Origin of the sequence: Citrobacter sp. U14242 (assembly GCF_046555775.1) — a bacterium.
Lineage (GTDB): Bacteria > Pseudomonadota > Gammaproteobacteria > Enterobacterales > Enterobacteriaceae > Citrobacter.
This window is the reverse complement of the sequence record NZ_JBKGLW010000005.1, coordinates 288,358-346,028: the sequence shown is the minus strand read 5'-3', so window position 1 is coordinate 346,028 and position 57,671 is coordinate 288,358. Positions and strand designations below refer to the sequence as shown.

The following is a 57,671-nucleotide window of genomic DNA, read 5'->3' as shown; positions in this document are numbered from 1 at the left end:
CAAGTTTCAGATCCTTGCCATAGTCCCCCTCTTTACCTAACAGGTGCGCCATATCCGGTGTTGCAGGATTGGCTGCTTTTTCGTCAACATTTTTCGAATTAACACCCATCTCTTCGGCGTTCAGCATAGCGAACAATGTCCAGCGAACAATCGAGAACCACTCGTCGTCACCACGACGCACGACTGGTCCCAGTGGTTCTTTAGAAATCACTTCTGGCAGTACAATCCATTCTGCGGGGTTGCTCAGTTTGATCCGCAGGGCGTACAACTGAGACTGGTCGGAAGCCAGTGTATCGCAGCGCCCTGACTCCAGCGCTTTAGCGGACTCATCAGAACGGTCAAAGGTGACAGGGGTATACTTCATGTTATTGGCTTTAAAATAGTCGGCCACATTCAGTTCAGTATCTGTTCCTGCCTGAATACAAACCGTAGCGCCATCCAGTTCTTTAGCGCTCTTCAGACCCGCTTTATTATGGGTGAGAAAACCAATGCCGTCGTAATAGGTTACGCCGGTGAAAGACATGCCCATCCCCGCATCACGAGAGGAAGTCCATGTGGTATTACGGGAAAGCATATCGACCTCACCAGACTGTAACGCGGTGAAGCGTTCTTTGGCGGTGAGTGGGGTATATTTTACTTTGCTGTCATCACCAAATACGGCAGCGGCAACGCCACGACATACATCGACATCAATACCAGAGAATTTACCGCTTGCATCGGCGTAAGAAAAACCAGGCAGGCCATCACTGATACCACATTGCACAAAACCTTTTTTCTTTACGGCATCAAGAGTTGCGCCGGCATGTGCCTGATTTGCGACGGCAAGCAGCACGCCGGCCGCAGCCAGGCTGGCTATTATCATCTTTTTCATAGAGCATCCTGTGTGGTGGAATTATTGTTATGGAAACGTTCTACAAACGTCTTTTACCTGTCTGTGGCTTTGGCCATACTCTTCTAAGCAAAGGTAGTGCCAGGTTTTTGCGCACGATTATTCGACGCAATATGCAGAGTGTAGACAGGAAAAAATAAATGCAGCGCCCTGAAGTGGTGCAAAATTGAAACGTAAGCCACATTTCAGCGCAAAAAATTAATTTTCAGACAGGACGCAAGATAACAATTTCGGGCGTGAATACCTGTAGCGTGAGAATAATGAAAGGGATATGTGTTGTAACGAAGAATAGAGAAAATGCTAATTTTAGGTCGTGGATATGTGAAGAGAATCCATAATAATTTTATTTTATGAATGATGCCATGAACCAACGTTTTGTCTTATATAAAGATTTAATCATTATTGCTAAAAGCGCGGCAACGGCCGCGCTTTTATGATGATTTATTTCGTCAAGGCAACTATCCCAAGCGTCAAGCCGGCAACAGCGGCTGCACCACCGGCTATCGCTCCTGCCGTTTCCCAGTTATCCTGCGTGGTGCCTTTCATACAGGTATTGGTATGAACCAGACGCCCTTGATCGTCATAGACAGGCACGCAAGGGGAATCGTGTGCACAGCCAGCCAGTAATGCGGTAAGCAGTGCAACGGGTATTAATCTTTTCATGGTGTTACCTCAAAAATAAGCGTTTCGCTAATTGAGCAAAGGTAAACGCTCAGCCATCTGCGAACTCGACCGCTATTTTACCACTGCTTAAAAAAAGACTGACATGAGGAATAATCTCAATTCATGTGGATTGTAAAAATAATGGATAAAATGGGCGCACCTGAAAGTTCTTTCTGCAATGTTTCAGCAGAATTAAATGTCTATCTTATTAATAAATAAAGAACTCATCATCATGTAAAAAGGCGCCCATGGACGCCTTTATTTTACAAATTATTCGTGGTGCCGGCTAAAACGCCGTTTAACGACAACGAAGAAGACGGGAACGAAGAAGATCGCTAACAATGTTGCGGTGAGCATCCCCCCCATAACACCGGTACCAACAGCATTCTGCGCACCGCTACCTGCACCATGGCTGATAACCAGAGGCATAACCCCGAGAATAAACGCCAGGGATGTCATCAGGATAGGGCGAAGACGCATGCGGGAAGCCTCAAGAGTGGCTTCGATCAACCCTTTGCCTTCTTTGTCCATCAGGTCTTTGGCAAATTCGACGATCAGGATGGCATTTTTGGCAGAGAGTCCTATGGTCGTTAGCAGTCCCACCTGGAAGTACACGTCATTATTCATCCCGCGAAGTGACGCTGCAAGCAATGCTCCAACAACACCGAGCGGTACAACAAGCATGACAGAGAATGGAATCGACCAGCTTTCATACAATGCCGCAAGGCAAAGGAAGACGACGATCAGCGAGATGGCATACAGCGCCGGAGCCTGGTTACCTGACAGTCGTTCCTGATAGGACATTCCCGTCCAGTCATGACCGATACCATTTGGTAGTTTTTCCGCAAGGCTTTCCATCAAGGCCATTGCCTCACCGGTACTCCTGCCTGGTGCAGCTTCTCCCAGCAACTCCATTGATGGCATACCATTGTAGCGTTCCAGTCGTGGCGAGCCGTAAATCCAATGTGCTGAACTGAATGTAGAAAATGGCACCATTTCGCCATTGGCGCTGCGGACATACAGATTATTGATGTCCTCCGGCAACATACGGAATTTAGCATCTGCCTGGACATACACTTTTTTCACGCGGCCACGATCAATGAAGTCATTGACGTAATAGCCACCCAATGCGGCAGAGATGGTTTCGTTGATATCAGATAACGAAACCCCCAGTGCTTGTGCTTTTTCCTGATCGACATCCAGCTTGAATTGCGCGGTATCCTCAAGACCGTTAGGGCGTACGCGTACCAGCAGGTCAGGGTGTTTTGCCACCATGCCCAGCAGCTGGTTACGTGCTTGCGTTAGTGCGGCATGTCCCAGCCCGCCCTGGTCAATGAGTTCAAAGTCAAAACCGGTTGCCGTACCCAGTTCAACAATGGCAGGCATGTTGAAGGGGAACACTAAACCATCGCGAATCTGACTAAATGCCCGGGTTGCGCGGGCAATAACGGACTCAACGTTATTTTCGCTACCGCTACGTTCTTCCCAGGGTTTGAGGCTGACGAACGCCATCCCTGAGTTTTGTCCCTGACCGCTGAAGCTAAAGCCGTTAACTGTAAAAACGCTCTCGACGTTGGCTTTTTCATTGTTCAGATAGTAGTGAGTCACCTGATCCAGCACTTTCTGGGTGCGCTCTTGAGTGGCACCTGCCGGGAGCTGAATCATGGTCAGGAATACGCCCTGATCTTCCTCTGGCAGGAAAGAGGTTGGAAGGCGCATGAATAGCACAGCCATCCCAATCACAATGACCAGATACACCACCAGGTAACGCCCCGTTTTGCGAATGATTCCGCTGACGCTATTAGTGTAATGGTTGACGCTGTGGTCAAATTTGGCGTTAAACCAACCAAAGAAGCCGCTTTTTTTCTCGTGATGATCTGCAGAGACTGGCTTCAGTAATGTTGCACACAGTGCCGGAGTCAGAATCAATGCGACCAGCACGGAAAGCGCCATTGCTGAAACAATAGTGATTGAGAACTGTCGGTAAATTGCCCCAGTGGAACCGCCAAAGAAGGCCATTGGGATAAATACCGCAGACAGCACCATGGCGATACCGACCAGAGCCCCCTGAATTTGTGACATGGATTTTTCTGTCGCCTCTTTCGGCGGTAGATTATCTTCCATCATCACTCGTTCTACGTTTTCCACCACGACTATCGCGTCATCAACCAACAAGCCGATGGCGAGCACCATCCCGAACATCGTTAGGGTATTTATCGAGTAGCCAAACGCGGCAAGGACGGCAAATGTTCCCAACAATACGACGGGGACGGCGATGGTCGGAATGAGCGTTGCCCGGATGTTTTGCAGGAACAAATACATGACCAGGAAGACCAGTACTATCGCTTCAAAAAGCGTTTTTACCACTTCGTGAATAGAGAGCGTAACAAACGGCGTTGTGTCGTACGGATAGACAACCTTCATTCCCTGCGGGAAGAACGGTTGTAGCTCAACCAGTTTGGCTTTAATGGCGTTGGCGGTATCCAGTGCGTTTGCGCCGGTGGCCAGTTTAATACCGAGACCGGATGCAGGCTTACCGTTAATGCGAGCAACAACATTATAGTTTTCACCGCCCAGCTCAATACGCGCGACATCTTTCAGATGTACAACAGATCCATCGCTGTTCACACGTAAGGTAACTTTGCCGAACTCTTCTGGATCTTTCAGGCGTGTTTGCGCAATGATCGAGGCATTAAGCTGCTGATCAGGCAATGCCGGCGTACCGCCTAACTGACCTGCAGCTATCTGATCGTTCTGCACTTTTAACTGATTAATGACATCGACAGGTGTGAGTTTGTACTTGTTCAGCAAGTTCGCATCCAGCCAGATGCGCATGGCGTACTGAGCGCCAAACAGTTGCACGTCGCCAACGCCGTTCAGACGACTGATGGTGTCTTTAACGTTAGAGGCAACGTAATCGGAGATGTCATCCTGCGTAGTTTGCGGATTGTCAGAAACAAAACCCGCAACCATCAAAAAGCTGCTACTCGATTTCTCAACACTGATACCCTGCTGCTGGACTTCCTGCGGCAGAAGCGGTGTGGCGAGCTGCAATTTATTTTGCACCTGGACCTGCGCGATATCAGGGTCGGTCCCAGACTGGAACGTCAGTGTAATGGTCACGCTCCCGGCGGAATCGCTGGTGGAGGACATATACATCAGGTTATCGATACCGTTCATGTTCTGTTCGATAACCTGCGTTACTGTGTCCTGTACCGTCTGCGCATCCGCACCCGGATAGGTTGCGGAAATTGCTACGGCAGGGGGCGCGATGGTAGGGTACTGCGCCACGGGCAGTTGCATGATCGCCAAAGCGCCTGCCATCATCAGAATGATGGCCAGCACCCAGGCAAAGATAGGTCGCCTAATAAAAAAGTTTGCCATGTCCGCTTACCTTATTGCGCCGCAGTTGCTGCCGGGGCATCGGTAGTGGCTTTAACCTGCACGCCAGGACGTGCTTTCTGTAAGCCGCTCACGATGACTTTATCGCCGGGTTTTAAACCGTCGCTAATCAGCCATTTGTCGCCAATGGCTTGCGCGGCGACAACGGCACGAGACTCAACCTGATTCTTGTCGTTAACGACCATCACTGTGGCATCACCACGCGGAGTACGTGTTACACCTTGTTGCGGAACGAGAATGGCATTGGGCTGTACACCTTCATCGATACGCGCCCGAACAAACATGCCCGGTAACAGGGTGTGCTGCGGGTTAGGGAATACGGCTCTGAGGGTGATGGATCCGGTGCTTTCATCAACCGTAACGTCAGAAAATTGCAAAGAGCCTTTCAGTGGGTAGGACTGGCCATTTTCCATCACCAGTTCAACAGTGCTGCTGGAGCTGTCTTTATGCAGGCTACCTTGTTCAATGGATTGCTTGAGGCGCATGAAGTCGTTGCTGGACTGCGTGACATCGACATAAATAGGATCAAGTTGCTGAACGGTAGCCAACTCTGTTGCCTGGCCATTGGTGACCAGCGCCCCTTCAGTGACGTTAGATTTACCAATACGTCCGCTAATGGGCGATGTGACTTTGGTGTAGGCAAGATTAATGCGAGCGCTTTCAACGGCTGCTTTTGCTGCAGTAACAGAAGCATCTGCCTGACGTGCATCAGCAATGGCCTGATCATACTCTTGTTGGCTGATGTACTTTGTGCCGACCAGCGGGATGTAACGTTTCACGGTTAAATGCGCAATTGCAGCAGCCGCTTCACTCTTCGCCAGCTCACCTTTGGCGCTGTCATAGTCTGCCTGGTAGGTTGCGGGATCGATCTGATAGAGCGATTGACCTGCTTCAACATCACTCCCTTCGGTGAAATTTCGTTTAAGTACAATCCCACTGACCTGAGGGCGGACTTCAGCAATACGGAATGAGGTCGTTCGTCCCGGCAATTCAGTTGTCACAGCCAGAGGGGCCGACTCAACGACATGGACAGTAACCTGTGGCTCGGCAGGATGAGCTTGTGTATCCCCCTGATCGTTACAACCGGCGAGTAATGCAGCGGAGATGATGATGAATGAGGGCAGGAGTGAGAACCTGGCATTTTTCGTCATTACTGTTCCTTAAAAAACCGAAAGCCCGTTATTTACCGGGTGAGGCAAGGGAGATAACGTGCATAAAAAATAATAGTTGGCTATCCTACAAATTATTAGCTTGCGATGTAAGCAATACTTATTTATGTGTGCGATGCACGGCACGTAAAAACAAAAAAAGAGTAATCAACTGCCGACTTATTATGTCGTTAATAGCAATGCTATGATGCGTATAAATACATATTGAAATGATTATTTGATTGGTGAATATATTGACGTCGTTTATTCGTTTTGATTATTTGTGTGTAATCAGCACAATGAAATAGTTTAGAACTCGTTTAAACAATCACCAGATGATACATTTATTCCGTATAGTAAATATTCGATAAGAAAGTTAATCATTCTCTACTCTGTCTCAGGCATTCGGAACTATGGCCAGAAAAACGAAAGCTGATGCCCTCAAAACGCGCCAGCTCCTGATTGAAACAGCGATAGCGCAGTTTGCCGCGCGCGGCGTAAGCAATACAACGCTAAACGACATTGCGGACGCCGCCAACGTGACGCGGGGGGCGCTTTACTGGCATTTTGAAAATAAGACCCAGCTGTTTAATGAGCTATGGTCACAACAGCCTCCTCTCCGCTACCTTATTCAGGAAAAGCTCATTGGTCGTTGGGGGGATAATCCTTTACAGCGGTTGCGTGAGAAATTAGTTGTAGGTTTGCAATATATTGCTGAGAATCCTCGCCAGCAGGCATTAATGCAAATTTTATATCATAAATGTGAATTTCATAACGATATGATATCAGAGCAGGCGATTCGCGATAAAATAGGAATTAGTCACCAAAGTATTCGTGAGTCTTTGCAGCAGTGTGCGGTTAACAATCTGATCGCTCCCAGCCTTGATTTAGACGTTATCATCATTATTTTGCATGGTAGTTTTAGCGGAATAATAAAAAACTGGTTAATGAATCCAGCGAGTTATGATCTCTACCAACAAGCACCTGTATTAGTCGATAATGTATTAAAAATGTTAAGCTCTGATGGTTGTATGCTGCAATTGATTCAGGGTGAGGATCAGGCTGGCTAGTTTCTGCCGCCATGAACTGACGGCAGTTACAGAACGGTAAGCCACCGGGCGCGCTACTCGAGGTCGGCGCAATTGACCAGCTTGAGGGGATTCACTGAGTTCATATTCCGGCACTTGTCGTGCTCTGTTGTCATCAACTCTATCCATTGAATGAGTAGTGCATCAAAAAGAAAAACAAAGACAGCAAAAACAACCAGCCACCAATACTTGCGAATCATTACCAAATCCTGTGTATTCATGCCCAAGTGTGCAGGGAATATACACGAAATCTAAAAGCTGAAAAGCAGACTTACAATGCTTTTACTTTGCTGAAATTCCACCGCTCTTTTCCGGTAATCGACTCTTTTTAGACAGGTTTTTCGTCTTGCGCTTTTTCACCTTTGCAAGCTCATCCTCTGAAAAATGGGAGCTAATACGCAGTCTCCGCAGCCCCATTTTTACGTATTCATCATTGATTTCAATACCGACAAACTGACGCCCCAAATCCACTGCGGTTGCCCCGGTAGTGAAGCTACCCGCGAACGGATCTAACACCCAGTCGTTTGGATTCGAGGAGGCTAAAATGATGCGTTCCAGCAGAGCTTTAGGCTTTTGGGTTGGGTGGTTTTCGTATTCATCCATCAGGTAGCGAACGCGTGGAAACTCCCAGACATTACCAGGTACTTTTTTATGATTGTAGGGTTGAGGTGGGTTCTTTCTGTAATCGATCAGCGCGCGTTTCGCCCCAGTTTTCGCTTCAACCAAAATATCATCACGGTTAAATGTATAACTTTTTGGGTCTTTGACCATCATCAGGATCGGTTCATACATGGACCCAAAGTACTTTTTAGCCTGTACTCCTGAGCTATCATAGGCCCATACAATACGGCTTTTGATGGTAAATAGCTGTCGGCATTTGAGATCGATGTACGGCATGTTTTCCGTACTGTTCATGATGTACATGGTGCCTTGTGGCTTTAATATTCGATGGCATTCATCAATGCACTCGAACAGCCAGGCCAGAAAGCTCTCTTCGTCCCAGGATTCTACCAACCCGTCAAAATCTTTCCCGATGTTATAAGGCGGGTCGGCAAAGATCAGATCGATGCTTTCAGACGGCAGCTTTTTCAGTTCAGTTAGCGCATCACCCTGGATTATCTTTTTTGATTCGTCACCAAAGTAGACAGGTTCACATCTTGCTTTCATCACCAAAGCCTCCGTGTGACGCGAATAAAAAAGGCGCTTCCCCATGCCGAGTAGCGCCTTTTAAAACAAACATTTCGCTGATTAGTATCAGTTCATGCCGTATTTTTTCAGTTTTTTACGCAGCGTACCACGGTTGATGCCCATCATCAGGGCAGCACGGGTCTGGTTACCGCGGGTGTATTGCATCACCATGTCCAACAGGGGCTGTTCTACTTCAGCCAGTACCAGCTCATAGAGATCGTTAACATCCTGACCATTCAATTGAGCAAAATAGTTCTTCAGTGCCTGTTTAACCGAGTCACGCAGGGGTTTTTGAGTTACCTGATCCTGAGAGTTAACGGTAGAAACGGTCAGTACGTCAGAATTTACGCGTTGTTCGAACATAGTTCTGTCAGCTCTTTATTTCTGTTTACGCAAAATTTTCGAAGTATGCCTCCAACGCCGCCAGCTGTTCGCTGGAATCTTCAATGGCGTTGAATGTGCGCCGAAACTGGTCATCTGGAGCGTGTTCCTGGAGATACCAGGATACGTGTTTACGCGCAATTCGGTACCCTTTTGCCTGACCATAAAAGTCGTGCAATTCCCGAACATGCGCACAAAGCAAGCGCTTCACCTCTGCCAGAGGCAGCGGGGGCAGCAGCTCCCCAGTGTCCAGATAATGCTGGATTTCCCGAAAGATCCAGGGTCTTCCCTGAGCTGCACGTCCTATCATCAGGGCATCCGCCCCCGTATAGTCGAGTACAGCTCTGGCTTTATGCGGGTCAGTAATGTCGCCATTCGCGATAATCGGAATGGAAACTTTCTGCTTAACTGCCCGAATACTGTCGTACTCAGCATCTCCATTGAACAAACAGGCGCGGGTGCGTCCATGAATGGTCAGAGCCTGAATGCCACAGTCTTCAGCCAGTTGGGCAATCTCTACGCAGTTACGGTGTTCCGGAGCCCATCCGGTGCGAATCTTGAGTGTGACAGGAACGTCCACCGCATTGACGACCTCGGTTAGTATCGATTTCACTAAATCCGGGTACTGCAAGAGGGCTGAACCTGCGAGCTTGCGATTCACTTTTTTAGCCGGACACCCCATATTGATATCAATAATCTGGGCGCCGCTTTCCACGTTAATACGTGCGGCATCAGCCATCTCAACAGGGTCGCTACCGGCAATTTGCACCGTGCGAATTCCTGGCTCATCAACGTGCACCATTCGTAAACGAGATTTGTCGCTTTCCCAAACCTGCGGGTTAGAAGACATCATCTCGGATACCGTCAATCCTGCTCCCATCTCATAGCACAGCGTCCTGAATGGTCTGTCAGTGATGCCAGCCATAGGTGCTGCGATCAGGCGATTTCTGAGCTGATATTGTCCGATGCGCATGAGTTAAGAAATGACCATACTGTGACTGCAAGGCGGCGTATATTACGCATTTTTTGCATGAGATGAAAGGCCAAACTTTGACCAATCCACTGAGGTGGATCAATGAATTGCCGTAAATCTGAGCGGGTGAAAATAATTAATCATATAAATCATTGCATTATAAAAATGTGTCGATTTTATATACGCATATAATTTTGCGTAACTTCTCATTTTTTCTTCGAGGCCAGGCGGCCTGACAAGATAATCTGCTGAATTAATCAGCAGATTATTGTGACATAGTGTGACTATGCTCTCATTTCAGAACATGATCGTAGGGTTTTCTGAGGATTACTCGACAATCACGCGGTCATTGAGCGGTTGTGCCATCAATGGCCACAGTATCATCGGTCGAGGCCGCCTGTAGACCCGCCGGGAGGGTATGACCATTGTTGATGAGCGTGACCGTCCCATCGGTATTGTGAATGCTAAGCGGCGAGAGGTGCGCTGTAAGCACTGTGTCGATGTTGATCGGGGATTGATTCCTCCCGGTCTGGCAAGTTTTGTACTCTTCACTGAGTGCGCCCCGGTGTTCTGGAGAACCTTCTCCCCCGTAACCCCAGTGAGATGCAAAAACCGTTGCAGGCATGATGCTTAGCACCAGCAGCGCCGCCTACCTAATGTTGCTTTCATACAATTCGTCTAATGAATAATTAATGTTATTTTATATTTTAACTTCAATGGGTTAAGTGGGTTGTTTTAGCGTTGTGACGGCGGCGGGGGAGGTACAAAAAAAGGGAAAACGTGGCCTACAGAGAGGCCACGGGAAAGGACTATTTTTTCTTGCCGGTAATACGACACCACTCTTCTTTTTCGATGACGGGATCGAGCGTAAAGAGATCGGCATAGGCTTCGCAGACACTGTCAGCCTGGCTGGCCAGAATCCCGGAAAGCCCCAGCAAACCGCCTTCAACGGGCAGGACGCTGATTAACGGTGCCAGTTCACGTAATGGGCCAGCCAGGATGTTAGCGACCACCACATCGGCTTTCATGGCGTCTGGCTGGTCCTGCGGTAGATACAGCTCCAGGCGGTCAGATACGCCATTACGCTGGGCGTTATCGCGGCTTGCCTGAATGGCCTGCGGATCGATATCGACACCAATCGCTTTTGCTGCTCCGAGTTTCAGTGCTGCAATTGCCAGGATGCCGGAGCCGCAGCCAAAGTCGATCACTGTTTTACCGTTAAGGTCGAGACCATCGAGCCACTGCAGGCACAGAGAGGTCGTTGGATGAGTGCCTGTGCCAAACGCCAGACCCGGGTCCAGCATCACATTGACTGCGTTCTCATCCGGGACATCACGCCAGCTCGGGCAAATCCACAGACGTTCACCAAAGCGCATGGGGTGGAAATTGTCCATCCATTCGCGTTCCCAGTCTTTATCTTCAAGCTGTTCGATTTTATGCACGAAGCCTTCGCCCAGCAGCGGGTGCTGTTCCAGAATAGCAACCACTTCTTTCATGTCGGTTTCGGCATCGAACAGACCAATGACATCGGTATCGCCCCACAGGCGAGTTTCACCCGGCAGGGGCTCGAACACAGGCGTATCATGCGTGTCCTGGAAAGTGATGGAAACAGCGCCTGCTTCCATCAGTGCATCGCTTAACTCTTCTGCGTTAGCACCCGTTGTGTTCAGTTTCAGTTGGATCCATGGCATGGCAAAACTCTTTATTTATCAGTAGTCAATATGGCAGCTTGCGGGGCGGCAGAACCGAAACGGTTTCCGACCAGGAAAGCCAGCAAACTTATCAGCAACGAGGGCACTATCGGATGGAAGCCCAGGTACTGAACGTTAAAGGTCGCGAGGACGGCATACAACACGCCGCCGACAATCATGGCGCTCAATGCGCCTGCGGCGTTCGCCCGCTCCCAGTACAGGCCCAGCACCAGTGGCCACAGGAAGACCGCTTCCAACCCGCCAAACGCCAGCAGGTTGAGCCAGATAATCATCTCTGGTGGTTTCCAGGCGGCCAGCAGCAGTAATGCACCCAGCAGTAAGGTGATCACAGCGGACATGCGCTTCAGACGCGTTTCATTTTTCAGTTGTTCCGGGCGAATGTTCAGATAAAGATCTTTAATGATCGTAGCGGAACTTTGCAGCAATTGGGCATTGATCGTCGACATGATCGCAGCCATCGGCGCGGCCAGGAAGATCCCGGCGGCAAACGGTGGTAAAACTTTTACCATCAGAGTCGGGATCACCAGATCTGGTACCGTCAGGTCAGGGAGAACCGCACGTCCCAACGCACCCGCCAGATGCATGCCAAACATCAGGATTGCCACCACGATGGTGCCGATAATAATCCCACGGTGTACCGCTTTGCTGTCTTTATAGGAGATGCAGCGTACCGCCGTATGCGGCAGTCCAATCACGCCAAAGCACACCAGCACCCAGAACGATGTCATAAATGTGGGTGACAAAATGTCATCTGCGCCTTGTGGTGATACCAGTTTAGGATCGATGGTTTGCAGGGTCTCAACCGCATGGCTAAGGCCACCGGCAGCGTGGACGACGCCTACCAGCAGGACGATCGTACCGATCAGCATCACCATACCCTGCATCGTGTCATTCAGTACGCTGGCGCGGAATCCGCCAAACGCCGTGTAGAGCGCAATACTGACGCCAAAGATCAGCAGGCCAGTTTCGTACGGAATGCCCGCGGCAGTTTCCAGCAAACGTGCGCCGCCGATGAACTGTACCGTCATCGCCCCAACGAAGGCGACCAGCAGGCTAAGGCTCGCCAGCCAGACCAGTAACCGGCTTTGATAGCGGGCAAACAGCATATCGTTGAGGGTTACGGCATTATAGCGTCGCGCCAGAATAGCGAATTTCTTACCGAGAATACCCAGCGAAAGCCAGACGGCGGGTAACTGGATCATTGCCAGCAACACCCAGCCCAGTCCGTATTTGTATGCCGCACCGGGACCACCAATAAAGGAGCTTGCGCTAATGTAGGTTGCGGTTAGCGTCATGGCTAATACGACCCCGCCCATCGAGCGGCTGCCGAGGAAATATTCATTCAGGAAAGTGCCGGTCGTGCGTTTTCTCATGGCGTAAACAGAGAGACCGAACACTACCAGAAGATAGGCAACCAGCGGCAAAATCACTTCAAGCTGCATCGTCATCCTCCAGCGGAATGTCGCGATAGATAAACTTCACCATCGCCCAGCACAGTACTATGAAAACCAGCGGCGTAAGCAGGCAGGCCATTTCGAACCAGTGCGGTAAGCCGGTAAAACCCAGCGTTGAATCTGGTAAGTAAGCGGCCACTAACCATGTGGCAAGATATAAAAGGGTCAGCCACAGCGCCCAGCGCGCCTCTTTATGGGCCTGAACAAAACGAGCGTCCATTTTTTGTCCCTTGTGGATAAAGAAAGCGGGGATTGTACCTTATGGCACGTACGGGAGGGGAGAAAAACAAAAGGCCGGAATTTCCGGCCTTTTCGGTTAACGCGTGCTTACTTTTCCTGAAGTCCGAGTTTTTTCTCCAGGTAGTGGATGTTGGTTCCACCGTGCTGGAAGTGCTCGTCATTCATGATGCGGATCTGCAGATCAACGTTGGTTTTGATACCGTCGATGATCAGTTCCTGCAATGCGTTTTTCATACGGGCAATTGCCACGTCGCGGTTTTCACCGTAGCAAATCAGCTTACCGATCATTGAGTCATAGTACGGAGGTACAGTGTAGCCTGCGTAAATATGAGACTCCCAGCGAACACCAAAGCCACCCGGCGCGTGGAAACGCGTGATTTTGCCCGGGCTTGGCAGGAAGGTGTTCGGGTCTTCGGCGTTGATACGGCATTCTACCGCGTGGCCTTTAACCACAACTTCGTCCTGCTTAATGGATAACGGCTGGCCAGCAGCGATACGCAACTGTTCTTTGATCAGGTCAACGCCCGTGATCATCTCAGTGACCGGGTGTTCAACCTGAATACGGGTGTTCATTTCAATGAAGTAGAACTCACCGTTTTCGAACAGGAACTCGAAAGTACCTGCCCCACGATAGCCGATATCAACACAGGCTTTGGCACAACGCTCGCCGATATAGCGACGCAGTTCCGGGGTGATACCCGGCGCAGGTGCTTCTTCGACGACTTTCTGGTGACGACGCTGCATGGAGCAGTCACGTTCAGCCAGATAAATCGCGTTACCCTGACCGTCAGCCAGCACCTGAATTTCGATGTGGCGTGGGTTTTCCAGGTATTTCTCCATGTAGACCATATCGTTGTTGAAAGCTGCTTTCGCTTCCGCTTTGGTCATGGAGATGGATTGCGCCAGTTCAGCATCACTGCGCACGACGCGCATACCGCGTCCGCCGCCGCCGCCGGAGGCTTTGATGATTACCGGATAGCCGATGCGTTTGGCATGAGCGCGGTTAGCGTCCATGTCGTCGCCCAACGGGCCGTCAGAACCTGGAACGGTCGGTACGCCAGCTTTCTTCATCGCAGTAATCGCGGACACTTTGTCACCCATCAGACGGATGGTGTCAGCTTTCGGGCCGATGAAGATAAAACCAGAACGTTCTACCTGTTCAGCGAAGTTGGCGTTCTCAGAGAGGAAGCCATAACCCGGGTGGATTGCCACTGCGCCGGTGATTTCAGCGGCGCTAATGATTGCCGGGATGTTCAGATAGCTTTTAACGGACGGAGCAGGGCCAATACAGACCGTCTCATCCGCCAGCAATACGTGTTTTAAATCACGATCCGCGCTTGAGTGCACAGCGACAGTCTTGATGCCCAGTTCTTTACAGGCACGAAGAATACGCAAGGCAATCTCGCCGCGGTTAGCGATGACAATTTTATCCAACATGTTCGCCTCGTTATTCGATGACGACCAGCGGCTCGTCAAATTCTACCGGTTGACCACTTTCTACCAGAATCGCTTTCACTACGCCGGATTTGTCGGCTTCGATCTGGTTCATCATTTTCATGGCTTCAACGATGCACAGGGTATCGCCCGCATTGACTTTCTGGCCGATTTCGATGAACGCTTTCGCGTCTGGGCTCGGGGTGCGGTAGAACGTACCAACCATTGGGGAGCGTACGATGTGACCACTGATTTCCGCTGCTGCCGGCGCTTCCATACTTGGAGTGGCAGTCTGTGCAACAGCGTTAGACAGAGCTGGCTGCTGCATCACTGGTGCAGCATAGGCCTGTTGCATCATTGGAAAACTTGCAGCTGGCGCTGCACGGCTGATGCGTACAGACTCTTCGCCTTCAGAAATTTCCAGTTCGGAGATGCCTGATTCTTCAACCAGCTCGATCAGTTTTTTAATCTTACGAATATCCATGAGTGGGTTCCGTACTCTTTGTTTAGTGAGATTGTGACAGGCGTTTTACCGCCGTCTGTATAGCATTTTTATAACAGTGAGTGACAAGATGCCACGCATCTCTGGCGTTGCACTGCGTGCTGCGGCCATTATATGAGATTGCCAGACTTGTTAGTCATTGTGCGGCTATCTTCTGCCATTTTCGGGTAAAAGACAAAATATACCTTCAATATACGATTGTCACCCTTTCTGCGCTGTAAAAACGCTACCGGGGAGAGCAAAGGCGCACATTATAACTATTTCGTAGCAATTGGCAGCTAAATACTGGTCTTATCAGGGAAGATAATCAACCGCTGACATGTAAAGAACATGGGTTCGTCCGTGTTTTGCAACGTACTGCACATAACGTGAAACTACCGCCACCACTGGCGAAACTTCTTGTAGCGGCAGGCTAACAGCACCGCTGCAAGTGCGGCATAAATAATCGGTTGCGGAGAGATAATTTTTACCGACCACAAATAATGTATGGGTGCCAGGATCGCCACAAGATAGACGAAGTTGTGCAGATACTGCCAATATTTGCCCAGTTTTCGCTGGGCTGCCTGTGTAGAGGTTAAGGCGAGGGCGAATAAAATGACCCAGCTGATAATACCCAACATCAAATAAGGTCGGGTAGTCAGTTCCCGCCCCAGCAATGCCAGGTTATTAATGCCTAATTCCAGTAGCGCATAGCTGGTTAAATGTAACGTCGCCCAGGCGAAACACCATAGCCCTAACAGTCGGCGAGTGCGTATCAATAATGGCTGTTTAGCGTAGCGCGCCAACGGCGCGACCAGCAAGGTAGCCAGTAGGAATTTCAGAGCTGTCCGACCGGTAAAGTGCTGAATGTCTTTGACCGGATCGGCGCTCAGTCCCCCATGATTTACCGCCCAAAATAGCCAGAGAAACGGTAAAAGTCCGGCAAGATGCAGGCAAACTTTCAGCCAGGTCATCTGTTTTGCAGTCAGGCGCACTTAAAAATTCTCCCGCAGATCGAGGCCTCGGTACAGGGAAGCAACATCCTTTGCATAGCCATTAAACAGCAGCGTGGGCTGGCGCTGTACATCCAGTATGCCGCCCGCGCCGATGAAGCGTTCAGTCGCTTGTGACCAGCGGGGATGATCGACATGAGGATTCACATTGGCATAAAAACCGTATTCATTGGACGCAGCCATATTCCAGGTGGTTGGCGGTCGTTCACGCGTCAGTTTAATACTGACGATCGACTTAATGCCTTTAAATCCGTATTTCCATGGCACCGTTAAGCGAATAGGGGCGCCATTTTGTGGAGGAAGTGCCTTGCCGTACACGCCCACGGTAAGCAACGTGAGCGGATGCATGGCCTCATCCAGACGTAGCCCTTCAACATAAGGATATTTTAACCCACCGCCAATAAAGCGATCTTTTTGTCCCGGCATCTCTTCGGGGGCATAGCGAGTTTCGAACGCGACATATTTTGCATTGCTGGTGGGTTCAGCCAGCGCCAACAGTTTATGTAAAGGAAAACCAATCCACGGTACGACCATCGACCAGGCCTCAACACAGCGCATTCGATATATACGTTCTTCCAGTGGGAAACGGGTGGTTAAGGCATCATGATCGAGCGTCAACGGTTTAGCGACTTCACCGCTGATTTTCAGCGTCCAGGGATCCGTTTTCAGACTGCCGGCATTGGCTGCAGGATCGGCTTTGTCGAGGCCGAACTCGTAGAAGTTGTTATAGCCAGAAACCTTATCTTCTGGTGTTAAAGGAAGCGTATTTTGCCAGGCTGCCGGCTTGGTGAAATCAAGGGGTTTACCGGCAGGCGCGGGCGGACGGTCATTGCCTTTAAACCAGCTCAGAAGATCGGCCTCGGCAGAAAAGGGCAAAGACAACGCGGCGGCGCTGATACCCAGCGCTTTCAACACCTGGCGGCGCTGCATAAAAAAAGCCGACTCGGCTGTTACATCGGCTTCAGTGAATGGACGTATTTTCTTCATAACGGACTCCCGACATACGCGCAAAGGCTCATACTGGCGCGTAGTTACTATGGCAGGGAGTCCGTCAATGTGCAGAGAAATTTAGTTAATTAAATGTAAATTTGTATCTGCGAATTGTTTTATTTCACCTTCACCAGCGTACGGCCCTGCACCTGGTTATTGATGATGGCATCGGCGAATTTCGGCGCATCGGCAAGCGTGATTTCTGTCGCTGCCTGGGTATAGAACGACTCTGGCAGGTCGTTTACCAGACGTTGCCACGCCTGCGCACGACGCGCCGCAGGCGTCATCACGGAGTCGATGCCCTGTAAGCGCACGTTGCGCAGAATAAACGGCATCACCGTGGTGGGTAGCGCAAAACCGCCCGCCAGACCACAGGCGGCAACACAACCGCCATAGTTCATCTGCGCCAGTACTTTTGCCAGCACTTTGTCGCCAACGGTATCAATGGCACCCGCCCACAGTTGCTTTTCCAGCGGACGAGATTCAGCAAACTCATCACGACCCAGAATGCGGTTGGCTCCCAGGCTTTTCAGGTAGTCGTGGGTGCTTTCGCGGCCCGATACTGCCGCAACCTGGTAACCCAGTTTGTGCAGCAGCGCAACGGCAGTACTGCCTACGCCACCGCTGGCACCGGTGACGACGATTTCGCCGTCTTCCGGGCGGATACCGGCATCTTCAAGCGCCATGACGCACAGCATCGCGGTAAAACCGGCGGTGCCAATGATCATGGCTTTGCGACCGTCCAGTCCTTTTGGCAGCGCAACCAGCCAATCGCCTTTAACACGTGCGCGTTCGGCCAGCCCACCCCAATGATTCTCACCCACGCCCCATCCGGTCAGTAAGACTTCCTGGCCTGCATGAAAACGAGGATCTTCACTTGTGCGTACGGTACCGGCGAAATCGATACCAGGAATCATCGGAAAATTGCGGATAATTTTACCCTTGCCGGTGATGGCGAGGGCATCTTTATAGTTCAGGCTCGACCAGTGAACATCCACCGTCACATCGCCTTCAGGTAGCTGATTTTCGTCGAGGGGGTGAACGGATGCGAGGGTTTTTCCGTCCTGCTGTTCTAAGATCAAAGCCTGCATAACCTGTCCTCAATTCATATAGTGGATTGGAAAATTATCTGTGAAGACTATACTCGCTAATTAAAACATGATGCCGATTCTGCGCAATAAATTGCCAGATATACCTGATTTGGTAGTATGCCCACATTGTTTGTGTAAATTGACGGATTTCGCGTTCAGTTTTGCATTTTCGTGTCGCTTTTTCACTTTCATACCTGATTCATTACTGTCGGAGTTAACACAAGGATGCGATTAACGACGAAATTTTCAGCCTTTGTCACGCTGCTTACCGGGTTAACGATTTTCGTGACGCTGATAGGTTGCTCGCTGAGTTTCTATAACGCTATTCAATATAAGTTCACCACCCGCGTCCATGCCGTCGCGACGGCGATCGATACCCATCTGGTCACCAGAGATGTCGTGTCCTTAACGCCGCAAATTGATGAATTGATGATTTCGGTTGATATCGTCCGTATTGAATTGCTTCAGGGTGGCAGCGTTGTTTATAGCCATTCCCGAACCAGTAGCTACCGCCCGGCGGGGACGAATAACCTTTATCGCGATCTCACCGTGCCATTGGTCAAGCATCCGGGGATGTCGCTGCGTATGGTTTACCAGGATCCGATGGGCAACTATTTCCATTCGTTGATGACCACGGCACCGCTCACGCTATCGATAGGCTTTATTATCCTGATGCTGTTTTTGTCCGTGCGCTGGCTCCAGCGTCAACTTTCCGGACAAGAACTACTGGAGATTCGTTCAACGCGGATCCTCAACGGTGAACGCGGGCCAAACGTGCGAGGAACGGTCTATGAGTGGCCAGCGCGTACCAGTAGTGCGCTCGACATGCTATTGACCGAAATTCAAAATGCTCGTGAGCAGCGCAGCAGGCTGGATACGCTTATTCGCTCCTATGTTGCCCAGGATACAAAAACGGGACTGAGCAACCGCTTGTTCTTTGATAACCAACTGGCGACGCTGCTGGAAGATCAGGAAAAGGTAGGCTCGCATGGTGTGGTGATGATGGTGCGTCTGCCGGACTTTACGCTGCTACGCGAGAGCTGGGGCATTACCCAGGCGGAAGAACAAATTTCAACGCTTATCAATTTGTTGTCTACCTTTATGATGCGCTATCCGGGCGCACTGTTAGCGCGTTACCACCGAAGCGATTTTGCCATCCTGCTGCCACACCGCACGTTAAAAGAAGCGGAAAGCATTGCCGGTCAACTCTTAAAGGCGGTGGATGCACTTCCGGCTAACAAAATGATCGATCGTGCCGATATGGTTCATATTGGCATTTGTGTCTGTCGCAGCGGTCAATCGACTGAACAAGTTATGGATCACGCCGAAGCGGCCACCCGGAATTCAGTATTACAAGGCGGGAACAGTTGGTCGGTGTATGACGACTCGCTGCCGGAAAAAGGCCGGGGCAATGTGCGCTGGCGAACGCTGATTGAGCAGATGCTCAGTCGGGGCGGACCGCGAATTTATCAAAAACCTGCCGTAACGCGTGAAGGGCGGGTGCACCATCGCGAGCTTATGTGCCGTATTTTCGATGGCAGCGAAGAGGTCATCTCGGCGGAATATATGCCGATGGTGCTGCAATTTGGTCTGGCAGAAGAGTATGACCGTCTGCAGATCAGCCGTCTCATCCTGCTTTTGGGTTACTGGCCGCAGGAAAATCTGGCGATGCAGACGACAGTTGAGTCGCTAATCCGCCCACGTTTTCAGCGTTGGCTGCGAGATACGCTGATGCAGTGCGAAAAATCGCTACGTAAACGCATAATTATTGAACTTGCTGAGGCGGATGTTTGTCAACACATCAGCCGGTTACAACCGGTTATCCGATTGATGGATGCGCTTGGTGTACGTATCGCCGTTACGCAGGCCGGTTTAACGTTGGTGAGTACCAGCTGGATCAAAGAGCTGAATGTCGAATTGTTGAAGCTTCATCCCAGCCTGGTGAGAAACATTGATAAGCGAACGGAAAATCAGTTGCTGGTTCAGAGCCTGGTAGAGGCGTGTACCGGAACGCCAACACAGGTTTATGCCACGGGTGTTCGCTCGCGCAGCGAGTGGCATACCCTGACAGAACGTGGAGTCGCGGGTGGGCAGGGTGATTTTTTTGCCGCGTCACAGCCACTTGACACAAACGTGAAAAAATATTCGCAAAGATACTCGGTTTAACCTGCCGTTTAATTTGTTTTCACGTAGAATAACGCGCGCTGTGCCTTCTGGGGGTGTGCTTGTCTGCTCGCCAGGTTGTAACAGCAAACATGCAGGTGAATGACCTTTGACAGGTTGCAAACAAAAGCGAGGACTGCTGCTGAGTTTTTCAGCTCTGATGGACTCAGGCCGGTTTTGTAACAAAGGAAACGAACTGCACTAATTTTCACCGTAGCAGATGATTTTTGCGCCTTGTCGCTGCTGCGTGTGGTTGGTAAAGTAAGCGGATTTTGTTTTCCGCCCCAGCTTTCAGGATTATCCCTTAGTATGTTGAAAAAATTTCGTGGCATGTTTTCCAATGACCTGTCCATTGACCTGGGTACCGCGAATACCCTTATTTATGTAAAAGGACAAGGCATCGTATTGAATGAGCCTTCCGTAGTGGCCATTCGTCAGGATCGTGCCGGTTCGCCGAAAAGCGTGGCTGCAGTAGGTCATGATGCGAAGCAGATGCTGGGTCGTACGCCGGGCAATATCGCTGCAATTCGCCCAATGAAAGACGGCGTTATCGCTGACTTCTTCGTGACTGAAAAAATGCTCCAGCACTTTATCAAACAAGTGCACAGCAACAGCTTCATGCGCCCAAGCCCGCGCGTACTGGTGTGTGTACCGGTTGGAGCAACTCAGGTTGAACGCCGTGCCATCCGTGAATCCGCTCAGGGTGCAGGTGCACGTGAAGTGTTCCTGATCGAAGAGCCGATGGCGGCAGCAATCGGTGCGGGCCTGCCAGTTTCTGAAGCAACCGGCTCAATGGTTGTCGATATCGGTGGTGGTACCACTGAAGTCGCCGTTATCTCTCTGAATGGCGTAGTTTACTCCTCCTCTGTGCGTATTGGTGGTGACCGCTTCGACGAAGCCATCATTAATTATGTTCGCCGTAACTACGGCTCTCTGATCGGTGAAGCTACCGCGGAACGTATTAAGCACGAAATCGGTTCTGCTTATCCTGGCGACGAAGTTCGCGAGATCGAAGTTCGCGGTCGTAACCTGGCAGAAGGTGTTCCACGTGGCTTTACCCTGAACTCTAACGAGATCCTGGAAGCGCTGCAGGAACCCCTGACCGGTATCGTAAGCGCGGTGATGGTTGCACTGGAACAGTGTCCGCCAGAACTGGCGTCTGATATCTCAGAACGCGGTATGGTCCTGACCGGCGGCGGTGCGCTGCTGCGTAACCTTGACCGCCTGTTAATGGAAGAGACCGGTATTCCAGTTGTTGTTGCCGAAGATCCGCTGACCTGTGTGGCTCGCGGTGGCGGTAAAGCACTGGAAATGATCGATATGCACGGCGGCGACTTGTTCAGCGAAGAGTAATCGGATGCAGGAAGGGTAGCCATGGGTTGCTCTTCCGCTCTGATGCGAGAATACGCATAGACTATGAAGCCAATTTTTAGCCGTGGCCCGTCGCTACAGATTCGCCTTATTCTGGCGGTGTTGGTGGCGCTCGGCGTTATTATTGCCGACAGCCGCCTGGGTACGTTTAGTCAAATCCGAACGTACATGGATACCGCCGTCAGTCCTTTCTACTTTATCTCTAATGGTCCCCGTGAATTACTCGACGGCGTGTCGCAAACGCTGGCTTCTCGTGACCAACTCGAACTTGAAAACCGGGCGTTGCGTCAGGAACTGCTGCTGAAAAACAGTGAACTGCTGATGCTGGGGCAATATAAACAGGAGAACGCGCGTTTGCGTGAGCTGCTGGGATCGCCGCTGCGCCAGGACGAACAAAAAATGGTGACGCAGGTCATCTCAACGGTTAACGATCCTTACAGCGATCAGGTTGTGATCGACAAAGGGAGCGTTAACGGCGTTTATGAAGGTCAGCCAGTTATCAGCGATAAAGGTGTAGTGGGCCAGGTCGTTGCGGTGGCAAAACTGACCAGCCGCGTCCTATTGATTTGCGATGCCACGCATGCGCTGCCGATTCAGGTGCTGCGTAACGACATCCGCGTGATTGCCGCCGGTAACGGCTGCACCGACGATCTCCAGCTTGAACACCTGCCTGCCAACACCGATATCCGTGTCGGCGACGTGCTGGTGACCTCCGGTCTGGGTGGGCGTTTCCCTGAAGGCTATCCAGTCGGTGTTGTTTCCTCTGTGAAGCTGGATACCCAGCGTGCATACACCGTGATTCAGGCGCGTCCGACTGCGGGTTTACAGCGTTTGCGGTATCTTCTGCTGCTGTGGGGATCCGATCGCAATGGCGCTAACCCGATGACGCCAGAAGAAGTGCACCGTGTAGCTAATGAACGTCTGATGCAAATGATGCCGCAAGTTCTGCCTGCACCGGATGCCATGGGGCCTCCTGCGCCGGTTCCTGCTCCAGCAACAGGCGTAACCCCGGTTCCTGCAACAACCACGCCGTCACAACCTGCTCCGCGTAAGCCGGGAGGGCAGTAAGTGGCAAGCTATCGTAGTCAGGGACGTTGGGTTATTTGGCTCTCGTTCCTTATTGCACTTTTACTGCAAGTCATGCCCTGGCCGGACGACATTCTTGTTTACCGGCCAAACTGGGTGCTACTCATCCTGTTGTATTGGATCCTGGCGTTGCCGCATCGCGTAAATGTGGGCACAGGATTTGTCGTGGGTGCCATACTGGATCTCATTAGCGGCTCTACGCTTGGCGTGCGGGCTTTGTCGATGAGTATCATTGCCTATCTGGTCGCACTGAAATTCCAGCTCTTCCGTAACCTCGCGCTCTGGCAGCAGGCGCTGGTGGTCATGTTGTTATCACTGGTCGTGGATATTATTGTTTTCTGGGCCGAGTTTTTAGTGATCAACGTCTCTTTCAGACCTGAAGTGTTCTGGAGTAGTGTAGTAAATGGTGTGCTTTGGCCATGGCTATTCTTACTGATGCGTAAAGTTCGCCAGCAGTTTGCGGTGCAATAAGGTTGATATGAATACTCTGTATCTTGCTTCAGGTTCCCCACGTCGTCAGGAACTGTTGGCTCAGCTTGGCGTAACATTCGCACGACTGCTTCCTGGAATTGAGGAACAGCGGCACCCGCAGGAAAGCGCCCAGCAGTATGTTGTTCGCCTGGCGCGTGAAAAAGCGCAGGCGGGCGTAGCACTGGCTGAGCGCGATTTACCTGTGCTGGGAGCGGATACCATTGTTATCCTTAATGGCGAAGTGCTGGAAAAACCACATGATGTCGGCCATGCAGCAGAGATGCTGCGCAAACTGTCAGGCAAAACGCATCAGGTCATGACGGCTGTCGCATTAGCCGATCGCCAGCACAGCCTGGACTGTCTGGTGGTGACGGAAGTGACATTCAGAGTACTAACAGATGAGGACATCGCCGGTTATGTTGCCAGCGGTGAGCCTATGGATAAAGCAGGTGCATACGGTATTCAAGGGTTGGGTGGCTGTTTTGTCAGGAAGATAAATGGCAGCTATCACGCCGTAGTCGGCTTACCGCTGGTAGAAACGTATGAGTTGCTGAGCAATTTTAACGCACTGCGTGAGAAAAGGGATAAACATGACGGCTGAATTGTTGGTAAACGTAACGCCATCGGAAACGCGGGTGGCGTACATTGATGGCGGTATTCTGCAGGAAATTCATATTGAACGTGAGGCGCGACGCGGAATCGTAGGCAATATCTACAAAGGTCGTGTAAGTCGTGTACTTCCGGGTATGCAGGCGGCTTTTGTAGATATTGGGCTGGATAAAGCCGCATTTCTCCACGCATCAGACATCATGCCGCATACCGAATGCGTAGCGGGTGAAGAACAAAAACAGTTCACTGTGCGCGATATCTCCGAACTGGTGCGTCAGGGGCAAGATCTGATGGTACAGGTGGTGAAAGATCCTCTGGGCACGAAAGGCGCGCGTCTGACGACGGATATCACGCTGCCTTCCCGTTATCTTGTCTTTATGCCTGGCGCCTCGCACGTGGGGGTTTCTCAGCGAATCGAGAGTGAAACCGAACGCGAACGCCTGAAAAAGGTGGTGGCGGATTATTGCGACGAGCAGGGCGGATTCATCATTCGCACGGCGGCTGAAGGCGTATGTGAAGAAGACCTTGCCTCTGATGCCGCTTACCTTAAGCGCGTCTGGACGAAGGTCATGGAGCGTAAGAAGCGCCCACAAACGCGCTACCAGATGTATGGTGAATTGGCGCTGGCACAGCGCGTTCTGCGTGATTTTGCCGATGCTCAGTTAGACCGAATTCGCGTCGACTCCCGTCTGACTTATGAAGCATTGTTGGAATTTACTGCGGAATATATCCCGGAGATGACCAGCAAGCTGGAACACTATAGTGGACGCCAACCGATTTTCGATCTCTTCGATGTTGAGAATGAAATCCAACGTGCGCTGGAGCGCAAGGTTGAGCTGAAATCCGGCGGTTATCTGATTATCGATCAAACTGAAGCCATGACCACCGTAGATATCAACACGGGGGCATTTGTTGGGCATCGTAATCTCGATGACACTATCTTTAATACTAATATTGAAGCAACGCAGGCCATCGCACGTCAGCTGCGTCTGCGTAATCTGGGCGGCATAATCATTATCGATTTTATCGACATGAATAATGACGATCACCGCCGCCGGGTGCTGCACTCTCTGGAACAGGCGCTGAGCAAGGATCGCGTGAAAACCAGCATTAACGGTTTTTCACAGTTGGGCCTGGTAGAGATGACACGTAAGCGCACGCGTGAAAGCGTGGAGCATGTGCTGTGTAACGAGTGCCCAACCTGCCACGGACGTGGCACGGTGAAAACGGTCGAAACCGTATGTTATGAAATCATGCGTGAAATCGTCCGCGTGCACCATGCTTACGACTCCGATCGTTTCCTGGTGTACGCATCTCCGGCAGTGGCTGAAACCCTGAAAGGGGAAGAGTCGCATGCGCTGGCGGAAGTGGAAATCTTTGTTGGCAAACAGGTTAAAGTACAAGTCGAACCGCTCTATAACCAGGAGCAGTTTGACGTGGTAATGATGTAAATCGTGTAGTGGCACCCGCGCATGTAGGCCGGATAAGGCAAAACGCCGCTATCCGGCAATATTCACTCAGGGGGTGTGAGTCACTTTTTTGGCAGACAAGGAGAGGCGCGTGAGGCGATTGCCGGGGATTTTACTGCTCACTGGGGCCGCATTCGTTGTCATCGCAGCGCTGCTGGTCAGTGGGCTGCGCCTTGCTCTACCGCATCTCGATAGCTGGCGTCCGACCATTCTGGGTAAGATTGAATCTGCCACCGGTATGCCCGTTTCCGCCAGCCAGCTTTCTGCTAACTGGCAAAATTTTGGCCCTACGCTCGAAGCGCGCGATATTCATGCACAGCTGAAAGACGGTGGCGAATTCTCGGTAAAGCGTGTCACGCTGGCGCTGGATGTCTGGCAAAGTTTGCTGCACATGCGCTGGCAGTTTCGCGATCTCACCTTCTGGCAACTGCAGTTGCGCACCAATACGCCGATCCAACGCGGTGATAGCGGCGATGGAATTGAAACCAGCCACGTCAGCGATCTGTTCCTGCGCCAGTTTGATCATTTTGATCTTCGCGACAGCCAGGTCAGTTTTTTGACCCTGTCAGGCCAGCGTGCAGAACTGGCGATCCCTCAGCTAACCTGGTTGAACGGTAAAAACCGGCATCGTGCTGAAGGCCAGGTCAGCCTCTCCAGTCTGACCGGCCAGCACGGTGTTATGCAGGTGCGTATGGATCTGCGTGATGATGACGGCCTGCTGAATAATGGTCGCGTCTGGCTGCAGGCTGACGACATCGACGTTAAGCCGTGGTTGGGAAAATGGATGCAGGACAATGTTGCACTGCAAACCGCGCGCTTTAGTCTGGAAGGCTGGATGACGCTCAGCAAAGGCGAAATTTCTGGCGGCGATGTCTGGTTGAAAAAGGGCGGCGCAAGCTGGAAGGGAGAGAACAACATCCATACGCTGTCTGTCGACAACCTGACTGCGCATATCAGCCGTGAGCACTCTGGTTGGTTGTTCGCTATCCCGGACACGCGCATCACGATGGATGACAAACCCTGGCCGAGCGGCGCATTAACGCTGGCCTGGTTCCCTGAGCAGGAAGTGGGGGGCGCTAATAACAAGCGCAGCGACGAATTACGTATTCGCGCCAGTAACCTGGAGTTAGCCGGATTAGAGGGGCTACGCCCGATGGCCGCTAAGTTATCTCCGGCATTGGGTGATATCTGGCGGGCCACGCAACCGAGCGGCAAAATAAATGTGCTGGCGTTGGATATCCCGTTACAGGCGACCGAAAAAACCCGTTTCCAGTCCTCGTGGACCGATCTGGCCTGGAAACAGTGGAAGCTGCTGCCGGGGGCCGAACATTTCTCCGGTACATTGTCTGGCAGCGTGGAAAATGGCGCATTAACGGCCTCCATGAAGCAGGCAAAAATGCCGTATGAAACCGTCTTTCGTGCGCCGCTGGAAATAGACGATGGCGTAGCCACGTTAAGCTGGCTGAAGAATGACAAAGGTTTTCAGCTGGACGGGCGAAATATTGATGTAAAAGCAAAAGCGGTCCATGCGCGTGGGGGTTTTCGTTATCTGCAACCAACAGGTGATGAACCGTGGCTGGGGATTCTGGCGGGGATTAGCACTCACGATGGTTCTCAGGCCTGGCGCTATTTCCCGGAAAACCTGATGGGGAAAGAGCTGGTTGATTACCTCAGTGGGGCAATTCAGGGCGGTGAGGCTGATAACGCAACACTGGTTTATGGCGGTAACCCACATCTGTTCCCGTATTTGCATAACGAAGGTCAGTTCCAGGTGCTGGTGCCGCTGCGTAATGCAAAATTTGCCTTCCAGCCGGACTGGCCCGCACTGACTGACCTTAATATTGAACTGAACTTCATTAACGATGGCCTGTGGATGAAGACGGATAGCGTCAATCTGGGGGGGGTAAAAGCCACAAACCTGACGGCAAATATCCCTGACTACGCAAAAGAAAAACTGCTGATTGATGCCGACATCAACGGGCCGGGCAAAGCGGTTGGGCCTTATTTCGACGAAACGCCGCTGAAAGAGTCGCTTGGTGCCACACTGGAACAGCTTCAAATTGATGGCGATGTGAGTGCTCGCTTACATCTTGATATCCCGTTAGATGGTTCGCTGGTTACGGCCAAAGGCGATGTGAACCTGCGAAATAACAGTTTGTTTATCAAGCCACTCGACAGCACGCTGAAGAATTTGAACGGTAAATTCAGTTTTATCAACGGCGATCTCAAGAGTGAGCCGATGACGGCGAACTGGTTTAATCAGCCTCTGAATGTCGACTTTTCCACTACCGAGGGTGCAAAAGCTTACCAGGTTGCTGTGAATCTGAACGGCGACTGGCAGCCAACTCGCATGGGGATACTCCCCGCACAGGTGAATGATGCTTTAAGCGGCAGTATGGCGTGGAATGGTAAAGTTGGCATTGACCTGCCATATCATGCCGGAGCGACTTACAACATTGAGCTGAAAGGTGACCTGAAAAATGTAAGCAGTCACTTACCTGCCCCGTTAAACAAGGTAGTCGGCGAGTCGCTGCCAGTTAATGTTAAGGCAGAGGGTAACCTGCACAGCTTTGATCTGACCGGTAACGCCGGAAGTAAGAACCACTTTAACAGCCGCTGGTTGCTGAATCAGAAACTGACGCTTGATCGCGCTATCTGGACTTCGGAAAGCCGTACCGTGCCAGCGCTTCCTGACCAGCAGGGCATCGAACTTAATCTTCCGCCCATGGATGGTGCGCAATGGCTGGCATTGTTCCAGAAAGGCGCGGCGGATAACGTCGGAAGTAATGCGAACTTCCCGCAGCGTATTGCGGTGCGCACGCCTTCTTTATCATTGGGCGAGCAGCAGTGGAATAACCTGAGCATTGTATCTGAACCTGGGCTTAATGGTACCAGCGTACGGGCACAGGGGCGTGAGATAAACGCCACATTGGCTATGCGCAATAATGCTCCGTGGCTTGCCAATATCAAGTACCTGTATTACAACCCGAGCGCTGCAAAGTCATCGCCAAATACAACGCCAGCCTCGCCGTTCTCTGCCATCAATCACGTCAGTTTTCGTGGCTGGCCGGATGCGCAGATACGCTGCGAAGAGTGCTGGATGTGGGGGCAAAAATATGGGCGCATTGATGCCGATGTAGCGATAAAAGGTGACACATTAACGTTGAGCAACGGTCTACTGGATACCGGGTTTGCCCGACTGACCGCCGATGGCGAGTGGGTCAATGTGCCGGGCAAGGAGCGTACGTCACTGAAAGGAAAGCTGAATGGCAACAAGATTGATTCAGCCGCTGGTTTCTTTGGCGTATCTACCCCGATTCGTAACTCTTCCTTTAACGTCGAGTACGATCTGCACTGGCGTAATCCGCCCTGGGACCCGGATGAAGCTTCACTGAATGGTATTTTGCGCACCCGTTTAGGCAAAGGTGAGTTGACTGAACTTAGCACCGGACATGCGGGACAACTGTTACGTCTGCTGAGCTTTGATGCGCTATTGCGAAAACTGCGTTTTGATTTTAGCGATACGTTCAGCGAAGGTTTTTACTTTGACTCTATCCGCAGTACGGCGTGGATCAAAGACGGTGTGATGCACACTGATGATACGCTGGTGGATGGCCTGGAAGCTGATATCGCCATGAAAGGTTCGGTGAATCTGGTGCGCCGCGAACTGAATATGGAAGCCGTTGTCGCACCTGAAATTTCTGCCACCGTCGGGGTGGCCGCGGCGTTTGCCGTCAACCCAATTGTCGGCGCGGCGGTATTTGCCGCCAGTAAAGTTCTGGGGCCGCTGTGGAGCAAGGTCTCGATTCTGCGCTATCGCATCACCGGCCCGGTCGATAAGCCACAGATCAACGAAGTTCTGCGCCAGCCGCGCAAAGAAAGCCAGCAATGATTTGACGGGGGCGAGTAATTGCCCCAATCTCACTACATAGATCTTCTACCGCAGTAACTAATGAGTAGCAAAACGATGAGTCTGAACCTGGTAAGTGAACAATTGCTAGCGGCGAATGGCCTGAAACATCAGGATCTGTTCGCCATCCTGGGCCAACTGGCCGAACGCCGTCTTGATTACGGCGATCTGTATTTTCAGTCGAGCTACCACGAATCCTGGGTTTTAGAAGACCGCATCATTAAAGATGGTTCTTACAATATTGATCAGGGCGTTGGTGTGCGTGCCATCAGCGGCGAAAAAACGGGGTTTGCCTACGCAGACCAGATAAGCCTGCTGGCGCTGGAACAAAGTGCTCATGCCGCGCGTACTATCGTGCGTGACAGCGGTGATGGCAAAGTAAAAACGCTGGGTGCGGTAGAGCATCAGGCACTCTACACCTCGGTTGATCCATTACAGAGCATGAGCCGGGAAGAGAAACTGGATATTCTGCGTCGTGTTGACAGCGTTGCGCGTGCCGCTGATAAGCGAGTGCAGGAAGTGACGGCGAGCCTGACCGGCGTGTATGAGCTGATTCTGGTTGCGGCGACGGATGGAACACTGGCGGCAGATGTTCGTCCTCTGGTGCGACTGTCCGTCAGCGTGCAGGTAGAAGAAGACGGTAAACGCGAGCGTGGTGCCAGTGGTGGTGGCGGTCGCTTCGGTTATGACTACTTCCTCGCCTCCCTTGATGGCGAAGTCCGTGCTGACGCATGGGCGAAAGAAGCCGTACGTATGGCGCTGGTCAATCTCTCTGCGGTAGCGGCTCCAGCGGGCACGTTGCCAGTGGTGCTTGGTGCTGGCTGGCCAGGGGTTCTGTTGCATGAAGCTGTTGGCCATGGTCTGGAAGGTGACTTTAACCGCCGTGGAACCTCGGTATTCAGCGGCCATATGGGTGAGCTGGTGGCGTCAGAACTGTGCACCGTCGTTGATGATGGCACGATGGCGGATCGCCGTGGTTCAGTAGCCATTGATGACGAAGGCACGCCGGGTCAGTACAACGTGCTGATTGAAAACGGTATTCTGAAAGGCTACATGCAGGACAAACTGAATGCACGTTTGATGGGGGTGGCGCCAACGGGTAACGGTCGCCGTGAATCTTACGCGCATCTGCCGATGCCACGTATGACTAACACCTATATGCTGCCGGGTAAATCCACGCCGCAGGAAATTATCGAGTCTGTCGAATATGGTATTTATGCGCCAAACTTTGGTGGCGGGCAGGTGGATATCACCTCCGGTAAATTCGTGTTCTCTACCTCCGAAGCGTATCTGATCGAAAATGGCAAAGTGACTAAACCGGTGAAAGGCGCGACGCTGATCGGTTCCGGCATTGAAGCGATGCAGCAGATTTCGATGGTGGGTAACGACCTGAAACTCGATAACGGCGTCGGCGTTTGCGGTAAAGAAGGACAGAGTCTGCCGGTTGGCGTGGGTCAGCCGACGCTGAAGGTGGATAACCTGACCGTAGGTGGTACAGCATAATTGCACAGGCCGGATGGTAACGCTTTGCGTTTTATCCGACCAGCCAAATAGTGCGACCCAGGGCCCGGTAAGCGAAGCGCTACCGGGCATTTTTATTTCTCTTTGCCCCTGCCGTACATTCCCTGAAACAGCTGCGTCACGTCGACAAAATAATCCGTCAGAGAATTAATCACCACCTGTACCTTGAGTGGCATCTTGTCTTTTTCAGTATACAGCGCGTAGACCGGACGCGGGTCTGACTGGTAGCGGGGCAGCAGGATCTCCACCTCGCCACGGTTGATCTCATTGATCACCCACATCAGTGGGACAAAGGCAACTCCCGCACCGGCAGCCAGCCAGCGAACCAGCGTCATGGGATCATTGGTTACGAAGCGACCCTGTGGGATCAGGCGGGTAGAAATTCCCTCCGGGGCGATAAGTTCGAATACATTATCCGGGCGAACGCTGTATTCCAGCCACGAATGATTGCTGAGATCGGCAGGTTTCTCCGGAACACCAAACTGGGCGAGATAACTTTTTGCCGCGCAGACCACCATCGGCATAGCCCCCAGACGACGCGAAAAAAGGCTGGAGTCCTGCAGGGCGCCGACGCGGATAACCACATCCAGACCATCAGCAATTAAGTCTGGCGCAGGGATGCCAGTGACCAGATTAACCGACAGCCCAGGGTATTCTTTCAGCATTTTTTCGGTCAGTCCGGCAAGGACATTTTGTGCCATGGTTGAAGAACAACCAATGTGTAGCGTACCAATGGGCGTGTTGTTAAAAGCATACAGTTGCTCGTGAACATCCTGCGCTTCGTGCAGCATTCGGCGGCAACCCTGATAATAAATTTTACCCGCCTCGGTAAGCCCAATGCTGCGCGTGCTGCGGTTTAGCAGCTTAACCTGCAACTCATCTTCCAGTTTGGATACCGTCTGGCTTATCGATGAAACGCTCATTTGCAACTGCCTTGCGGCGGCGGTGAAGGAGCCCAGTTCGACAACTTTGGCGAACACCGACATACGTTTTAATCGTTCCATTATTCACTCTGGCTTAAAAGTGATTTAGATCACATTATATAGATAACAGCATAACAGTTACGCTAATATATTATTATTCAAATAACCGCTATGTCGCTCTCGCCTGGCTCATCCTTGCCCTTCTCTGCGGTGACATACGCGCAATAAACGATCATCTGCACTCTCTAAAACTACCAAGGTCAACATGAGTCTGTTTCCCGTTATCGTGGTGTTTGGTCTGTCCTTCCCACCGATTTTTTTCGAATTGCTTTTGTCACTGGCGATTTTCTGGCTGGTGCGCCGGGTGTTAGTTCCGACTGGCATCTATGATTTTGTCTGGCATCCGGCCCTGTTTAACACCGCGCTGTATTGCTGTCTGTTCTATCTAATAACGCGCCTGTTCGTTTGAGGTTGAAGTGAAAACACTAACAAGAAAACTCTCCCGCACGGCCATGACTCTCATCCTGGTCATTCTGGCCTTTATCGCTATTTTCCGCGCATGGGTCTATTACACCGAATCGCCGTGGACGCGTGATGCACGTTTTAGCGCTGATGTCGTCGCCATTGCACCGGATGTCGCGGGTCTTATCACCAATGTTAACGTCCATGATAACCAACTGGTGAAAAAGGATCAGGTCCTGTTCACTATCGACCAGCCACGCTATAAAAAAGCACTCGAACAGGCTGAAGCGGACGTCGCTTATTATCAGGTACTGGCACAAGAAAAACGCCAGGAAGCCGGTCGTCGTAACCGCCTGGGCGTGCAGGCCATGTCCCGCGAAGAGATCGACCAGTCGAATAACGTGCTGCAAACCGTATTACATCAGCTTGCGAAGGCGCAGGCGACCCGCGATCTGGCAAAACTCGATCTCGAACGTACCGTCATCCGTGCACCAGCCGATGGTTGGGTGACTAACCTTAACGTCTATTCTGGTGAATTTATTACTCGTGGCTCTACGGCGGTAGCGCTGGTTAAGCATCACTCTTTTTACGTGCTGGCCTATATGGAAGAGACCAAGCTGGAAGGTGTGCGTCCGGGCTATCGTGCTGAAATTACGCCGCTTGGCAGCAATAAGGTATTGAAAGGCACCGTCGATAGCGTGGCGGCAGGCGTGACAAATGCCAGCAGCACCCAGGATGCAAAAGGCATGGCGACCATTGACTCTAATCTTGAATGGGTGCGACTGGCGCAGCGTGTGCCGGTGCGCATCCGTCTTGATGACCAGCAGGGAACCCTGTGGCCGGCCGGTACTACGGCCACCGTCGTTATTACCGGTAAGCAGGATCGCGATGCCAGCCAGGAGTCGTTCTTCCGTAAAATGGCGCACCGTCTGCGCGAGTTTGGTTAATTGTGATGGGCATTTTCTCCATTGCCAATCAGCATATCCGCTTTGCGGTAAAGCTGGCATGCGCCATTGTACTGGCGTTATTTGTTGGCTTTCATTTCCAGCTTGAGACCCCTCGTTGGGCTGTACTGACTGCTGCGATTGTGGCGGCAGGCCCAGCCTTTGCCGCCGGTGGAGAACCTTATTCTGGCGCTATTCGCTACCGCGGCATGCTGCGTATTATTGGGACATTTATTGGCTGCATTGCCGCGCTGATCATTATTATCAGTATGATCCGTGCGCCGCTATTGATGATCCTGGTGTGCTGTATCTGGGCCGGTTTTTGTACCTGGATCTCTTCACTGGTTAAGATCGAAAACTCCTATGCCTGGGGGCTTTCGGGTTACACGGCGTTGATTATCGTCATTACCATTCAGGCGGAACCTCTGCTGACGCCACAATTTGCACTCGAACGCTGCAGCGAGATTGTGATGGGGATTGTCTGCGCCATCATTGCCGACCTGCTCTTTTCGCCCCGTTCAGTGAAACAGGAGATAGATGTCGAGTTGGACAGCCTTCTGGTGGCGCAATATCAGCTTATGCAACTGTGCATAAAGCATGGTGATAGCGAAGAAGTGGACAAGGCCTGGGGCACTTTAGTTCGTCGTACGGCAGCGCTTGAAGGGATGCGCAGCAACCTGAACATGGAATCCTCACGCTGGGTGCGCGCCAATCGTAGGCTCAAAGCGTTGAACACGCTGTCACTGACGCTTATTACTCAGTCCTGTGAAACCTATCTTATCCAGAATACACGACCAGAACTGATTACAGATACTTTCCGCGAGTTGTTTGATACACCGGTTGAAACGGTGCAGGACGTACATAAACAACTGAAGCGGATGCGCCGTGTGATAGCCTGGACCGGTGAGCGTGATACGCCGGTGACGATTTATAGCTGGGCTGGCGCGGCGACGCGCTATCTGCTGTTGAAACGCGGTGTAGTCAGCAATACCAAAATCAGTGCAATAGAAGAAGAGATCCTGCAGGGCGAGCCGGTGGTGAAAGTGGAATCCGCTGAACGTCACCATGCGATGGTCAACTTCTGGCGTACTACGCTGTCCTGTGTGCTGGGAACCTTATTCTGGTTGTGGACCGGCTGGACGTCAGGTAGCGGCGCGATGGTCATGATAGCGGTCGTCACCTCGCTGGCTATGCGTTTGCCTAACCCCCGCATGGTGGCCATCGACTTTATATATGGCACGCTGGCAGCATTACCGTTGGGGGCGCTCTATTTTCTGGTGATTATCCCCAATACTCAGCAAAGTATGTTGTTGCTGTGTCTGAGTCTGGCGGTGCTGGGATTCTTTCTGGGTATCGAGGTGCAGAAGCGGCGTCTGGGCTCAATGGGGGCGCTGGCGAGCACCATTAACATCATCGTGCTTGATAACCCGATGACGTTTCACTTTAGTCAGTTCCTCGACAGTGCACTGGGGCAGATTGTCGGCTGCGTATTGGCATTTATCGTGATTCTGCTGGTGCGGGATAACTCGCGAGACAGAACGGGTCGCGTGTTGCTTAACCAGTTTGTGTCGGCAGCGGTCTCCGCAATGACCACCAATGTTGTGCGCCGTAAAGAAAACCACCTTCCGGCGTTGTATCAGCAGCTGTTTTTACTGATGAACAAATTTCCCGGCGATCTGGCAAAGTTCCGTCTGGCACTGACGATGATTATTGCTCACCAGCGTTTACGTGATGCGCCTGTACCAGTAAACGATGATTTATCGGCGTTTCATCGGCAACTTCGCCGTACTGCCGATCATGTTATTTCTGCAGTAAATGATGACAAACGCCGACGCTACTTTAGTCAGTTGCTGGAGGAGCTTGATATCTACCAGGAAAAATTAACGCTCTGGGAAGCCCCGCCTCAGGTAACGGAGCCAGTGAAACGACTCACGGGAATGTTGCACAAATACCAGCATGCGCTGACCAGCAATTAAGCGCTAAAAACCGACGCCAGAAGCGTCGGTTTTTTTATGGCTATACTTACCTGACGTGTGGGAATTCCCAGCATACAGGTAGTCTGTAGAGTGACTGGCGTCGGGATGGTGGCTATAGATGAATATCTATACGTTTGATTTTGACGAGATTGAAGATCAGGGTGATTTCTACCGCGAGTTTACGCGGATATTCGGCCTGGCCCGGGAAAAGGTGAGCGATCTCGATTCGCTGTGGGAAGTGGTGATGGGGGACGTCCTGCCTCTGCCGCTGGAGATTGAGTTTGTCCATTTACCGGACAAACAGCGTCGACGCTACGGTGCCCTGATATTGCTGTTTGATGAAGCAGAAGAGGAACTGGAAGGGCAATTGCGCTTTAACGTTCGCCACTCAAAATAGGCATAAAAAAAGCCCCCGGCAGGCGGGGGCAAGTCGTCTCGGACCAGACGACGAGGGTTTATTTGTACAATTCTGCGGTTGCATGCCAGTGAGCACCTTCACGGAGTTCAGTGACACGATAGCTGCTGGCGCCCGCTTTTTCTGCTTTAGCGGCGATTGCCTGACGCATATCCATTGGTGAGCTACCGATCTGAGATACAGAGATGGTACCCATGGATTGCAGATTCTGTGCTTCTTGAGAGTTCACCTGATTAACCGCGGCGCTTGCACCGAAAGAGAGAACTGAGAGAAGGCTTAAAGTTGCAACAGTGGTTTTGATTTTCATGATATTTACCTCGTCGAATTCTTTTATTAGGGGTCTTTGTTTCGTGACCCTCATCACAAAATCAAGTATACACTAATCACGTGATAAATTAATACCACGCTAATTGTTTCTATGGTAATCAGGTGTTAAGAAAAGTGTTTTTTTATAACTATATGGAATTAAAAATACAAATCAGAACTGATATTTAAAAATAAAATCAATAAATTCATGTAGATACTAGATTTTGCAAATTGTGCGTTTTTGATGAGTATCATTCACTATGTGAATGTATTTTGGCGGTGAAACGCACTATTTGTTAAATGCCCGGTAGTGGAAAGCTGAGGAGAGGAGCAGAAAAGAGAGATTTTTCCCCCGCCACAGGGCATGACGGGGAAGGGAATTACAGTTCTTGTTCAAACAGTTCCAGAATGGCTTCGTACAGGTCTTTTACCGTAAAACCTTTGGCCGGTGTGGTGAAGATGGTATCGTCACCAGCAATCGTTCCAAGAATACCTTCTGCTTTACCCAGTGAATCCAGCAGGCGAGCAATCAGCTGCGCAGCGCCTGGGCTGGTATGAATAACGACAACGGCATCGTTGTAGTCGATATCCAGCACCAGATTTTTCAATGGGCTTGACGTTGTCGGGACTCCCAGCTCTGCAGGCAGACAGTACACCATTTCCATTTTCGCATTGCGGGTACGCACGGCACCAAACTTGGTCAGCATGCGTGAAACCTTGGACTGGTTGATATTATCAAAGCCCTGATCCTGCAACGCGAGGACGATTTCGCCCTGAGAGCTGAATTTTTCTTCTTTAAGTAGCGCTTTAAACGCCTTAACTAATTCTTCTTGTTTAGCCGAGCTTCGCATAAGTCACCCGTAATATAGCGGTAGAAACAACATTATTGTGCATACAGATGAATTTTTATGCAAACGGTCTGCCTCGTTCAAGGCTGAAATAATGTTATGAAAGAGCGGGATTTTATCAAATTTCGTTATCAAGAAACATGCCTGTGTCACGGCTCGCAAATAAGATTAAAAGTAAATTAAATGTTATCAAATTGATGTTGTTTTGAGGTGGCTGTAGGGTATATTGTCAGCACCTGTTGGAAAGTTGCTCTACTGTGCGAGTGGTTTTGAATTACGTAACTTAGGTTTTATTTTACGTAAGTTAAATGCATAAAAGCCAAATTTGCGTGACTACGCATTCTTGAAGCGTGGTTATTGAATTCGTTGGATTTGTGAATTAAGGTCGCCGCCGCGGAGCAATAGACATTTTGCTTATCAATATAATAAGGAGTTTAGGATGAAAGTTGCAGTCCTCGGCGCTGCTGGTGGTATCGGTCAGGCGCTAGCATTACTGTTAAAAACCCAACTGCCTTCAGGTTCAGAACTCTCCCTGTACGACATCGCTCCAGTAACTCCTGGTGTGGCCGTTGATTTGAGCCATATCCCTACTGCTGTGAAAATCAAAGGCTTCAGCGGTGAAGATGCGACCCCTGCACTGGAAGGTGCTGACGTGGTGCTGATTTCTGCGGGTGTTGCGCGTAAACCAGGTATGGACCGTTCTGACCTGTTTAACGTGAATGCTGGCATCGTGAAGAATCTGGTGCAGCAGGTTGCTACCACCTGTCCGAAAGCATGTATCGGTATCATCACTAACCCAGTGAACACGACCGTTGCTATCGCTGCTGAAGTGCTGAAAAAAGCAGGCGTATACGATAAGAACAAACTGTTTGGCGTCACTACGCTGGACATCATCCGCTCCAACACCTTTGTTGCGGAACTGAAAGGCAAGCAGCCTGGCGATGTTGAAGTCCCGGTTATTGGTGGACACTCAGGTGTGACCATTCTGCCGCTGCTGTCACAAATTCCTGGCGTAAGTTTCACAGAACAAGAAGCTGCTGACCTGACTAAACGTATCCAGAACGCGGGTACTGAAGTTGTGGAAGCAAAAGCCGGTGGCGGGTCTGCAACCCTGTCTATGGGTCAGGCTGCAGCACGTTTCGGTCTGTCACTGGTTCGTGCGCTGAGCGGTGAAAAAGGTGTCGTGGAATGCGCTTACGTTGAAGGCGATGGTCAGTACGCTCGCTTCTTCTCTCAGCCGCTGCTGCTGGGCAAAAATGGCGTAGAAGAACGTCAGTCCATCGGTAAACTGAGCGCGTTCGAACAAAGCTCGCTGGAAGGCATGCTGGACACGCTGAAGAAAGATATCACGCTGGGCGAAGAGTTCGTTAAGTAACACGCTCGCGTAGGCCTGATGTAAAAAAACCGGAGAATGAATTCTCCGGTTTTTTTGTGCGTCAAATTCACGACATTAGTTCGTCGCCGGGTATTCCTGAATGGTGACCTGCAACGTTAACTGTTTATCATCACGCATTACGACCACGGAGATAACTGAACCTGGGCGAATTTCAGCAACCTGATCCATGGTTTCCAGCGCAGAGACCGCCGGTTTATTATTGACCGAGATAATCAGGTCATTGACCTGAATGCCTGCCTGGGCCGCCGGACCATCCGGAGCCACTTCGTTTACGACAATCCCCTGAATTTGCTCCATGCCGCTACCTTGTGCGTGCAGCGGTGCAATTTCACGCCCGCTGATGCCGATGTAGCCACGAATAACTCGCCCGTCGCGAATCAGCTTATCCATGATTTTCGTCGCCAGTTGAAACGGAATTGCAAAGCCAATCCCTTCCGGCGTTTCACCATCATTGCTCTTATCAAACGATAGTGTGTTAATCCCCATCAACTCACCCAGGGAGTTAACCAGCGCACCGCCGGAGTTACCGTGGTTAATGGAGGCATCCGTCTGCAGGAAGTTTTGCCGGCCTGTTGGGTTCAGGCCAATACGCCCCGTGGCGCTGATGATCCCCTGAGTGATTGTTTGCCCAAGGTTGTACGGGTTACCGATGGCAAGCACGACATCGCCAATATGCGGTACACGTTTGTTATTAATCGGGATCGTCGGTAGTCCGCCTGCTGCGTTGATTTTCAACACTGCAAGGTCGGTTAAGGTATCGGAGCCAACAAGCAACGCTTCAAAGACACGTCCATCCTGCAGCGCGACGATGATTTGGTCGGCGTCATTAATGACATGCTTGTTGGTGATGATATAGCCGCGCTGATCCATGATAACGCCTGAACCGAGCGTACGGATCTCCAGCTGGTTATGCGTCGTGCTGTTCACACTGCGGTTGTACACGTTGACCACGGCAGGCGCAGCACGGCGAACTGCCGGGTTATAACTGGCAGGTGTTTCATCTGTGCTGTCGAACTGTGGTGCGGTAAGCGTATTAATTTTTCGCAGAGAGGGCATCGCGGCCAGCAGAATGGCGCCGACGATTAAACCAATCGCGACCGAACGTAAAAGCTTCACAAACATGATGGCGGCGTCATTAAAAAAGGGAACGGCAGCAGCATATCACGAGTTTACCGGACATCACACGGGGGGCTGATGTCCGGTTGTCCTGGTTAACGCAAAAGCAGGTAAATACTCTCGTTACCACGAACGACCTGCAGAGCAATGATTGACGGTTTCGTTTCCAGCACTTTGCGCATTTCGGCAATCGAGTTCACCCGATCGCGGTTAACGGCGATGATGACGTCATCTTTATGCAGGCCGGCCTGTGCGGCTGGGCTGCTTTTCTCAACGTTATCAATTCGAATGCCTTTGGCACCGTCTTTTAGCTGCCCGTCGCTGAGCGTGGCCCCTTGCAATGCCGGTGCAATCATTTCAGCGCTGGCGGAGGATGATGTACTGGTATCCAGCGTCACTTCAACTTCCAGCGGTTTACCGTTACGCAGCAGGCCCAGTTTGACTTTGGTCCCCGGTTCAGTTGTCGCAATACGCGAACGCAGTTCGGCGAAACTACTGAGCGGTTTGCCGTTAAGACTGGTAATAACGTCACCGGATTTCACGCCCGCTTTGGCAGAACCAGAATTAGGCAGAACTTCGCTGACAAACGCGCCACGTTGTACATCCAGTTTGAATGCTTTAGCGATGTCAGCGGTCATTTCCGTACCTTTAATACCTAACAGACCGCGTTTGATTTCGCCAAACTGCATTAATTGCTGCGCCAGCGTACGCGCCATGTTACTGGGGATAGCAAAACCGATCCCAATGCTGCCGCCGCCAGGCGCGAGAATGGCGGTATTTATGCCAATCAGCTCACCATTCAGGTTGAGCAACGCACCGCCGGAGTTGCCGCGGTTAATAGACGCATCGGTCTGAATAAAGTTTTCCAGCCCTTCCAGGTTCAGACCGCTGCGACCCAATGCGGAGACGATCCCTGAGGTTGCCGTTTGTCCCAGCCCGAACGGGTTGCCGACGGCGACAGCAAAGTCACCCACGCGCAGTTTGTCGGAGTCGGCGATAGCGATTTGTGTCAGGTTGCTGGGATGCTGTATTTGCAGCAGGGCGATATCGCTCTGATCGTCGCTACCGATGAGTTTGGCATCGAACTCGCGCCCATCGTTCAGCTGAACGCTAATTTTCTGCGCCTGATTAATAACGTGGTTGTTGGTCAGAACATAGCCCTTGGCAGCGTCAATGATGACGCCTGAACCCAGTCCTTCGAATGGCTGCGAGGGCTGATCGGGCAGCTCATCACCAAAAAACTTTTTGAATTCTTCCGGGACTTTTTGCCCTTGAACGGCGGTGCCCTCGACTCTCACGCTAACGACGGCAGGTAACACTTTTTCCAGCATGGGGGCGAGGCTGGGGATCGCTGCCTGACCGGGGACCTGGCCGGGAATCGACGCAATGGCCTGGAATGGCGCCGAGAGAGTTAACCCGACACTTAACGCTAATGCACTCAACAGCTGGGTTTGTTTTTTCATGGATCCTGCTCTCGTACCTTGAGTAAACGGAAGATGATTCAAAACAGTTTGATGTTATTGAATTTTCGGTTTGGTCACAATGAGGCTAACGACTAAATAATAGCTGGGACGGGAAGAGAAGCGGAGGGCGCATTTGCTGCGCCCGATAAATTTCTTAACGATGTGCAGTTAGTCGCGCTTTGCGCCACTACGCAGCAGGCCGGAAGCCCCTTCGGAATAGTCACGCGGCATCTGAACCGGCGCCTGATCGTTACCCGCTTCAGACTCAGCCAGACGATTGCGGAATGGGTTGTTTTCCGCTGACATGCCCGGCAGCAGGCTGCTGGAGCTTTTCGCCATATGCTGATAGATCTGACGATAATCGTCAGCCATGTTATCCAGTAGCTCAGCGCTGCGGGCAAAATGACTCACCAGCTCTTCGCGGTACTCTTCCAGCTCAGCTTTGTTCTTTTCCAGTTCGTACTGTAATGCCTGCTGTTGGCGTAATTTACGATTACCAAAACGCATGGCTACAGCACCAATAATGATACCGACGACTAACCCAATTAGCGCATATTCCCAGGTCATGAACATCTCCCGTTGTCTTTTGTTTCCGTAGGGTGTTGGCTTTAGGCTCCATGCCTGCGCCTGATTATGCCACTATAACCGCTAATCCCGTAGAAGTGGAATCCCGTGTTTATATCACGTAATGTAGAACGGCCTTTTTTTCGTCAACCGTGAGCGACGGCACATCGATTCTCAAGGAATAACAATAACATCATGCAAAGCCTTTCCCCGACATCGCGATATCTGCAGGCCCTCAACGACGGCAGCCATCAACCCGACAACGTACAAAAAGAAGCAGTGAATCGACTGGAAACGATTTACCAGGCGCTCACGACGATTGCACCTCCAGCCGCGCAGGAGAGTGGACTGATGGCCCGCTTTGGTAAATTGCTGGGTAAACGTGAGCCGAAGGAAAACACGCCGGTGCGTGGTCTGTATATGTGGGGGGGCGTAGGACGCGGAAAAACCTGGCTGATGGATTTGTTCTACCATAGCCTGCCTGGCACACGTAAACAGCGTTTGCACTTTCACCGCTTCATGCTGCGCGTGCATGAAGAATTGACGGCTCTGCAAGGTCAGAGCGACCCGTTGGAAGTGATTGCTGACCGTTTCAAAGCCGAAACTGATGTGCTGTGCTTTGATGAATTTTTTGTCTCGGATATTACTGACGCCATGCTGCTCGGTGGCTTAATGAAGGCGCTATTTGCTCGCGGCATTACGCTGGTGGCAACGTCCAATATTCCGCCTGATGAACTGTATCGTAACGGTTTGCAACGTGCGCGCTTCCTTCCCGCTATCGAAGCCATTAAACAGTATTGCGACATCATGAACGTGGATGCCGGCGTTGACTACCGGTTACGTACGTTAACGCAGGCACACTTATGGCTGTCTCCGCTTAATGATGAAACACAGCGGCAGATGGATAAGCTCTGGCTGGCGTTAGCGGGCGCGAAAAACGAACATGCACCGACGCTGGAGATTAACCATCGCCCGATGCAGACGCTGGCCGTTGAGAACCAAACGCTGGCGGTATCGTTCACTACGCTGTGCATCGATGCCCGCAGCCAGCACGATTACATCGCATTGTCGCGCCTGTTCCACACGGTGCTGCTGTTTGATGTACCGGTAATTACGACGCTGATGGAAAGTGAAGCACGACGCTTTATCGCGCTGGTTGATGAGTTCTACGAACGCCACGTTAAACTGGTGGTCAGCGGCGCAGCGCCTTTATATGAGATCTACCAGGGCGAGCGCCTGAAGTTTGAATTCCAGCGTTGTTTGTCGCGTTTGCAGGAGATGCAAAGCGAAGAGTATCTGAAGCGGGAACATTTAGCCGGTTAAACCTGCCGCAAATCACATAAAGGGGTCGATCTTTGACCCTGACTTCTCTATAATCTTGCGACCCCACGTTACGAGAGAGTTTTTTTCCCAAAACTTTCTATGCGCCGGCATAGGCTATTCGAAGGGGTAGGTTTGCTGGACAATGTCGTGTGAACCTCAACTGACAAAACGTTTGGGTGTTCACCAACGTGTAACTTATTTATTTGGGTAAGCTTTTAATGAAAACTTTTACAGCTAAACCAGAAACCGTAAAACGCGACTGGTATGTTGTTGACGCGACCGGTAAAACTCTGGGCCGTCTGGCTTCCGAACTGGCTCTGCGCCTGCGCGGTAAGCACAAAGCGGAATACACTCCGCACGTAGATACTGGTGATTACATCATCGTTCTGAACGCTGACAAAGTTGCTGTAACCGGCAACAAGCGTACTGACAAAGTGTACTATCACCACACCGGCCACATCGGTGGTATCAAACAAGCGACCTTTGAAGAGATGATTGCTCGCCGTCCTGAGCGTGTGCTTGAAATCGCGGTTAAAGGCATGCTGCCAAAAGGCCCGCTGGGTCGTGCTATGTTCCGTAAACTGAAAGTTTACGCTGGCAACGAGCACAACCACGCGGCACAGCAACCGCAAGTTCTTGACATCTAATCGGGATTATAGGCAATGGCTGAAAATCAATACTACGGCACTGGTCGCCGCAAAAGTTCCGCAGCTCGCGTTTTCATCAAACCGGGCAACGGTAAAATCGTAATCAACCAACGTTCTCTGGAACAGTACTTCGGTCGTGAAACTGCCCGCATGGTAGTTCGTCAGCCGCTGGAACTGGTCGACATGGTTGAGAAACTGGATCTGTACATCACCGTTAAAGGTGGTGGTATCTCTGGTCAGGCTGGTGCGATCCGTCACGGTATCACCCGCGCTCTGATGGAGTACGACGAGTCCCTGCGTTCTGAACTGCGTAAAGCTGGCTTCGTTACTCGTGACGCTCGTCAGGTTGAACGTAAGAAAGTCGGTCTGCGTAAAGCACGTCGTCGTCCGCAGTTCTCCAAACGTTAATTGCTTCTGCTTCGGCAGATTACAATTTGCGAAAAACCCGCTCCGGCGGGTTTTTTTATGCTTTTCATCCTCAAGAAATCACGGTAATACGCTGATTGCCACCTCTTTTTCCCCATTTCCAGAATCGACTCACCACAAAGGTCACAAAATCTGGTAAACTATCATCCAATTTTCTGCCCAAATATCCGGTATTGTTCATTTTTTGTTTGTATTTTGAACAGTAATGACTTTCCCGAATCTGGGTGACATCACTTCTGGCTGGCCACAAAGTGGCTGGTAGCAGTAAAAATTCTGAATATACCTGGAGGTTTTCATGGCTGTCGCTGCCAACAAACGTTCGGTAATGACGCTGTTTTCTGGTCCTACTGACATCTATAGCCATCAGGTCCGCATCGTGCTGGCTGAAAAAGGTGTTAGTTTCGAGATTGAGCACGTGGAAAAGGACAATCCACCGCAGGATCTGATCGACCTCAACCCGAATCAGAGCGTCCCGACACTGGTGGATCGTGAGCTGACCCTGTGGGAATCTCGCATCATTATGGAATACCTGGATGAGCGTTTCCCGCATCCTCCGCTGATGCCGGTTTACCCGGTTGCGCGTGGTGAGAGCCGCCTGTACATGCAGCGTATTGAAAAAGACTGGTACACGTTGATGAACGTCATCGTGAACGGTTCCGCATCTGAAGCCGATGTTGCACGTAAGCGTCTGCGTGAAGAGCTGCTGGCAATTGCTCCAGTCTTTGGTCAAAAGCCTTATTTCCTGAGCGATGAGTTCAGCCTGGTAGATTGCTACCTGGCACCACTGCTGTGGCGTTTACCGCAGCTGGGTATTGAATTCAACGGCGCAGGTTCGAAAGAACTGAAAGGGTATATGACTCGCGTCTTTGAACGTGACTCTTTCCTGGCTTCTCTGACTGAGCCTGAACGTGAAATGCGTCTGGGCCGGGGTTAACCTGTATGGATTTGCCACAGCTAACGCCACGCCGTCCGTATCTGCTGCGCGCATTCTATGAGTGGTTGCTGGACAACCAGCTCACGCCGCACCTGGTGGTGGATGTGACGCTCCAGGACGTGCAGGTTCCGATGGAATATGCACGTGATGGGCAAATTGTTTTGAATATTGCACCGCGTGCAGTGGGGAACCTGGAACTGGCTAACGATGAAGTACGTTTCAATGCGCGCTTCGGTGGTGTGCCGCGTCAGGTTTCTGTGCCGCTGGCTGCGGTTCTGGCTATTTATGCGCGCGAAAATGGCGCGGGTACGATGTTCGAACCGGAAGCTGCTTACGATGAAGATGTCGCCAGCTTGAACGATGACGATAACGACGCGTCGGGTTTTGAGAACGAAACGGTCATGTCTGTCATTGATGGCGATAAGCCAGACAATGCCGACGACAACGACCCGGATGACACGCCGCCGCCTCCTCGCGGTGGGCGTCCGGCGCTACGCGTGGTGAAATAATCAAACAGGCCCTTGCGGGCCTGTTTTGCCTTCTGCGTCAGATATCAATAAAACAGCGCGATAGTGGCAATCATATTGACCACAAATCCTATCGCCATTGGGATGGCTGTCCGTTTTACTACCTCAAAAGGCGACACGCCAGCAATACCGGATGTCACGACAATCACTGCCGTAATCGGTGAAACCGCACGTGCCAGCGTGGTGGCGAAGTGCATCGGCATAATCATCACAACTGCAGGAATATGCAGCCCCGCAGCAATATCCGGGATCAGACTGGCGAATGACATAAACGGTGCATTCCCGGATCCCATTACAATTGCGCAGGCGGCGATAACCACGGCCATAATGATCATCACACCGATACCGCCAAGCCCGGAGTGTTCCGCACCTTTAATCACTGCATCGACGGTGCCGATAGTGGTTAAACCCTTGGCAAAGATCTCACCGGCCACCACCAGTGTGACGACGTTGGCAAACTGTGTTCCCATGCCGTCAAAAAACGCCTGCACATCATCCATCGTCTCACGCAGATTGTGTTTATGAAGAAACTCCACAAACATGGTCAGCGTCAAGCTCATTAACATCACCACAACCAGATTCAACTCTGCCTGCATTAATCCCATATGTGCCAGTAACAGCGAACCCAACATCAGGAGCAGAGGCATCACCGGTAAAATGGCGTAATAGAGCGGTGGCACATCTTCCAGCGTCTTTTGTTCATTGAAGCTGGTGCTGTCTGGTTGTGTTTTTTTATCAAACTGGCGTTGGACGAAAAAGTGTGCGATGGCGACGGCGATGATGACACAGGATGCGACGGGAAGTTGGTAGTGGAAGAAATAAGTGGCTATTTTCATCCCCGCAACCTGTGCGGCGAAAATGGAGTTGGTTTCCAAAATGCCCCATTCAATCGACATCGAGGTGGCAATGACCGCTACCGCGGATAAACGGCTCACGCCCAGGCTGACCAGCGTTGGGAAGAGCGTAACCATCAGCAGCATGCCCAATCCGGAAGCACTGGTGATGAACTGTGCCATGATTTGACCAATTACATACGTCGCGGCAAGCACAATATAGGGTGAGCGGATGTGCTTGAGTGGGCGGCTCAACAGGCTGACCATTGCCCGGCTGGCTCCCATTCTATCCATATAACGGGCATAACCACCTACTGCCATGATGGACAGCCCAAGACCTGCCGCCCGGTTTGAAAGCATGCGCAGAATTTCATTATAAATATCGACCAGCAGATAACCGCTGCTTTTGTCGCTGGCGACCAGTGCGCCGTACCCCAACCAGACGCCGCAGATCATCAGGAAGATCCCGGCTGCTGCCAGTACTACCTGTGGTTTGTAGTTTTTGAGGATCAGGTAACCCATCGTTAATAAAACGATGACAGAGATAATAATGCCGAACATTTTTTCACTCCATGCCAGAGAAGAAGATAAATCCGGTAATAACGCTGTTTTAAATGCGGATGTTATATTTTTTCTGGCATGTGTTTTGGAGTGGATATCGTGTTTTTATAATCGAGCGCTGGTTATTTTTCGTTTTAAAATAGTAGGTTATGATTAATTTTAAAGATCATGTTCGCAGATTTCATAAAGTTAGTTTTATCCCATGGTAATAAAAAACTATCTGCTCAATCATTCATGTTGAAATATATGCATTTTATATATCATTTGTATGAGCATATCCCCCGCTGACCACCATTTCACCCTGCTTTCGATCCTGTGTTACGATGAACTCGCTGTTATTTGTCACCACGACTTAGCTGAATGGACCCTATGAACGCATTTGATTCGCAAGCTGAAGACTCTCCATCCACCATTGGTCGTAGCTTACGCAGCCGCCCGCTGGCGCGTAAAAAACTGTCTGAAATGGTTGAGGAAGAACTTGAACAGATGATTCGCCGTCGGGAATTTGGCGAAGGGGAACAGTTGCCGTCAGAGCGGGAACTGATGGCCTTCTTTAATGTCGGTCGTCCTTCTGTACGAGAAGCGCTTGCTGCGTTAAAACGTAAAGGTCTGGTACAGATCAACAACGGCGAGCGCGCGCGCGTTTCGCGTCCGTCTGCGGATACCATCATCGGTGAACTGTCCGGCATGGCAAAAGATTTTCTCTCGCATCCCGGCGGTATCTCCCACTTCGAGCAATTGCGATTGTTCTTTGAATCGAGTCTGGTGCGTTATGCCGCCGAGCATGCCACTGAAGAGCAAATTGACAGGCTGGCCAGGGCGCTGGAGATCAACAGTCAGTCGCTGGATGACAACACGCTGTTCATTCGTTCGGATGTCGATTTTCACCGAGTGCTGGCGGAGATCCCCGGCAATCCCATCTTTATGGCAATCCACGTTGCGTTGTTGGACTGGCTGATTGCCGCACGTCCGACTGTCGCCGATCAAGAATTGCATGAACACAATAGTGTGAGTTATCAGCAGCATATTGCCATTGTCGAGGCGATTCGTCGGCACGATCCTGATGAAGCCGACCGCGCATTACAAGAACATCTCAACAGCGTTTCCGCCACCTGGCACGCCTTCGGTAAAAATAAAAAAATGCGTAAGTGATCGCGATCCTGACGATCGTTTAGTGAAGCAGATCGCACTATAAGCGTTCTGTATTGTATTGCTGCTTATTTGATCTGGTATAACAGGTATAAAGGTATGCAGTCAGTCAACACTAATCATTGACAGAGGTCGTTATGGCAAGAGATTTAAAAGGCGTAATGCCGGCATTGTTAACCCCATTCGATAACCAACAGCGACTGGATATCGAGAGCCTGCGTCGTCTGGTGCGCTTCAACATTGGGCAAGGCGTTGATGGGCTCTATGTCGGTGGCTCAACGGGTGAAGCTTTTGTGCAGAACCGTGCTGAAAGAGAGCAGGTGCTGGAAATTGTTGCTGAAGAAGCGAAAGGTAAAGTGACCTTAATTGCCCACGTTGGCACAGTGAGCACTGAAGAGAGCCAGCAGCTGGCGAGCGCCGCACACCGTTATGGTTTTGACGCAGTTTCTGCTGTTACCCCGTTTTACTATCCGTTCAGCTTTGAAGAGCATTGCGATCACTACCGCGCAATTATTGATTCCGCTGAGGGTTTGCCGATGGTGGTCTATAACATCCCGGCGCTGAGTGGCGTAAAACTGACGTTGGGGCAGATCAATACGCTAGTGACGCTGCCAGGCGTTGGTGCACTGAAACAAACCTCAGGCGATCTCTATCAAATGGAACAGATCCGCCGCGCCCATCCGGATCTGGTGCTTTACAACGGTTATGACGAGATTTTTGCTTCTGGGTTGCTGGCTGGTGCGGATGGTGGGATCGGCAGTACTTACAACATTATGGGATGGCGTTATCAGGGAATTGTGAAAGCGCTCAAAGAAGGCGATATCCGGGCTGCACAAAAGCTGCAAACCGAGTGCAATAAGGTTATCGATCTGCTCATCAAGGTTGGCGTATTCCGCGGTCTGAAAACGGTACTGCACTATATGGATGTGGTTTCTGTACCGCTGTGCCGTAAACCGTTCGCTCCCGTAGATGAACAATATCTGCCAGAACTGAAAGCCCTGGCGAACCAACTGTTGGCGGAAAAAGCGTAACCGCGGGTAGCCGGGGGGCACTTTGCTTGCCCGGCCTGGATTTTTCGACCGTAGTCCGGAAAAGGCGAGGCCGCCATCCGGCACAACAACAAAAAATCGTCGGGAGAGTAAAATGAGTACTTCTACCCAGAGCATCCCGTGGTATCGCCATCTCAATCGGGCACAATGGCGGGCATTTTCTGCCGCCTGGTTGGGGTATCTGCTTGATGGTTTTGATTTTGTGTTAATCGCCCTTGTGCTGACAGAAGTACAAGGTGAATTCGGTTTGACGACGGTGCAGGCGGCCAGCCTGATTTCAGCCGCCTTCATCTCTCGCTGGTTTGGCGGGTTAATGCTGGGTGCGATGGGTGACCGCTATGGACGTCGCCTGGCAATGGTCACCAGCATCATTCTATTCTCTGTGGGGACGCTGGCCTGTGGCTTCGCGCCGGGCTATACCACCATGTTTATCGCCCGCCTGGTTATCGGTATGGGAATGGCAGGTGAGTACGGTTCCAGCGCCACCTATGTTATTGAAAGCTGGCCTAAACACCTGCGTAACAAAGCCAGTGGTTTCCTGATTTCTGGTTTCTCGGTCGGCGCTGTGATTGCTGCCCAGGTTTATAGCCTGGTGGTTCCGGTCTGGGGATGGCGTGCGCTGTTCTTCATCGGCATTCTGCCGATTATCTTTGCCCTCTGGCTGCGTAAAAATATTCCGGAGGCAGAGGACTGGAAAGAAAAACACGAAGGTAAAGCGCCGGTACGCACGATGGTGGATATTCTCTATCGGGGCGAACATCGGGTAATCAATATCTTGATGACCATCGTAGCTGCGACTGCGCTGTGGTTCTGTTTTGCGGGCAACCTGCAAAATGCAGCCATCGTGGCGATCCTCGGACTGATGTGTGCCTTCATCTTCATTAGCTTTATGGTGCAAAGCAGCGGTAAACGTTGGCCGACGGGTGTGATGTTGATGGTTGTCGTGCTGTTCGCATTTCTCTACTCGTGGCCGATTCAGGCGCTGCTGCCAACGTATTTAAAAACTGAACTGATGTATGACCCTTCAACGGTTGCCAGGGTCCTGTTCTTTAGCGGCTTTGGCGCGGCGGTTGGCTGCTGCGTCGGTGGCTTCCTTGGTGACTGGCTGGGTACCCGCAAGGCTTATGTGTGCAGTCTGCTGGCCTCGCAGTTGCTGATTATCCCTGTGTTTGCGATTGGCGGAGCCAACGTCTGGGTCCTGGGGCTGCTACTGTTTTTCCAACAAATGCTTGGGCAGGGGATCTCCGGGATCTTACCAAAACTCATTGGTGGTTATTTCGAAACCGACCAACGTGCTGCGGGCCTGGGGTTCACCTACAACGTAGGGGCACTGGGTGGAGCACTGGCACCGATCATCGGGGCGCTGATTGCACAACGTCTGGATCTGGGCACTGCGCTGGGATCGCTCTCTTTCGGCCTGACATTTGTGGTGATCCTGTTGATTGGTCTTGATATGCCGTCTCGTGTACAGCGTTGGCTGCGGCCTGAAGCACTACGTACACATGATGCCATTGACGGTAAACCGTTTAGTGGAGCCGTGCCGTTTGGCGGCGATAAAAGCGCCATGGTGAAATCAAAAAGTTAATCCGCTTGCCCGGCGTTGAGCCGGGCAAGAACCGAAAGGGAAGATGTATGTCGTTACTTGAGCTACTGGATAAAAAAATTGCCGCTGATGGCGGACTGATTGTCTCCTGCCAGCCCGTTCCTGACAGCCCGCTGGATAAACCTGAAATTGTCGCCGCCATGGCGCTGGCAGCCGAGCAGGCTGGCGCGGTGGCGCTGCGTATTGAAGGCGTGGAGAACCTGCGGTCGACCCGGGCGGCCGTTTCGCTGCCAATTATAGGTATTCTGAAACGCGATCTTGCTGACTCCCCGGTACGCATCACTGCATTTTTAGATGATGTCGATGCGTTGGCGCAGGCGGGAGCTGACATTATTGCGATTGATGGAACAGACCGCGTGCGTCCTGTTCCCATCGCCGCACTGTTGGCACGAATTCATCAACATCACTGCCTGGCCATGGCCGACTGTTCATCGCTGGAAGACGGCCTGGCCTGCCAGCAACTCGGTGCGGAAATTATTGGTACGACGCTGTCGGGTTATACGACACCAGAAACACCAGAGGAGCCGGATCTGGCGCTGGTGAAAGCGTTATGTCATGCCGGGTGTCGGGTGATTGCCGAAGGACGCTATAACACGCCAGCACAAGCAGCTGAAGCGATGCGCCACGGGGCCTGGGCGGTGACAGTAGGTTCTGCGATTACCCGACTGGAACACATTTGCCAGTGGTACACCACGGCGATGAAAAAGGCCGCGCTATGAGCATCCTGGCGATTGATATTGGCGGCACTAAACTGGCTGCGGCACTGGTGGATGGTCGCCTGCAAATGCGTGACCGTCACGAACTTCCGACACCCGCCAGCAAAACACCACAAGCGCTGCGAGCTGCCCTGAAAGCACTGATTGAGCCGCTGCAGGCACAGGCTCAGCGCGTGGCGATTGCCTCGACTGGCATCATCCGTGAGGGTGCGCTACTGGCACTGAATCCATTAAATCTTGGCGGGCTGATGCATTTCCCGCTGGTGCAAACGCTGGAGTCTCTCACCGGCCTACCGACGCTGGCGGTGAATGACGCACAGGCCGCTGCGTGGGCTGAATATCATGCACTTGGCGGGAAATACCACGATATGGCGTTTATTACTGTATCGACCGGTGTTGGTGGCGGTGTGGTTAGCAACGGAAAGTTGTTAACCGGAGCCGGGGGGCTGGCGGGGCATGTCGGTCATACACTGGCGGATCCGTATGGTCCGCAATGTGGTTGTGGACGTGTGGGGTGCGTGGAGGCTATCGCTTCCGGTCGTGGGATTGCAGCGGCAGCCGAAGGCTCACTTGCTGGATGTGATGCAAAAACTATTTTTAGCCGGGCCGGACAGGGGGATGAACAGGCGTGTCAATTGATCCAGCGATCGGCATGCACGTTGGCTCGTCTGATTGCCGATGTGAAGGCGACAACCGACTGCCAGTGCGTTGTTATTGGCGGAAGCGTCGGGTTGGCTGAAGGTTATCTGGCGCAGGTAGAAGCCTGGCTGGCACAGGAACCCGCGATTTATCACGTGAAATTACTGGCGGCACATTACCGTCATGACGCTGGACTACTGGGGGCTGCGCTGTTGGCCCAGGGAGAATGATGATGATGTCAGGGGATTTACAGTCTCTGCCTTCTGCTGGATTGCATCCGGTATTGCAGCAGGCATTAACGCAGGCTGTTGCGGCAAAACCACAGGATAAAGCACCAGGGCGCTATGAGCTGCAAGGCGAGAATATCTTTATGAACGTTATGCAGTTTGTTACGCAACAACCGGAGCAAAAGAAAGCGGAGTTGCATGAGCAATACGTTGATATTCAGGTACTGCTGGCGGGTGAAGAACGTATTCTGTTTGGTATGACGGGGTCTGCCCGGCAGTGTGAAGAGATGCATATTGCAGAGGATTATCAGCTGTGCGGTGAGATTCATGATGAACAGACCATTACGCTCATCCCAGGTATGTTCGCAATTTTTATGCCGGGTGAACCACATAAACCGGGCTGTGTGGCGGGGACTCCAGCGGAAATCAAAAAAGTTGTTGTGAAGGTGCGCGCCAGTTTGTTCGCTGCCTGACAGAAAATATGTCGCCATAATTTTTTGCCGCAGACTGTGAGTCTGCGGCCATGTCCGAAAAGAAAATCTAGCGCTTAAACGTTACCGCTTCTGGCTGCGCCAGATGGAGCGTTGTCTGGCTTGGCACCGTCTCGGCAATAACCCGCCCATGGCGGATTGAATAGCGTGCAGGTGTCTGGCGACGAACCGCATCAAACCCATTTTCTGCAGGTAAAATCACCAGGTTAGCGGAGTTCCCAATACTCAAACCGTAGTCCTGTAAGTGCAGAGTTTTCGCGCTGTGGGTGGTGATGAGATTTAGCCCATCATTGATTTGTCCGTACCCCATCAACTGACACACGTGTAATCCCATATGCAAAACTTGCAGCATATTCGCGGTTCCCAACGGGTACCACGGGTCAAAAACGTCATCATGCCCAAAGCAAACATTGATGTCCGCTTCCAGCATCTCTTTGACGCGGGTGATACCACGGCGCTTAGGATAGGTATCAAATCGTCCCTGCAGGTGAATATTCACCAGCGGATTCGCAACGAAGTTAATACCTGACATTTTCAACAGACGGAAAAGGCGGGAAGCATATGCGCCGTTATAGGAATGCATCGCCGTGGTGTGGCTGGCTGTCACGCGCGACCCCATGCCATCGCGATGCGCCAGTGCCGCGACGGTTTCAACAAAGCGCGATTGCTCATCATCAATCTCGTCACAGTGGACATCGATAAGTCGGTCATACTTCTGCGCCAGGGCGAAAGTTTTGTGCAGCGACTCAACGCCATATTCACGCGTGAATTCAAAGTGAGGAATTGCGCCAATGACGTCGGCGCCCAAACGCACAGCTTCTTCTAATAGTGCTTCACCGTTGGGATAAGAAAGAATACCTTCCTGTGGGAACGCCACAATCTGCAGCTCCACCCACGGTGCCACTTCTTGCTTCACTTCCAGCATGGCTTTCAGTGCCGTGAGCGTAGGAGCGGAAACGTCTACGTGAGTTCGGACATACTGGATACCGTTGGCCATCTGCCACTTGAGGGTCTGCATGGCGCGGGTCTTCACGTCTTCGTGGGTGAGCATTGCCTTACGTTCGGCCCAGCGCTCAATACCTTCAAACAACGTACCCGATTGGTTCCAACTGGGCTCCCCTGCAGTTTGCGTTGTGTCCAGGTGGATGTGTGGTTCAACGAAAGGGGGAATGGCCAGCCCACCTTCAGCATCAAGCACCTCGCCCTGTGGCGCAGATGCTGTTTCCTGGGGATCAATACGGCTAAAACGCCCGTTTTCAATCGTGATTTGCCACAATCCTTCACACCCCTGCAGACGGGTTTGAGTGAGGGTGATAGTGTTATTCTGCATGACTGACCTCCGGGGATTTTGCAAGGCTACGATTGAAAAGTGGGTTTAGCAGGATATAGCTGAATACGCCGCCAAGTACGGCGTTGACCGGCACAATACCAGGGATGTAGTGTCCGGCGGCGATTCCCAGCGCGACAGACAGAATAGCTATCCAGTTGACGGGAATAAACTGTGCTGTGTTGAAGTTGGTGTACCGGCGGTGGTTTAACAGATAATCGGCAATAATCACTCCGCCAATAGGAGGGATCGCTGCCGACAGGAATGTCAGCCAGCCGACAAAGTTATTATAAAGCCACAATGCGCACAGTGTTCCAATAATGCCGTTGGCCACGGACAATGTGCGGCTGGAAAGGCCGGTAATGTTAGCAAAGCCCAGACCCGAGGCGTACAGCGCGTTGTCGTTGGTTGTCCAGATATTCAGGCCGAGTACGACAATGGCGGGCAGCAGCAGCCCCTGCGCGATCATCACATCTGAGATATCTGCCTGTCCTACCGCGGCGGCTCCAGCGGCACCGAAGATAAACATCAACGAGTTGCCAAGGAAAAAAGCCACCATGGCAATCAACACTGCGCCTTTGGCATTTCGCCCGAAGCGGACGAAGTCGGCGGTTAAGGTACCTGCGCTGACAAACGATCCGACGACCAACGCCAGTGCCGTGGAAAAATTCAGCGGCGTGTGCGGCACAATTGCTTTTAAATGATCCAATCCCCCCACATCGCTCACTGCCAGCCAGACAGAGTAACTGCCAAGAATGACGATAGCGGGAACGGCGATGATGGACAAAATGGTGAGTGCCGAGATACCAAAGAAGATGGTCATGGTCATCAGCAGACCGGAAACTGCAATCAGGACATTGACGTCAATACCCGTTGCTTTACCCACCGGGATGGCGAACATTGCCACGCCGACGCCAAACCAGCCCACCTGTGTGCCACCTAATAGCATTGAGGGAAGCCATGAACCTTTTATGCCAAATGAGTAACGTGCGAGGAGGTGGGTAGAGAGACCTGTTTTTGCGCCAATATAACCGAGAAATGCAGTGTAAATACCGAGGAGGAGATTACCGAAGAGAACTGCCAGGAAAAAATCATTATAGGAAAGACCGGTACCGAGTGTGCCTCCGGTCCACATACTGGCTGAAAAGAATGTTAACCCCAACATCACAAACGTCAGTGGTATCACGCCTTTCCGCGCTGCCAGAGGGACGGGGCCCTGGCTATAATTGTTGTCCTGCGACACAACGCCTCCTTGAATTTTGCCCAAAAAATCCGCCGCATCATATACACTTCTCAGAATAAAGCAAACGTTTCCGTCTGTTTTTTCTTTGTTGTTATTCATGGCGTTGATGTGTTGGAGGGGGCCTGCTGACTTTTCTCGCTGATGATGATGTGGGCTGTTCTCCTCCTCCAGTAATTCAACGCTTGTGCGTCAATTCCCGAACAAGTTTAGGTGATGACATTGAGTTGCACCTGCACCTGCGAGCGGTTTTCGAAAAACGGGTCAGGAACTACTTAGCAGGGAAATATCGGCTCCCCATCCATCAGCGTGAAGCTGTAGCAGGGGAGCCAGAAGGCCTTATTACACTTCCAGGTAATTCAGGATCCCGTCAGCCGCTTTACGGCCTTCGGCAATGGCTGTCACAACCAGATCTGAACCGCGCACGATGTCGCCACCGGCAAAGATTTTCGGGTTGCTGGTCTGGAAGGCGTTGTCGCTGCGTTCCGGCGCAATAATACGCCCCTGCGAATCAAGCTCAACGCTGTGCTTTGCCAGCCATTCCATGCTGTGCGGGCGGAAGCCAAACGCCAGTACGACGGCATCAGCCGGTACAATATGCTCGGAACCGGCGACGATCTCCGCGCGACGGCGACCTTTCGCATCCGGCTCGCCCATCTCAGTGCGCGCCATTTTCACGCCACACACTTTGCCGTTAGCATTTACCTCAACACCTAAAGGCTGGACGTTGAACTGGAATTCGACGCCTTCTTCACGCGCGTTTTTAACTTCGCGTTTCGAACCCGGCATATTCTCTTCATCGCGACGGTAGGCACAGATAACGTGTGACGCCCCCTGACGAACGGAGGTCCGCACACAGTCCATCGCGGTGTCACCACCGCCCAGTACGACAACGCGTTTACCTTCCATGCTGATGTATGGCTCGTCGCTGCTTTCGCCAAAGCCCATCAACTGTTTGGTATTGGCGATCAGGAACGGCAGAGCATCGAATACGCCATCGGCATCTTCGTTCTCCAGCCCACCGCGCATCGACTGATAGGTCCCAACACCGAGGAACACGGCGTCGTAATCCTTCAGCAGATCGTCGAGCTGCACGTCGCGGCCCACTTCAACGTTGAGTTTGAACTCAATACCCATGCCGGTGAAAATTTCACGACGGCGGGTCATCACCTCTTTTTCCAGCTTGAAAGCCGGGATACCGAAGGTCAGCAGACCACCGATTTCCGGGTGACGATCAAACACAACGGCCTTCACGCCGTTACGGGTTAGCACATCCGCACAGGCCAGACCCGCCGGACCTGCACCGATAATAGCGACACGCTTGTCTGTCTGACGAACGCCGGTCATATCCGGGCGCCAGCCCATTTCGAAGGCTTTATCGTTGATATAGCGCTCGATATTGCCGATGGTTACTGCGCCGAATTCGTCATTCAGCGTACATGAACCTTCGCACAGCCTGTCCTGCGGACAGACACGGCCGCAAACTTCCGGCAGCGTGTTGGTCTGGTGAGACAGCTCTGCCGCTTCAAAAATACGCCCTTCGTTAGCCAGCTTCAGCCAGTTTGGGATGTAGTTATGTACCGGGCATTTCCACTCGCAGTACGGGTTACCGCAGGACAGGCAGCGATCTGCCTGTGCCTTAGCCTGACCTTCAGAAAATGGCTCGTAAATTTCGATAAACTCGATCTTACGGATCTTCAGCGGTTTCTTTGGCGGATCAACGCGCTGCAGGTCGATAAATTGGTATACGTTCTGACTCATTGCTGCTACCCCTTACTGCGCCTGCACACGCAGCTCAGCTGCGCTACGACTACGGTGACCCAACAGTGCTTTCACATCACTGGACTTTGGTTTTACCAGCGCGAATTTCGCTGAGAACGCTGGCCAGTTCGCCAGGATCTCTTCGCCGTGCGAAGAGCCGGTATGCTGTACGTGTTCGGTAATTAAACCGCGCAGATGCTCTTCGTGGATAGCCAAAGAGTCCACGTTCAATACTTCAACCAGTTCAGGGTTCACGCGTTTGCGGAATTCGCCATCTTCGTCCAGTACGTAGGCAAAGCCACCTGTCATACCTGCACCGAAGTTAACGCCAGTTTTCCCAAGAATACAGACGATGCCGCCGGTCATATATTCACAGCCGTTATCGCCAATACCTTCAACCACGGTGATAGCCCCGGAGTTACGTACCGCAAAGCGCTCGCCCGCACGACCCGCGGCGAACAGACGGCCACCGGTGGCACCATACAGGCAGGTGTTGCCGATGATGCTCGCTTCATGGCTTCGGAATGCGGAACCCACCGGAGGACGCACCGCCAGCAAACCACCCGCCATGCCTTTACCGACATAGTCGTTGGCATCGCCGGTGAGGTACAGTTCTACGCCGCCCGCATTCCATACGCCGAAGCTCTGGCCTGCGGTACCGCTGAAGTGCGCTTTGATCGGGTCAGACGCCAGCCCCTGATCGCCGTGAGTCTGGGCAATATAACCTGATAACGACGCGCCAACTGAACGGTCGGTATTACGAATATCAAACCAGAAGGTTTTGCTCTGGCGCTCATCGACAAACGGTTTTGCCTGTTGCAGTAATTGCGCATTCAGCACACCGTTATCAAATGGCGGGTTGTTCTCGGTGCAGAACAGCGCTTTGCCGGGATGCGGCTCGGCGGTTTCCAGCAAGCGAGACAGTTCCAGCTTCTGCTGTTTGGCGGTAAATCCTTCCAGCTCTTTCAGCAGATCGGTGCGGCCAATCAGATCCACCAGACGCTTCACGCCCAGCTGTGCCATCAGCTCTCGAACTTCACGGGCAATAAATTCAAAGT

At 51.6% G+C, this 57,671-nt stretch carries 53 protein-coding genes (2 of these 53 only partly in view); 25 read left to right on the top strand and 28 right to left on the bottom strand.

What is annotated here, in order from left to right:
* The 4 genes from ACLJXE_RS10910 to ACLJXE_RS10895 form a co-directional block, all read right to left on the bottom strand.
* Positions 1-871, bottom strand: the 5' portion of a protein-coding gene (locus ACLJXE_RS10910) for an amino acid ABC transporter substrate-binding protein (RefSeq protein ID WP_202037597.1). 155 nt of this gene lie to the left of the window's left edge; only the first 871 of its 1,026 coding nucleotides appear in the window; the start codon lies at positions 869-871; the stop codon falls past the left edge of the window.
* A 459-nt stretch (positions 872-1,330) separates the two neighbouring features.
* Positions 1,331-1,552, bottom strand: coding sequence for a membrane protein (locus ACLJXE_RS10905; RefSeq protein WP_048213468.1), 222 nt, complete (start codon positions 1,550-1,552; stop codon positions 1,331-1,333).
* 270 nt (positions 1,553-1,822) lie between these two features.
* Positions 1,823-4,936: an efflux RND transporter permease subunit gene (locus ACLJXE_RS10900; RefSeq protein ID WP_410750846.1), complete on the bottom strand. Its 3,114-nt coding sequence runs from the start codon at positions 4,934-4,936 to the stop codon at positions 1,823-1,825.
* Positions 4,937-4,947: 11 nt separating this feature from the next.
* Positions 4,948-6,105, bottom strand: coding sequence for an efflux RND transporter periplasmic adaptor subunit (locus ACLJXE_RS10895; RefSeq protein WP_410750845.1), 1,158 nt, complete (start codon positions 6,103-6,105; stop codon positions 4,948-4,950).
* A 410-nt stretch (positions 6,106-6,515) separates the two neighbouring features.
* On the opposite strand from ACLJXE_RS10895, the gene envR reads away from it, so the two are divergent.
* Positions 6,516-7,172, top strand: a complete 657-nt coding sequence (envR, locus tag ACLJXE_RS10890) for an acrEF/envCD operon transcriptional regulator (RefSeq protein ID WP_410750844.1) — start codon at positions 6,516-6,518, stop codon at positions 7,170-7,172.
* Between the two features lie 53 nt (positions 7,173-7,225).
* On the opposite strand, the gene ACLJXE_RS10885 is transcribed toward envR, so the two are convergent.
* The 13 genes from ACLJXE_RS10885 to ACLJXE_RS10825 all read right to left on the bottom strand — a co-directional run bounded on the left by ACLJXE_RS10885 (position 7,226) and on the right by ACLJXE_RS10825 (position 18,147).
* Positions 7,226-7,390: a DUF2556 family protein gene (locus ACLJXE_RS10885; RefSeq protein WP_410750843.1), complete on the bottom strand. Its 165-nt coding sequence runs from the start codon at positions 7,388-7,390 to the stop codon at positions 7,226-7,228.
* A gap of 82 nt (positions 7,391-7,472) precedes the next feature.
* A complete protein-coding gene (gene yhdJ, locus ACLJXE_RS10880) occupies positions 7,473-8,357 on the bottom strand; it encodes an adenine-specific DNA-methyltransferase (protein WP_410750857.1) in 885 nt (294 codons plus the stop codon).
* Between the two features lie 87 nt (positions 8,358-8,444).
* Positions 8,445-8,741, bottom strand: a complete 297-nt coding sequence (fis, locus tag ACLJXE_RS10875) for a DNA-binding transcriptional regulator Fis (protein ID WP_000462905.1) — start codon at positions 8,739-8,741, stop codon at positions 8,445-8,447.
* A gap of 25 nt (positions 8,742-8,766) precedes the next feature.
* The gene (gene dusB / locus ACLJXE_RS10870) at positions 8,767-9,732 is read right to left on the bottom strand and encodes a tRNA dihydrouridine synthase DusB (RefSeq protein WP_003025224.1); all 966 of its coding nucleotides are present in this window, start codon (positions 9,730-9,732) and stop codon (positions 8,767-8,769) included.
* A 346-nt stretch (positions 9,733-10,078) separates the two neighbouring features.
* The gene (locus tag ACLJXE_RS10865) at positions 10,079-10,357 is read right to left on the bottom strand and encodes a carbonic anhydrase family protein (protein ID WP_410750842.1); all 279 of its coding nucleotides are present in this window, start codon (positions 10,355-10,357) and stop codon (positions 10,079-10,081) included.
* Between the two features lie 184 nt (positions 10,358-10,541).
* Complete coding sequence (prmA, locus tag ACLJXE_RS10860; protein WP_410750841.1) at positions 10,542-11,423, bottom strand: 50S ribosomal protein L11 methyltransferase; 882 nt, start codon at positions 11,421-11,423, stop codon at positions 10,542-10,544.
* An 11-nt stretch (positions 11,424-11,434) separates the two neighbouring features.
* The gene (gene panF / locus ACLJXE_RS10855) at positions 11,435-12,886 is read right to left on the bottom strand and encodes a sodium/pantothenate symporter (protein ID WP_410750840.1); all 1,452 of its coding nucleotides are present in this window, start codon (positions 12,884-12,886) and stop codon (positions 11,435-11,437) included.
* Positions 12,876-13,118, bottom strand: a complete 243-nt coding sequence (locus tag ACLJXE_RS10850; protein WP_016154721.1) for a YhdT family protein — start codon at positions 13,116-13,118, stop codon at positions 12,876-12,878. Before ACLJXE_RS10850 ends, panF begins: the two co-directional genes overlap by 11 nt.
* Positions 13,119-13,225: 107 nt before the next feature.
* Complete coding sequence (gene accC, locus ACLJXE_RS10845) at positions 13,226-14,575, bottom strand: acetyl-CoA carboxylase biotin carboxylase subunit (RefSeq protein ID WP_003828838.1); 1,350 nt, start codon at positions 14,573-14,575, stop codon at positions 13,226-13,228.
* A 10-nt stretch (positions 14,576-14,585) separates the two neighbouring features.
* Entirely contained in the window at positions 14,586-15,056 is a 471-nt protein-coding gene (accB, locus tag ACLJXE_RS10840) for an acetyl-CoA carboxylase biotin carboxyl carrier protein (RefSeq protein ID WP_005121378.1), read from the bottom strand.
* A gap of 392 nt (positions 15,057-15,448) precedes the next feature.
* The gene (gene msrQ / locus ACLJXE_RS10835) at positions 15,449-16,048 is read right to left on the bottom strand and encodes a protein-methionine-sulfoxide reductase heme-binding subunit MsrQ (RefSeq protein ID WP_286629353.1); all 600 of its coding nucleotides are present in this window, start codon (positions 16,046-16,048) and stop codon (positions 15,449-15,451) included.
* Positions 16,049-17,053 carry a protein-methionine-sulfoxide reductase catalytic subunit MsrP gene (gene msrP / locus ACLJXE_RS10830; protein ID WP_410750839.1) on the bottom strand — a complete coding sequence of 335 codons (1,005 nt, stop codon included), beginning with the start codon at positions 17,051-17,053 and terminating at the stop codon, positions 16,049-16,051. It abuts the gene before it with no gap.
* 119 nt (positions 17,054-17,172) lie between these two features.
* On the bottom strand, positions 17,173-18,147 hold the full coding sequence (locus ACLJXE_RS10825) for an MDR family oxidoreductase (RefSeq protein ID WP_410750838.1): 975 nt from the start codon (positions 18,145-18,147) through the stop codon (positions 17,173-17,175).
* A gap of 225 nt (positions 18,148-18,372) precedes the next feature.
* Between ACLJXE_RS10825 and csrD the strand changes: the two genes are divergently transcribed.
* The 8 genes from csrD (at position 18,373) to tldD (ending at position 30,729) form a co-directional block, all read left to right on the top strand.
* Complete coding sequence (csrD, locus tag ACLJXE_RS10820) at positions 18,373-20,313, top strand: RNase E specificity factor CsrD (protein ID WP_410750837.1); 1,941 nt, start codon at positions 18,373-18,375, stop codon at positions 20,311-20,313.
* Between the two features lie 306 nt (positions 20,314-20,619).
* Complete coding sequence (gene mreB, locus ACLJXE_RS10815) at positions 20,620-21,663, top strand: rod shape-determining protein MreB (protein ID WP_000913396.1); 1,044 nt, start codon at positions 20,620-20,622, stop codon at positions 21,661-21,663.
* Between the two features lie 63 nt (positions 21,664-21,726).
* Complete coding sequence (mreC, locus tag ACLJXE_RS10810) at positions 21,727-22,749, top strand: rod shape-determining protein MreC (RefSeq protein ID WP_410750836.1); 1,023 nt, start codon at positions 21,727-21,729, stop codon at positions 22,747-22,749.
* Positions 22,750-23,238: a rod shape-determining protein MreD gene (gene mreD / locus ACLJXE_RS10805; protein WP_103928680.1), complete on the top strand. Its 489-nt coding sequence runs from the start codon at positions 22,750-22,752 to the stop codon at positions 23,236-23,238.
* 7 nt (positions 23,239-23,245) lie between these two features.
* The gene (locus ACLJXE_RS10800; protein WP_410750835.1) at positions 23,246-23,839 is read left to right on the top strand and encodes a Maf family protein; all 594 of its coding nucleotides are present in this window, start codon (positions 23,246-23,248) and stop codon (positions 23,837-23,839) included.
* Positions 23,829-25,298: a ribonuclease G gene (gene rng, locus ACLJXE_RS10795; protein ID WP_410750834.1), complete on the top strand. Its 1,470-nt coding sequence runs from the start codon at positions 23,829-23,831 to the stop codon at positions 25,296-25,298. Before ACLJXE_RS10800 ends, rng begins: the two co-directional genes overlap by 11 nt.
* 109 nt (positions 25,299-25,407) lie before the next feature.
* Positions 25,408-29,208, top strand: coding sequence for an AsmA2 domain-containing protein YhdP (gene yhdP / locus ACLJXE_RS10790; RefSeq protein ID WP_410750833.1), 3,801 nt, complete (start codon positions 25,408-25,410; stop codon positions 29,206-29,208).
* A 75-nt stretch (positions 29,209-29,283) separates the two neighbouring features.
* Positions 29,284-30,729, top strand: a complete 1,446-nt coding sequence (gene tldD / locus ACLJXE_RS10785) for a metalloprotease TldD (protein ID WP_271441670.1) — start codon at positions 29,284-29,286, stop codon at positions 30,727-30,729.
* Between the two features lie 92 nt (positions 30,730-30,821).
* On the opposite strand, the gene aaeR is transcribed toward tldD, so the two are convergent.
* Positions 30,822-31,751 (bottom strand): HTH-type transcriptional activator AaeR, encoded by a 930-nt coding sequence (gene aaeR / locus ACLJXE_RS10780; protein WP_410750832.1) that lies wholly within the window; start codon positions 31,749-31,751, stop codon positions 30,822-30,824.
* Positions 31,752-31,935: 184 nt separating this feature from the next.
* Between aaeR and aaeX the strand changes: the two genes are divergently transcribed.
* The 4 genes from aaeX to ACLJXE_RS10760 all read left to right on the top strand — a co-directional run bounded on the left by aaeX (position 31,936) and on the right by ACLJXE_RS10760 (position 35,449).
* On the top strand, positions 31,936-32,139 hold the full coding sequence (gene aaeX / locus ACLJXE_RS10775) for a p-hydroxybenzoic acid efflux pump operon protein AaeX (protein WP_003025177.1): 204 nt from the start codon (positions 31,936-31,938) through the stop codon (positions 32,137-32,139).
* Positions 32,140-32,146: 7 nt separating this feature from the next.
* Entirely contained in the window at positions 32,147-33,079 is a 933-nt protein-coding gene (aaeA, locus tag ACLJXE_RS10770; RefSeq protein WP_410750831.1) for a p-hydroxybenzoic acid efflux pump subunit AaeA, read from the top strand.
* Between the two features lie 5 nt (positions 33,080-33,084).
* On the top strand, positions 33,085-35,052 hold the full coding sequence (aaeB, locus tag ACLJXE_RS10765) for a p-hydroxybenzoic acid efflux pump subunit AaeB (RefSeq protein ID WP_410750830.1): 1,968 nt from the start codon (positions 33,085-33,087) through the stop codon (positions 35,050-35,052).
* Positions 35,053-35,170: 118 nt separating this feature from the next.
* Positions 35,171-35,449: a hypothetical protein gene (locus tag ACLJXE_RS10760; RefSeq protein WP_286629362.1), complete on the top strand. Its 279-nt coding sequence runs from the start codon at positions 35,171-35,173 to the stop codon at positions 35,447-35,449.
* A 58-nt stretch (positions 35,450-35,507) separates the two neighbouring features.
* On the opposite strand, the gene yhcN is transcribed toward ACLJXE_RS10760, so the two are convergent.
* Positions 35,508-35,774 (bottom strand): peroxide/acid stress response protein YhcN, encoded by a 267-nt coding sequence (yhcN, locus tag ACLJXE_RS10755; protein WP_005121357.1) that lies wholly within the window; start codon positions 35,772-35,774, stop codon positions 35,508-35,510.
* A 379-nt stretch (positions 35,775-36,153) separates the two neighbouring features.
* Positions 36,154-36,624: a transcriptional regulator ArgR gene (gene argR, locus ACLJXE_RS10750; protein ID WP_003025162.1), complete on the bottom strand. Its 471-nt coding sequence runs from the start codon at positions 36,622-36,624 to the stop codon at positions 36,154-36,156.
* Positions 36,625-37,060: 436 nt separating this feature from the next.
* Between argR and mdh the strand changes: the two genes are divergently transcribed.
* Positions 37,061-37,996 (top strand): malate dehydrogenase, encoded by a 936-nt coding sequence (mdh, locus tag ACLJXE_RS10745; RefSeq protein WP_040234161.1) that lies wholly within the window; start codon positions 37,061-37,063, stop codon positions 37,994-37,996.
* Between the two features lie 75 nt (positions 37,997-38,071).
* Here the strand turns inward: mdh and degS are convergent, their stop codons facing one another.
* The 3 genes from degS to zapG form a co-directional block, all read right to left on the bottom strand.
* Positions 38,072-39,139: an outer membrane-stress sensor serine endopeptidase DegS gene (gene degS, locus ACLJXE_RS10740; RefSeq protein ID WP_410750829.1), complete on the bottom strand. Its 1,068-nt coding sequence runs from the start codon at positions 39,137-39,139 to the stop codon at positions 38,072-38,074.
* Positions 39,140-39,228: 89 nt separating this feature from the next.
* Positions 39,229-40,596: a serine endoprotease DegQ gene (gene degQ / locus ACLJXE_RS10735; RefSeq protein ID WP_286629365.1), complete on the bottom strand. Its 1,368-nt coding sequence runs from the start codon at positions 40,594-40,596 to the stop codon at positions 39,229-39,231.
* A 168-nt stretch (positions 40,597-40,764) separates the two neighbouring features.
* Positions 40,765-41,163, bottom strand: coding sequence for a Z-ring associated protein ZapG (gene zapG, locus ACLJXE_RS10730; protein ID WP_005121352.1), 399 nt, complete (start codon positions 41,161-41,163; stop codon positions 40,765-40,767).
* A gap of 192 nt (positions 41,164-41,355) precedes the next feature.
* On the opposite strand from zapG, the gene zapE reads away from it, so the two are divergent.
* The 5 genes from zapE (at position 41,356) to sspB (ending at position 44,999) form a co-directional block, all read left to right on the top strand.
* Positions 41,356-42,483, top strand: a complete 1,128-nt coding sequence (zapE, locus tag ACLJXE_RS10725; RefSeq protein WP_410750828.1) for a cell division protein ZapE — start codon at positions 41,356-41,358, stop codon at positions 42,481-42,483.
* Between the two features lie 218 nt (positions 42,484-42,701).
* Positions 42,702-43,130 (top strand): 50S ribosomal protein L13, encoded by a 429-nt coding sequence (rplM, locus tag ACLJXE_RS10720; RefSeq protein ID WP_003025141.1) that lies wholly within the window; start codon positions 42,702-42,704, stop codon positions 43,128-43,130.
* 15 nt (positions 43,131-43,145) lie between these two features.
* Positions 43,146-43,538 (top strand): 30S ribosomal protein S9, encoded by a 393-nt coding sequence (gene rpsI / locus ACLJXE_RS10715; RefSeq protein WP_000829818.1) that lies wholly within the window; start codon positions 43,146-43,148, stop codon positions 43,536-43,538.
* Positions 43,539-43,851: 313 nt separating this feature from the next.
* On the top strand, positions 43,852-44,490 hold the full coding sequence (gene sspA / locus ACLJXE_RS10710; protein ID WP_048213444.1) for a stringent starvation protein SspA: 639 nt from the start codon (positions 43,852-43,854) through the stop codon (positions 44,488-44,490).
* 5 nt (positions 44,491-44,495) lie between these two features.
* A complete protein-coding gene (gene sspB, locus ACLJXE_RS10705; protein ID WP_271441663.1) occupies positions 44,496-44,999 on the top strand; it encodes a ClpXP protease specificity-enhancing factor in 504 nt (167 codons plus the stop codon).
* A 44-nt stretch (positions 45,000-45,043) separates the two neighbouring features.
* Here sspB and dcuC read toward each other — a convergent pair whose 3' ends face one another.
* On the bottom strand, positions 45,044-46,411 hold the full coding sequence (gene dcuC, locus ACLJXE_RS10700) for an anaerobic C4-dicarboxylate transporter DcuC (RefSeq protein WP_410750827.1): 1,368 nt from the start codon (positions 46,409-46,411) through the stop codon (positions 45,044-45,046).
* Between the two features lie 360 nt (positions 46,412-46,771).
* Between dcuC and nanR the strand changes: the two genes are divergently transcribed.
* The 6 genes from nanR (at position 46,772) to nanQ (ending at position 52,267) form a co-directional block, all read left to right on the top strand.
* Positions 46,772-47,563, top strand: coding sequence for a transcriptional regulator NanR (gene nanR, locus ACLJXE_RS10695; protein ID WP_410750826.1), 792 nt, complete (start codon positions 46,772-46,774; stop codon positions 47,561-47,563).
* Positions 47,564-47,697: 134 nt separating this feature from the next.
* Positions 47,698-48,591, top strand: coding sequence for an N-acetylneuraminate lyase (nanA, locus tag ACLJXE_RS10690; RefSeq protein WP_286629369.1), 894 nt, complete (start codon positions 47,698-47,700; stop codon positions 48,589-48,591).
* A 112-nt stretch (positions 48,592-48,703) separates the two neighbouring features.
* The gene (locus tag ACLJXE_RS10685; protein ID WP_410750825.1) at positions 48,704-50,194 is read left to right on the top strand and encodes an MFS transporter; all 1,491 of its coding nucleotides are present in this window, start codon (positions 48,704-48,706) and stop codon (positions 50,192-50,194) included.
* Positions 50,195-50,241: 47 nt separating this feature from the next.
* A complete protein-coding gene (locus tag ACLJXE_RS10680) occupies positions 50,242-50,931 on the top strand; it encodes an N-acetylmannosamine-6-phosphate 2-epimerase (RefSeq protein WP_410750824.1) in 690 nt (229 codons plus the stop codon).
* A complete protein-coding gene (gene nanK / locus ACLJXE_RS10675; protein ID WP_410750856.1) occupies positions 50,928-51,797 on the top strand; it encodes an N-acetylmannosamine kinase in 870 nt (289 codons plus the stop codon). The genes ACLJXE_RS10680 and nanK overlap by 4 nt, the downstream gene beginning before the upstream one ends.
* 2 nt (positions 51,798-51,799) lie before the next feature.
* The gene (gene nanQ, locus ACLJXE_RS10670; protein ID WP_410750855.1) at positions 51,800-52,267 is read left to right on the top strand and encodes an N-acetylneuraminate anomerase; all 468 of its coding nucleotides are present in this window, start codon (positions 51,800-51,802) and stop codon (positions 52,265-52,267) included.
* 67 nt (positions 52,268-52,334) lie between these two features.
* Here nanQ and ACLJXE_RS10665 read toward each other — a convergent pair whose 3' ends face one another.
* From ACLJXE_RS10665 to gltB, 4 genes are all read right to left on the bottom strand, one after another.
* A complete protein-coding gene (locus ACLJXE_RS10665) occupies positions 52,335-53,615 on the bottom strand; it encodes a cytosine deaminase (protein ID WP_410750823.1) in 1,281 nt (426 codons plus the stop codon).
* Positions 53,605-54,855 carry a cytosine permease gene (gene codB / locus ACLJXE_RS10660; protein ID WP_410750822.1) on the bottom strand — a complete coding sequence of 417 codons (1,251 nt, stop codon included), beginning with the start codon at positions 54,853-54,855 and terminating at the stop codon, positions 53,605-53,607. The genes ACLJXE_RS10665 and codB overlap by 11 nt, the downstream gene beginning before the upstream one ends.
* Before the next feature lie 339 nt (positions 54,856-55,194).
* The gene (gene gltD / locus ACLJXE_RS10655) at positions 55,195-56,613 is read right to left on the bottom strand and encodes a glutamate synthase subunit GltD (RefSeq protein WP_286629374.1); all 1,419 of its coding nucleotides are present in this window, start codon (positions 56,611-56,613) and stop codon (positions 55,195-55,197) included.
* Positions 56,614-56,625: 12 nt separating this feature from the next.
* Positions 56,626-57,671 carry the 3' end of a glutamate synthase large subunit gene (gene gltB / locus ACLJXE_RS10650; RefSeq protein ID WP_410750854.1) on the bottom strand. 3,415 nt of this gene lie beyond the right edge of the window, so the window shows 1,046 of its 4,461 coding nt (coding positions 3,416-4,461); its start codon lies off the right edge, out of view; its stop codon occupies positions 56,626-56,628.

Coding starts and splice junctions, on each gene's coding strand:
- ACLJXE_RS10905 (WP_048213468.1), bottom strand. CDS start 1,552: ATGAAAAGATTAATACCCGTTGCACTGCTTACCGCATTACTGGCTGGC.
- ACLJXE_RS10900 (WP_410750846.1), bottom strand. CDS start 4,936: ATGGCAAACTTTTTTATTAGGCGACCTATCTTTGCCTGGGTGCTGGCC.
- ACLJXE_RS10895 (WP_410750845.1), bottom strand. CDS start 6,105: ATGACGAAAAATGCCAGGTTCTCACTCCTGCCCTCATTCATCATCATC.
- envR (WP_410750844.1), top strand. CDS start 6,516: ATGGCCAGAAAAACGAAAGCTGATGCCCTCAAAACGCGCCAGCTCCTG.
- ACLJXE_RS10885 (WP_410750843.1), bottom strand. CDS start 7,390: ATGATTCGCAAGTATTGGTGGCTGGTTGTTTTTGCTGTCTTTGTTTTT.
- yhdJ (WP_410750857.1), bottom strand. CDS start 8,357: ATGAAAGCAAGATGTGAACCTGTCTACTTTGGTGACGAATCAAAAAAG.
- fis (WP_000462905.1), bottom strand. CDS start 8,741: ATGTTCGAACAACGCGTAAATTCTGACGTACTGACCGTTTCTACCGTT.
- dusB (WP_003025224.1), bottom strand. CDS start 9,732: ATGCGCATCGGACAATATCAGCTCAGAAATCGCCTGATCGCAGCACCT.
- ACLJXE_RS10865 (WP_410750842.1), bottom strand. CDS start 10,357: ATGCCTGCAACGGTTTTTGCATCTCACTGGGGTTACGGGGGAGAAGGT.
- prmA (WP_410750841.1), bottom strand. CDS start 11,423: ATGCCATGGATCCAACTGAAACTGAACACAACGGGTGCTAACGCAGAA.
- panF (WP_410750840.1), bottom strand. CDS start 12,886: ATGCAGCTTGAAGTGATTTTGCCGCTGGTTGCCTATCTTCTGGTAGTG.
- ACLJXE_RS10850 (WP_016154721.1), bottom strand. CDS start 13,118: ATGGACGCTCGTTTTGTTCAGGCCCATAAAGAGGCGCGCTGGGCGCTG.
- accC (WP_003828838.1), bottom strand. CDS start 14,575: ATGTTGGATAAAATTGTCATCGCTAACCGCGGCGAGATTGCCTTGCGT.
- accB (WP_005121378.1), bottom strand. CDS start 15,056: ATGGATATTCGTAAGATTAAAAAACTGATCGAGCTGGTTGAAGAATCA.
- msrP (WP_410750839.1), bottom strand. CDS start 17,053: ATGAAGAAAATACGTCCATTCACTGAAGCCGATGTAACAGCCGAGTCG.
- ACLJXE_RS10825 (WP_410750838.1), bottom strand. CDS start 18,147: ATGCAGGCTTTGATCTTAGAACAGCAGGACGGAAAAACCCTCGCATCC.
- csrD (WP_410750837.1), top strand. CDS start 18,373: ATGCGATTAACGACGAAATTTTCAGCCTTTGTCACGCTGCTTACCGGG.
- mreB (WP_000913396.1), top strand. CDS start 20,620: ATGTTGAAAAAATTTCGTGGCATGTTTTCCAATGACCTGTCCATTGAC.
- mreC (WP_410750836.1), top strand. CDS start 21,727: ATGAAGCCAATTTTTAGCCGTGGCCCGTCGCTACAGATTCGCCTTATT.
- ACLJXE_RS10800 (WP_410750835.1), top strand. CDS start 23,246: ATGAATACTCTGTATCTTGCTTCAGGTTCCCCACGTCGTCAGGAACTG.
- rng (WP_410750834.1), top strand. CDS start 23,829: ATGACGGCTGAATTGTTGGTAAACGTAACGCCATCGGAAACGCGGGTG.
- tldD (WP_271441670.1), top strand. CDS start 29,284: ATGAGTCTGAACCTGGTAAGTGAACAATTGCTAGCGGCGAATGGCCTG.
- aaeR (WP_410750832.1), bottom strand. CDS start 31,751: ATGGAACGATTAAAACGTATGTCGGTGTTCGCCAAAGTTGTCGAACTG.
- aaeX (WP_003025177.1), top strand. CDS start 31,936: ATGAGTCTGTTTCCCGTTATCGTGGTGTTTGGTCTGTCCTTCCCACCG.
- aaeB (WP_410750830.1), top strand. CDS start 33,085: ATGGGCATTTTCTCCATTGCCAATCAGCATATCCGCTTTGCGGTAAAG.
- ACLJXE_RS10760 (WP_286629362.1), top strand. CDS start 35,171: ATGAATATCTATACGTTTGATTTTGACGAGATTGAAGATCAGGGTGAT.
- yhcN (WP_005121357.1), bottom strand. CDS start 35,774: ATGAAAATCAAAACCACTGTTGCAACTTTAAGCCTTCTCTCAGTTCTC.
- argR (WP_003025162.1), bottom strand. CDS start 36,624: ATGCGAAGCTCGGCTAAACAAGAAGAATTAGTTAAGGCGTTTAAAGCG.
- mdh (WP_040234161.1), top strand. CDS start 37,061: ATGAAAGTTGCAGTCCTCGGCGCTGCTGGTGGTATCGGTCAGGCGCTA.
- degS (WP_410750829.1), bottom strand. CDS start 39,139: ATGTTTGTGAAGCTTTTACGTTCGGTCGCGATTGGTTTAATCGTCGGC.
- degQ (WP_286629365.1), bottom strand. CDS start 40,596: ATGAAAAAACAAACCCAGCTGTTGAGTGCATTAGCGTTAAGTGTCGGG.
- zapG (WP_005121352.1), bottom strand. CDS start 41,163: ATGACCTGGGAATATGCGCTAATTGGGTTAGTCGTCGGTATCATTATT.
- zapE (WP_410750828.1), top strand. CDS start 41,356: ATGCAAAGCCTTTCCCCGACATCGCGATATCTGCAGGCCCTCAACGAC.
- rplM (WP_003025141.1), top strand. CDS start 42,702: ATGAAAACTTTTACAGCTAAACCAGAAACCGTAAAACGCGACTGGTAT.
- rpsI (WP_000829818.1), top strand. CDS start 43,146: ATGGCTGAAAATCAATACTACGGCACTGGTCGCCGCAAAAGTTCCGCA.
- sspA (WP_048213444.1), top strand. CDS start 43,852: ATGGCTGTCGCTGCCAACAAACGTTCGGTAATGACGCTGTTTTCTGGT.
- sspB (WP_271441663.1), top strand. CDS start 44,496: ATGGATTTGCCACAGCTAACGCCACGCCGTCCGTATCTGCTGCGCGCA.
- dcuC (WP_410750827.1), bottom strand. CDS start 46,411: ATGTTCGGCATTATTATCTCTGTCATCGTTTTATTAACGATGGGTTAC.
- nanR (WP_410750826.1), top strand. CDS start 46,772: ATGGACCCTATGAACGCATTTGATTCGCAAGCTGAAGACTCTCCATCC.
- nanA (WP_286629369.1), top strand. CDS start 47,698: ATGGCAAGAGATTTAAAAGGCGTAATGCCGGCATTGTTAACCCCATTC.
- ACLJXE_RS10685 (WP_410750825.1), top strand. CDS start 48,704: ATGAGTACTTCTACCCAGAGCATCCCGTGGTATCGCCATCTCAATCGG.
- ACLJXE_RS10680 (WP_410750824.1), top strand. CDS start 50,242: ATGTCGTTACTTGAGCTACTGGATAAAAAAATTGCCGCTGATGGCGGA.
- nanK (WP_410750856.1), top strand. CDS start 50,928: ATGAGCATCCTGGCGATTGATATTGGCGGCACTAAACTGGCTGCGGCA.
- nanQ (WP_410750855.1), top strand. CDS start 51,800: ATGATGTCAGGGGATTTACAGTCTCTGCCTTCTGCTGGATTGCATCCG.
- ACLJXE_RS10665 (WP_410750823.1), bottom strand. CDS start 53,615: ATGCAGAATAACACTATCACCCTCACTCAAACCCGTCTGCAGGGGTGT.
- gltD (WP_286629374.1), bottom strand. CDS start 56,613: ATGAGTCAGAACGTATACCAATTTATCGACCTGCAGCGCGTTGATCCG.